Source organism: Betaproteobacteria bacterium (genome assembly GCA_009377585.1).
Taxonomy (GTDB): domain Bacteria; phylum Pseudomonadota; class Gammaproteobacteria; order Burkholderiales; family WYBJ01; genus WYBJ01.
Genome location: WHTS01000049.1, coordinates 1 through 42,496 on the forward strand (window position 1 = coordinate 1; position 42,496 = coordinate 42,496).

35 protein-coding genes and 1 tRNA gene are annotated in these 42,496 nt (G+C 65.8%); 20 read left to right on the plus strand and 16 right to left on the minus strand.

Annotation, left to right across the window (positions count from 1 at the left end; all coding sequences use genetic code 11):
• Positions 1-111: 111 nt before the first annotated feature.
• Both GEV05_16115 and lptD read right to left on the minus strand, forming a co-directional pair.
• On the minus strand, positions 112-1,425 hold the full coding sequence (locus tag GEV05_16115) for a molecular chaperone SurA (GenBank protein MPZ44890.1): 1,314 nt from the start codon (positions 1,423-1,425) through the stop codon (positions 112-114).
• Complete coding sequence (lptD, locus tag GEV05_16120; protein MPZ44891.1) at positions 1,425-3,665, minus strand: LPS assembly protein LptD; 2,241 nt, start codon at positions 3,663-3,665, stop codon at positions 1,425-1,427. Before lptD ends, GEV05_16115 begins: the two co-directional genes overlap by 1 nt.
• 141 nt (positions 3,666-3,806) lie before the next feature.
• Here lptD and GEV05_16125 point away from each other — a divergent pair, with 141 nt between their 5' ends.
• The 11 genes from GEV05_16125 to GEV05_16175 all read left to right on the plus strand — a co-directional run bounded on the left by GEV05_16125 (position 3,807) and on the right by GEV05_16175 (position 14,985).
• Positions 3,807-4,799, plus strand: coding sequence for a phosphotransferase (locus GEV05_16125; GenBank protein MPZ44892.1), 993 nt, complete (start codon positions 3,807-3,809; stop codon positions 4,797-4,799).
• Between the two features lie 7 nt (positions 4,800-4,806).
• The gene (locus GEV05_16130) at positions 4,807-5,511 is read left to right on the plus strand and encodes an NTP transferase domain-containing protein (protein ID MPZ44893.1); all 705 of its coding nucleotides are present in this window, start codon (positions 4,807-4,809) and stop codon (positions 5,509-5,511) included.
• A 170-nt stretch (positions 5,512-5,681) separates the two neighbouring features.
• Positions 5,682-6,992, plus strand: coding sequence for a M24 family metallopeptidase (locus GEV05_16135; protein ID MPZ44894.1), 1,311 nt, complete (start codon positions 5,682-5,684; stop codon positions 6,990-6,992).
• 121 nt (positions 6,993-7,113) lie between these two features.
• Positions 7,114-8,259 carry an NAD(P)-binding protein gene (locus GEV05_16140; protein ID MPZ44895.1) on the plus strand — a complete coding sequence of 382 codons (1,146 nt, stop codon included), beginning with the start codon at positions 7,114-7,116 and terminating at the stop codon, positions 8,257-8,259.
• A gap of 92 nt (positions 8,260-8,351) precedes the next feature.
• On the plus strand, positions 8,352-9,365 hold the full coding sequence (dusB, locus tag GEV05_16145) for a tRNA dihydrouridine synthase DusB (protein MPZ44896.1): 1,014 nt from the start codon (positions 8,352-8,354) through the stop codon (positions 9,363-9,365).
• The gene (locus GEV05_16150) at positions 9,362-9,601 is read left to right on the plus strand and encodes a Fis family transcriptional regulator (GenBank protein ID MPZ44897.1); all 240 of its coding nucleotides are present in this window, start codon (positions 9,362-9,364) and stop codon (positions 9,599-9,601) included. Before dusB ends, GEV05_16150 begins: the two co-directional genes overlap by 4 nt.
• Before the next feature lie 9 nt (positions 9,602-9,610).
• Positions 9,611-11,173 (plus strand): bifunctional phosphoribosylaminoimidazolecarboxamide formyltransferase/IMP cyclohydrolase, encoded by a 1,563-nt coding sequence (purH, locus tag GEV05_16155; GenBank protein MPZ44898.1) that lies wholly within the window; start codon positions 9,611-9,613, stop codon positions 11,171-11,173.
• A 63-nt stretch (positions 11,174-11,236) separates the two neighbouring features.
• A complete protein-coding gene (purD, locus tag GEV05_16160; GenBank protein MPZ44899.1) occupies positions 11,237-12,520 on the plus strand; it encodes a phosphoribosylamine--glycine ligase in 1,284 nt (427 codons plus the stop codon).
• Between the two features lie 46 nt (positions 12,521-12,566).
• Positions 12,567-13,433, plus strand: coding sequence for a hypothetical protein (locus GEV05_16165; protein ID MPZ44900.1), 867 nt, complete (start codon positions 12,567-12,569; stop codon positions 13,431-13,433).
• Positions 13,434-13,449: 16 nt separating this feature from the next.
• Entirely contained in the window at positions 13,450-14,346 is an 897-nt protein-coding gene (hemF, locus tag GEV05_16170) for an oxygen-dependent coproporphyrinogen oxidase (protein ID MPZ44901.1), read from the plus strand.
• A gap of 354 nt (positions 14,347-14,700) precedes the next feature.
• Positions 14,701-14,985: a GIY-YIG nuclease family protein gene (locus GEV05_16175; protein MPZ44902.1), complete on the plus strand. Its 285-nt coding sequence runs from the start codon at positions 14,701-14,703 to the stop codon at positions 14,983-14,985.
• Positions 14,986-15,182: 197 nt separating this feature from the next.
• Here GEV05_16175 and GEV05_16180 read toward each other — a convergent pair whose 3' ends face one another.
• From GEV05_16180 to GEV05_16225, 10 genes are all read right to left on the minus strand, one after another.
• Entirely contained in the window at positions 15,183-17,108 is a 1,926-nt protein-coding gene (locus GEV05_16180) for a response regulator (GenBank protein ID MPZ44903.1), read from the minus strand.
• 15 nt (positions 17,109-17,123) lie between these two features.
• Complete coding sequence (locus GEV05_16185; GenBank protein MPZ44904.1) at positions 17,124-19,061, minus strand: hypothetical protein; 1,938 nt, start codon at positions 19,059-19,061, stop codon at positions 17,124-17,126.
• A gap of 303 nt (positions 19,062-19,364) precedes the next feature.
• A complete protein-coding gene (locus GEV05_16190) occupies positions 19,365-20,093 on the minus strand; it encodes an ATP-binding cassette domain-containing protein (protein MPZ44905.1) in 729 nt (242 codons plus the stop codon).
• 337 nt (positions 20,094-20,430) lie between these two features.
• The gene (locus GEV05_16195) at positions 20,431-21,201 is read right to left on the minus strand and encodes an ATP-binding cassette domain-containing protein (GenBank protein MPZ44906.1); all 771 of its coding nucleotides are present in this window, start codon (positions 21,199-21,201) and stop codon (positions 20,431-20,433) included.
• Positions 21,198-22,271 carry an ABC transporter ATP-binding protein gene (locus tag GEV05_16200; protein ID MPZ44907.1) on the minus strand — a complete coding sequence of 358 codons (1,074 nt, stop codon included), beginning with the start codon at positions 22,269-22,271 and terminating at the stop codon, positions 21,198-21,200. The genes GEV05_16195 and GEV05_16200 overlap by 4 nt, the downstream gene beginning before the upstream one ends.
• Positions 22,272-22,459: 188 nt before the next feature.
• Entirely contained in the window at positions 22,460-23,389 is a 930-nt protein-coding gene (locus GEV05_16205; GenBank protein ID MPZ44908.1) for a branched-chain amino acid ABC transporter permease, read from the minus strand.
• 306 nt (positions 23,390-23,695) lie between these two features.
• Positions 23,696-25,036: an ABC transporter substrate-binding protein gene (locus GEV05_16210; protein ID MPZ44909.1), complete on the minus strand. Its 1,341-nt coding sequence runs from the start codon at positions 25,034-25,036 to the stop codon at positions 23,696-23,698.
• Positions 25,037-25,272: 236 nt separating this feature from the next.
• Positions 25,273-25,602 (minus strand): c-type cytochrome, encoded by a 330-nt coding sequence (locus GEV05_16215; GenBank protein ID MPZ44910.1) that lies wholly within the window; start codon positions 25,600-25,602, stop codon positions 25,273-25,275.
• Positions 25,603-25,649: 47 nt separating this feature from the next.
• On the minus strand, positions 25,650-27,695 hold the full coding sequence (locus GEV05_16220; GenBank protein MPZ44911.1) for a DUF255 domain-containing protein: 2,046 nt from the start codon (positions 27,693-27,695) through the stop codon (positions 25,650-25,652).
• 419 nt (positions 27,696-28,114) lie between these two features.
• Complete coding sequence (locus GEV05_16225) at positions 28,115-28,687, minus strand: DUF559 domain-containing protein (protein MPZ44912.1); 573 nt, start codon at positions 28,685-28,687, stop codon at positions 28,115-28,117.
• Between the two features lie 328 nt (positions 28,688-29,015).
• On the opposite strand from GEV05_16225, the gene GEV05_16230 reads away from it, so the two are divergent.
• Entirely contained in the window at positions 29,016-29,639 is a 624-nt protein-coding gene (locus tag GEV05_16230) for a cadmium resistance transporter (protein MPZ44913.1), read from the plus strand.
• Between the two features lie 355 nt (positions 29,640-29,994).
• Here GEV05_16230 and ilvD read toward each other — a convergent pair whose 3' ends face one another.
• Positions 29,995-31,668 (minus strand): dihydroxy-acid dehydratase, encoded by a 1,674-nt coding sequence (gene ilvD, locus GEV05_16235; protein MPZ44914.1) that lies wholly within the window; start codon positions 31,666-31,668, stop codon positions 29,995-29,997.
• Positions 31,669-31,727: 59 nt separating this feature from the next.
• Here ilvD and GEV05_16240 point away from each other — a divergent pair, with 59 nt between their 5' ends.
• Complete coding sequence (locus tag GEV05_16240) at positions 31,728-32,570, plus strand: prolipoprotein diacylglyceryl transferase (protein ID MPZ44915.1); 843 nt, start codon at positions 31,728-31,730, stop codon at positions 32,568-32,570.
• A 5-nt stretch (positions 32,571-32,575) separates the two neighbouring features.
• On the opposite strand, the gene GEV05_16245 is transcribed toward GEV05_16240, so the two are convergent.
• Positions 32,576-33,502, minus strand: coding sequence for an EamA-like transporter family protein (locus tag GEV05_16245; GenBank protein ID MPZ44916.1), 927 nt, complete (start codon positions 33,500-33,502; stop codon positions 32,576-32,578).
• A gap of 182 nt (positions 33,503-33,684) precedes the next feature.
• Here GEV05_16245 and GEV05_16250 point away from each other — a divergent pair, with 182 nt between their 5' ends.
• Complete coding sequence (locus GEV05_16250) at positions 33,685-34,602, plus strand: LysR family transcriptional regulator (GenBank protein MPZ44917.1); 918 nt, start codon at positions 33,685-33,687, stop codon at positions 34,600-34,602.
• A gap of 90 nt (positions 34,603-34,692) precedes the next feature.
• On the opposite strand, the gene GEV05_16255 is transcribed toward GEV05_16250, so the two are convergent.
• Positions 34,693-35,493: a hypothetical protein gene (locus tag GEV05_16255; GenBank protein MPZ44918.1), complete on the minus strand. Its 801-nt coding sequence runs from the start codon at positions 35,491-35,493 to the stop codon at positions 34,693-34,695.
• A gap of 101 nt (positions 35,494-35,594) precedes the next feature.
• On the opposite strand from GEV05_16255, the gene GEV05_16260 reads away from it, so the two are divergent.
• From GEV05_16260 to GEV05_16275, 4 genes are all read left to right on the plus strand, one after another.
• Positions 35,595-35,670 (plus strand) — tRNA-Ala (locus GEV05_16260).
• 5 nt (positions 35,671-35,675) lie between these two features.
• Positions 35,676-36,833, plus strand: a complete 1,158-nt coding sequence (locus GEV05_16265; GenBank protein ID MPZ44919.1) for a tripartite tricarboxylate transporter substrate binding protein — start codon at positions 35,676-35,678, stop codon at positions 36,831-36,833.
• A 22-nt stretch (positions 36,834-36,855) separates the two neighbouring features.
• Positions 36,856-38,412: an MmgE/PrpD family protein gene (locus tag GEV05_16270; GenBank protein ID MPZ44920.1), complete on the plus strand. Its 1,557-nt coding sequence runs from the start codon at positions 36,856-36,858 to the stop codon at positions 38,410-38,412.
• Entirely contained in the window at positions 38,397-38,879 is a 483-nt protein-coding gene (locus tag GEV05_16275) for a hypothetical protein (GenBank protein ID MPZ44921.1), read from the plus strand. Before GEV05_16270 ends, GEV05_16275 begins: the two co-directional genes overlap by 16 nt.
• 34 nt (positions 38,880-38,913) lie before the next feature.
• Here GEV05_16275 and GEV05_16280 read toward each other — a convergent pair whose 3' ends face one another.
• On the minus strand, positions 38,914-39,948 hold the full coding sequence (locus tag GEV05_16280) for a tripartite tricarboxylate transporter substrate binding protein (protein ID MPZ44922.1): 1,035 nt from the start codon (positions 39,946-39,948) through the stop codon (positions 38,914-38,916).
• Between the two features lie 98 nt (positions 39,949-40,046).
• Between GEV05_16280 and GEV05_16285 the strand changes: the two genes are divergently transcribed.
• Together GEV05_16285 and GEV05_16290 are read left to right on the plus strand one after the other, a co-directional pair.
• On the plus strand, positions 40,047-40,409 hold the full coding sequence (locus tag GEV05_16285) for a hypothetical protein (protein ID MPZ44923.1): 363 nt from the start codon (positions 40,047-40,049) through the stop codon (positions 40,407-40,409).
• Positions 40,406-42,109: an N-6 DNA methylase gene (locus GEV05_16290; protein MPZ44924.1), complete on the plus strand. Its 1,704-nt coding sequence runs from the start codon at positions 40,406-40,408 to the stop codon at positions 42,107-42,109. The genes GEV05_16285 and GEV05_16290 overlap by 4 nt, the downstream gene beginning before the upstream one ends.
• The last annotated feature ends 387 nt before the right edge of the window (positions 42,110-42,496 follow it).

A 42,496-nucleotide genomic window follows, 5' to 3' on the forward strand; every position in this document is an offset into this window, starting at 1 on the left:
TGTGCTATCGTCTTTCACGCAAAGGCCCCTTCGCTGGCAGTTCGCTTGTCTCGCAACGGCGTTCTACCATGAAGCGGGCCTTTGTCTTACAGGCTTCGTGAATTATTCAGGTTAGCGCTGTTCGGTCCGATACTCGACGTAGGCCTTGTCGCGCAGCTGGCGCAGCCACTCCTGATAGGCTTCGTCGGACTTGCGGGCGCGTAATGCCTGGCGCGCGGTCAGGCGCAGCCGCTCCTTTGACATGTCTTCGTCGCGCCTGGCGAGGACCTGGATCAGATGCCAGCCGAACTCGGTTTTCACCGGCTGGGACACCTGGTTCACCTGCAGTTGGTTCATGGCCCGCTCGAAATCCGGAACCGTGTCCCTGGGGGAGATCCAGCCGAGGTCGCCTCCCTTGGACGCGCTCGCATCCTGCGATTGCAGCCGCGCCAGCTCGGCGAAATTTTCGCCGTTCACGACGCGCTCGCGCAGCCCCAGCAGGCGGTTGCGGGCCTCGGCCTCCGAGATGATTTCGTTGGTGCGGATCAGGATGTGGCGCGCGTGCGTCTGCTGCACGATGACCGGCGCCGCGCCGCGCTGGTCGAGCAGCTTCAGGATATGGAAGCCGTTGGGGCTGCGCAGGATGGCGCTCACATCGCCCACGCGCATGCCCTTGACCGCCTCGAGGAACAATCCGGGCAGGCGGCTCGCCTCGCGCCAGCCGAGCACGCCGCCCTTGAGGCCCTCCGGCGCATCGGAATACGTTGCCGCAACCTGACCGAAATCCGCGCCCTGCTTCAGCTGCGCCAGCGCTTCCTCGGCCCTTGCCTGCCGGATCTTGATCTGCTCCGGATTCGCCTGCTCGGGCACGCGCACCAGGACATGGCCGAGATTGTATTCGTCGTTGCGGCCGAGCACGTCCTCGCGCGTTTGCAGGAACGCGTCGATCTCGGCATCGGTAACGACGCTCTTGCTGTCGACCTCGCGTTCGCGCAGCCGGGCAATGGTGATCTCCTTGCGCAGCTCATCGCGGAACCGGTCGTAGGAGACGCCGTCCTTTTCCAGCGCCGCGCGCAGGGCCGGCAGGGTGAGCTTGTTCTGCTGGGCAATGCGCGCGACCGTCTTGTCGAGGATCGCATCGTCGATGCGGATGCCGCTATCCTTGGCGAACTGAAGCTGGGTTTTCTGGCCGATCATGCGCTCGAGCACCTGCTTCTCCAGCACGTCCTGCGGCGGCAGCGGGGTGCCCTGGCGGCGCAGACTGTCGGTGGCGAGCTTCATTTGTTCGGTCAGGTCGAATCGGGTGATGACCTCGTCGTTCACCACCGCGACGATGCGGTCGACTTCGAGCACGCGCGGCGCTGGCGCGGATGCGCCCGGGGCCAGGGCCGAAAGGAAGCTGAACGAGGCCATCGCAGCGACGGCCACGGCATGCTTGGCGTTCATCAGTAGCGCGTGGGCGGCAGGGGGCCGCCGCCTTGGGGTTCGTTGATCTTGGTGTAGCCGGCAATGTTCTCCCGCAACACCTCCAGTGGATTCGATCCGACCCTGGCGACACCGTTGAGTTCCAGCTGCAGGAAGATCGCACGCGACGATTCGCCCGTTCCCACCGCGACGTTGTGCATGACCAGCCGCGCGACCCAGCAGCCGCCGTTGTATTCGATCCCGGCGAGCCCCTCGGCGATGCGGCCGTCGCGCAGCGAGTAATTCACGCGCCCGACCCCGCTCCAGCCGCGCGCGATCGGCCACTGCGCGGACAGGTCGACGTTCTCCAGCAGGTCGCGGGTGAAGCGGTAACCCACATTCAGCACCTTGCCGACATCCGGCTGATAGCGCGCGCCCAACGCGAGCTTGCGCGTCTCCTTGAACTCCTGGTTGTACTGGATGCCAACTTCCGCGATCAACGAGGGTGCGATCTGTCCGCTCAGCGCAGCCAGCATGTCCGAGCTCGTGTCCGTACGAACCGGCATGCCCGGAAGCGTCACCTGCTGGCTTTTGAAGTAGAAGCGCTGAGCGAACGCGACGCGCAGTTGCTCGATGCCGGATTGCGGGTCGATCAGGCGCGACTGTATGCCGAGCGTGAGCTGGTTGGCGTCGTTGATGCGATCCTGGCCGGCGAACTGGTTCTCGCTGTAGATGGTGGCGAAGTTGATGTCGGCCGGCGTGCTGTCGAAGTTCGGCAGGCGGCTCTGGTCCCGGAACGGGATGTAGACATAGTACAGCTTCGGCTCGAGTGTGTGCAGGTACGCGCGACCGCGAATGGTGGTGTCGCGCTCGAACACCAGCCCGCCCTCGGCGCTGAAGATCGGCACGCTGCGATCCCCGTCCTGTGCGCTGGCGGTGGGCTGATCCACATCGTAGCGCGTGTAATGCACGCCCATCTTCGGCTTGAGGAACGCGTAGGGCGTCTGCAGCGGCAGCGCGATGCTCGGGTATGCGACCGCGCGCTGTCCGTTCAGCAGCGTCGGGTGCTGAAAGTGAGTGTAGCTGCCGGTGAAAGTGATGTCGGTGTGGGCGACATCGTAGTTGAAAGTATCGAGCGTGACTTGCGGCAGCCGGTTGTACGGCGGCGTGATCGGTGCGCGTGGATCCTGCAAAGTCTGCCAGCGCTGCGCGAGGGTGCTCAATATCCATTGTCCGTTGCTGCCCAGCGCCCCCGCGCGCGTCGCCATGCCTTCGAGCGGCAGGAGGATCTTCGAGGTGGCCCGGATCTGCGTCGATAGATCGCGGAAGTAGTCGTCGTCGGAGACTCTCTGCAGGTTCGCGTACAGCGACCAGGGCCCCCAGATCTGGTTATGCAGCAGGTAGGCGGCCCAGCGATCGTCGCCCTGCACCTTGTCGTCCGGCAGCACCTCGAAGCGCGCGGTCCCCCTGTAGCCGGGCTCGAGATAGCGGAACTCGCTGCCGATCATGAGCCCGCGCTTGGACATGATATGCGGCGTGATGGTCGCATCGCGGTTGGGCGCGATGTTCCAGTAGTAGGGGATGGAGAACTCCAACCCGCTCGTGCCGCCGGTGCCCAAGGTGGGCGAAAGAAATCCGGACTTGCGCGCGTCGCTCAGCGGGAAATCCATCCACGGCGTGTACAGGAAGGGATAGTTGAAGAATACGACGCTGGCATCGTGCGCCGTACCGACGTTCGTATTGCGGTTGAGATCCAGGTCGCGCGCACGAATGTACCAGTCGTCCTCGCCGGGGCCGCAGGTCGTATAGCGACCCTGTTCCACCTGGTAGCGATTCTCGCCGACGAACAGGAACTCCTTCGCATCGCCGCGCGCGTTCTGCACACCGAGACGAAACGTCGGCTCCTGCAGATAGCCTTGCTCGGTTTGCAGGTTGAGCTTGAGGCGCGTGCCTTCCACCACGTCGCCGTTGTTCTGCTCCAGGCGCACGCTGCCGACCGCTTCGACCTCCTCCGGCCCCACCTGGTAGAGCAGCCAATCGGCGAACAGCCGCTTGTCGCGCGTACGGAACCGGGCGCTGCCGCGCGCCTCGACGTCGCGGTCCTGGTGGCCGCGGATATCGTCTGCGTCGATGAAAACCGGCAGGCGCTCCTCGCTCCCGGGCGCGGGCGCGGATAGCGACGGGTCGAGCTTCAGACCGAGACCTGAGCCGGCGCCGTGCGCGTTGGCCGCGGCGAGCAGCAGCGCAACGATGCTCAGCGGCTGCAAGGGTCGGTAGCGCATCGTTCTCGGTGGGAGCCTGGTATATCGGAGTTCGGTCCTGACTGCCGCCGAACCGCCCGGACACCGAGCACGCGATCGTTACGCGAGGCTTCGGGTTGGCGAATGATAGAATCGCCGCTCCGGGAAGGCAACGCAATCGCGATGGATCGCAGCGAGCAGCTGAGACTATGGGTGTGCGATCGGCTCGGTGCGCAACCCGAGAACATCGCCCGCGCTTCCGAGGACGCGAGCTTTCGCCGCTATTTCCGCATCGCGCACGAAGCGCGCACGCTGATTGCGATGGATGCGCCGCCGCCGCAGGAGAACTGCGCGGCGTTCGTGCATGTCGCCGGGCTCTTCGGCCGCGCCGGCGTCAACGTGCCGCGGATCCTCGCGCAGGATCTGGAGCGCGGGTTCCTGCTGCTCACCGATTTCGGCGCCACGACCTACCTGCAGGCATTGCCGGATGCGGACGTCGAGCGTTTGTACCGCGATGCCCTGCAAGCGCTGGTGCGTATTCAAGTCGCCACCACGGCGGGTGCGCTGCCCGAGTATGACGCTGCGCTGCTGCGGGACGAGGTGGCGCTGTTCCCCGACTGGTACGTCGAGCGCCATCTCGGCCGAGTGCTGGCAAAGGACCAGCGTGAGCGCCTGGAACGAATGTTCGATGCGCTGATCGCGCACAACCTCGCCGAACCGCGCGTGTACGTGCACCGCGACTACCATTCGCGCAACCTCATGCTGACCGAGCCCAACCCGGGCATCCTGGATTTTCAGGATGCGGTACTGGGGCCGCTCAGCTACGACCTGGTGTCGCTGCTGAAAGACGCCTACGTCGAGTGGCCGGAGGAGCGCGTCATCGACTGGGCGGTGCGCTACTGGGAGCTGGCGCGCCGGGCGGGCCTTCCGGTGCGAGCCGACTTCGCCGAGTTCTATCGCGACTTCGAGTGGATGGGCGTGCAGCGCCATCTCAAGGTGCTGGGCATATTCGCGCGCCTGTGCCACCGCGACGGCAAGGCGCGCTACCTGGACGACCTGCCGCTGGTGCTGCGCTACCTCGAGCGTGCCGCGAGCCGGTATCGCGAATTGAAGCCGCTCGCGCGCCTGCTCGACGAGTTGCACGGCCGCACCCCGCGCCTGGTCGACACCTTCTGAGCGCGCCGTGAAAGCAATCATCCTGGCGGCAGGCCGCGGCGAGCGCATGCGCCCGTTGAGCGACCGGATTCCGAAACCGCTCCTCACCGTCGGTGGTGCAAGCCTGATCGAGTGGCAGGTGCGCCGGCTGACCGCGGCCGGCATCCGCGACATCGTGGTCAACGTTTCGCACCTGGCCGAAATGATCGTGGCCGAGCTCGGCGCCGGCGAGAGGCTCGGCGCCCGCATACGCTATTCGCACGAGCCGGTGGCCCTGGAGACGGCCGGCGGCATCGCGCTGGCGCTTCCTCTGCTCGGGGACGATGCATTCGTCGCGGTCAACGCCGACATCTATTGCGAGTACGACTACTCGGCGCTGCCGCCTGTGCTCGATCGGCTCGACCGCGAACACACCGACTGGGCAGCCTACCTCGTGCTGATCGACAATCCTGCCCACCACCCGCAGGGCGACTTCACACTGAGCCGCGATGGTCTGGTGGGCGTGGCGGCGCAGGGACGGTTGACCTTCAGCGGGATCGGCGCCTACCGCCCGAGCTTCTTCGGCGGCATCGCGCCGGGTAGCCGCAAGCCGCTCGGACCCATGCTGTACGACGCGGGGGCGCAGGGGCGAGTGCATGGCGAGCGCTTTGCCGGGCGCTGGATCGACGTCGGCACGCCGCAGCGGCTCGCCCAGCTGCGCGCCACTTTGGGCAACGCAGGAGAAGCAGTCTGACGCGTGCCCGCTGCGGGCCTGGAACGCAGCGGGCACGGCAAGCGCCGGTCGCGGCCGCATTGCGCCTCGCCGGCCGCGGTGTTGCAATACATCATCGGCGGCGGGCAGCGCGCCAGGCGCCAGGCGATAGGCGCGTCGTGGGCGTTATCCACTTGCGAAGGTTCGAATCGATGGCGACAAATCCGGTAGCGGCATTCACGGCGAGACGGGAGCGGCTCGCGCGCGCCATGGGCGAGGGCGTGGCGATCGTGCCGACCGCCCCCGAACGCGTGCGCAATCGCGACGCCTCGTTTCCCTACCGCTTCGATAGCTACTTCTACTACCTCACCGGATTCACCGAGCCCGACGCGGTACTGGTCGTTATCGGCGGTGCGGCGCCGCGCAGCATTCTCTTCTGCCGGCCGAAAAACGAGGAACGCGAGATCTGGGACGGTTTCCGTTACGGCCCGCAGGCCGCGCGCGAAACGTTCGAGATGGACGAGGCCTACCCGATCGAGGCCCTGGACGAGCAGATGCCCACGTTGCTCGGCGATCGCGAGCGCCTGTATTTCAGCCTTGGTGCCGATCCGCACTGGGACGCGCGCGTGACCGGCTGGTTGAATAGCGTGCGGCTGCGCTCACGCACCGGCGTACGGGCACCGGCCGAAGTGGTCGATCTGCCCAGCATCCTGGACGAAATGCGCCTCATCAAGGACGCGCACGAGCTCGCCACCATGCGACGCGCGGCCGCCATCTCGACCTCGGCGCACCGGCGCGCCATGCGCTTCGCGCGCCCGGGATTGCACGAATACGAGATCGAGGCCGAGCTCATGCACGAGTTCCTGCGCCACGGTGCGCAGGCCCCGGCGTATACCTCGATCGTCGCCGCGGGCGCAAATGCGTGCGTGCTGCACTACATATCCAACCGGGCGTTGCTCGAGCCCAACGAGCTGCTGCTGATCGACGCCGGCTGCGAGCTCGACGGCTATGCTTCCGACATCACGCGCACCTTCCCGGTGAGCGGCCGTTTCGAGGGCGCGCAGAAGGCGCTCTACGAGCTGGTGCTCGCCGCTCAGGCCGACGCGATCGCAGCGGTCGCGCCGGGCCGCAGCTTCAGCGATCCGCACGATGCGGCGGTGCGCACGCTGGCGCAGGGCATGCTCGACCTTGGCCTTTTGCAAGGCAGCCTCGACTCGGTGATCGAGAGCGGTGCGTACCGGCGCTTCTACATGCATCGTACCGGCCACTGGCTGGGTCTCGACGTGCACGACGCGGGCGAGTATGGCGCCGAAGGGCGCTGGAAACCCCTGGCGAGCGGCATGGTGCTTACGGTCGAGCCCGGCATCTATGTCCGTCCGGGCGAAGGCGTGCCGGACGCGTTCTGCAATATCGGCATCCGCATCGAGGACGACGTGCTGGTTACGCCCGGGGGTTGCGAAGTTCTGACCACCGCGGCGCCCAAGTCGATTGCCGAGATCGAAGCGGTCATGCGCGCGGCCTAGCGAGCTTCCGTAAATGACCGACCGCTCGCTCCCTCACCCCCGACCCCTCTCCCGAAGGGAGAGGGGAGCGCATTGCGGAAAGCGGCTTGTCAGCCACTTTCCGGACGTTCCATAGGCGGCCATGCACGATGTCGCGATCATCGGCGGCGGGCCGGTCGGGCTTTCCGCCGCGCTTGCGGCGGCGCTGCACGGCATGCAAGCCCTGGTGCTGGAAGCGCAGGTGGATCCGGGCGGCCGCGATGCGCGTGTCTTCGCCCTGTCGCATGGCGCGCGGCTCATTCTGGAACGCCTGGGGGCCTGGCAGCAGATCCGTGCGCCCAGTCCGATCCGCTCGGTGCACGTCTCGCAGCGTGGCCGCTTCGGCCATACCGTCTTGCGCGCGCAGGAACTGAAGCTGGAGGCGCTCGGTTACGTGGTCGCGGCGGAGGAACTCGTGCGCGCATTGCGCGCACGAGCGGCGCAAGTAAGTATCGACTTCGTCGCCGGCGCCCAGGTGCGCGCCATCGAATCGGCCGCCGCTGCAGCGAGCATTTGCTACCAGCATGCCGGCGCTGAGGAAACGATCGGCGCGAGTATCGTGGCGCAGGCCGACGGGGGTGCAAGCCTCGCTGCGCCCGGACGGACCACGGAGCACGACTATGGCCAATGCGCCTTGACCGCCCTGGTCGAATGCCCGCGCATCGATGCCGATTGCGCCAGCGAACGCTTCACCGGCAAGGGACCCGTTGCGCTCCTTCCCTTCGCGGGCCGACACGCGCTGATCTGGTCCGTACCGCAGGCCGAAGCGGCGGCGCTGATGGCGATGAGCGATCGAGCATTCGCGCACGCGCTGGTGCAGGGCTACGGCGAGCGGCTGGGCGAAGTGCGGCTCGCGGGCCCGCGTGCCTGCTTCCCGTTGCAGCTGCGTTTCGCGCACCGCATCGCAGGCAGCCGCCACGTGCTCATCGGCAACGCCGCGCAGACGCTGCATCCCGTCGCCGGCCAGGGCTTCAATCTCGGCTTGCGCGACGCGTTCGAGCTCGCGCGCGCGCTTGCCGAAGCGCGCCGTCGCGGACAGGATCTGCTAGAGGGCCTGCAGCGCTATCGTGCCAACCGCAGGCTCGATCGCGCCGGTGGCACGCTTTTCACCGACTTTCTCGTGCGCATGTTCTCGAACGACGATCCCGTGCTTGGCAGCGCGCGCAGCGCCGGATTGTTTTTGCTCGACGCATCAGGGCCGGCGAAGCGTTTCTTGATGCGACGCATGATCTTCGGCAGTCGCTACTGAGCACTGGCTCGCTTTTTCCGCGCGCCGAATGCGATTAGAATGAGCGCCCTTTCCGTGCGTTCTCACACCCGGTATTCCCAGGCGCTTGCACAGTGCAGATCGGACCCTATTCCCTGCCCAACGCGCTATGCGTCGCGCCGATGGCCGGCGTCACCGATCGAGCATTTCGAAAGCTGTGTAAGCGCTTCGGCGCGGGGCTCGCGGTGTCCGAGATGATCGCCTCCAATCCGCAGCTGCGGCTGAGCGTCAAGACGCAGCGGCGCATGGATCACGAAGGCGAAGTCGAGCCCATCGCAGTGCAGATCGCGGGCGGCGAGCCGGCGATGCTCGCCGACGCGGCTCGCTTCAATGTCGATGGCGGTGCGCAGATCATCGACATCAACATGGGCTGCCCGGCAAAGAAGGTATGCAATGTCGCGGCCGGCTCGGCGTTGCTGCGCGACGAAGCGCTGGTCGGGCGCATCCTCGAGTCGGTGGTGGCCGCGGTGCCGGTTCCGGTGACGCTCAAGATACGCACCGGTTGGGACCGCGCCGACCGTAACGCCGTACGCGTAGCGCGCGCCGCCGAGCAGGCAGGTATCCGCGCCATCGCCATTCACGGCCGTACGCGCGCCGACGCTTTTCTCGGCGCGGCGGAGTACGACACCATCGCCGAGGTCAAGGCCCGAATCGGCATACCGGTGATCGTCAACGGCGATATCGATTCGCCGGAAAAAGCGGCTTGGGTGCTGGCAAAAACCGGCGCCGACGGCGTCATGATCGGGCGCGCGGCGCAAGGCCGTCCGTGGATTTTTCGCGACATCGCGCATTACCTCGAGCACGGCGTTCGCGCGGTTGCGCCTTCGCTGGACGAGATCCGCGCGGTGCTGCGCGTGCATCTTGCCGAGTTGCACGCGTTCTACGGCGAATTTTCCGGTCTGCGCGTCGCGCGCAAGCATGTATCCTGGTACACGGGGAGTCTTGCCGGCGGCACCGCATTCCGCCACGCCTTCAACAAGCTGGAGAGCGCCCGCGCGCAGCTCGATCATCTCGATCGCTACTTCGATCGACTCGAGCGCGAGGCCTGTCCCTATGCGGACGACGCAAGAGAGGAGCTTGCGGCATGAAGACTGATACGGAGCTGGTGCGCTCGGTGCGCCGGGCAATCGACGGCTATTTTCGCGATCTGGATGGCGAACAGCCCTGCGGGGTGTACGAGATGGTGATCAGCTGCGTCGAGCGACCCTTGATCGAGGCGGTGCTCACGCGCGTGGACGGCAACCAGACGCATGCGGCGCAAATGCTCGGCATCAACCGCAACACGCTGCGAAAAAAGATGAAGTCGCACGGCATCAAGGGTTAGCGGAAAGCGATGACCACCGTCAAGCGCGCGCTCCTGAGCGTTTCGGACAAGACCGGGCTCATCGAGCTGGCGCGCGCGCTCACCCGTTACGGCGCCGAGCTGATCTCCACCGGCGGCACGGCGAAAAGCCTGCGCGAGGCGGGACTTGCCGTGACCGAGGTGGCCGACTACACCGGATTCCCGGAGATGCTCGACGGCCGGGTGAAGACGCTCCACCCCAAGGTGCATGGCGGCATCCTGGCCCGCCGCGACTCAGCGGCGCACATGCAGGCGATGAGCCAGCACGGTATTGCGCCGATCGACCTCGTGGTCGTGAACCTCTATCCATTCGCGCGCACCGTGGCCAAGGCCGATGTGGCGCTCGACCAGGCCATCGAAAAAATCGACATCGGCGGCCCGGCCCTGGTTCGCAGCGCTGCCAAGAACTACCGCGATGTCGCTGTGATCACCGACCCTGCCGATTACGGCTTGGTCATGCAGGAGCTGGATGCCACCCACGGTGCGCTCGGCGTGGAGCTGCGCTTCGCGCTCGCCAAGAAGGCCTTCGCGCACACCGCCGCCTACGACGGCGCGATCGCAAACTGGCTGGGCGCCTTGGACGAGAACGACCGGCCCGGCCTTTTCCCGCAGCAGCTCAACTTGAATTTCGAGCGCGTGCAGCCGTTGCGCTACGGCGAGAATCCGCACCAGAACGCGGCGTTCTATCGCGACCTGGCGGGGGCGCCGGGGCTGATCGCGGGCGCTACCCAGATCCAGGGCAAGGAGCTTTCTTACAACAACATCGCCGATGCCGACGCCGCGTGGGAGTGCGTCAAGAGCTTCGAGCAGCCCGCCTGCGTGATCGTCAAGCACGCCAATCCCTGCGGCGTGGCCGTTGCCGATTCGGTGGCGGGCGCGTATCGCAACGCGTTCGCGACCGATCCGACGTCGGCATTCGGCGGCATCATCGCGATCAATCGGGCGCTGGACGCGGCCACGGCCGAAGCGCTCTCGTCGCAGTTCGTCGAAGTGCTGATTGCGCCGCAGATCCTGCCGCAAGCCGCGACTCTGCTCGCGCACAAGCCCAACATCCGGGTGCTGGAGATCGCGGGCGCAGGCGCGAACAATGCCTGGGACTTCAAACGCATCGGCGGCGGCCTGCTGGTGCAGAGCCCGGACGATGGCGCCATCCAGGCCTCCGACTTGCGCTGCGTGACCCGCCGTGCACCCGATCCGGCCGAGCTCGACGACCTGCTGTTCGCCTGGCGCGTGGCGAAGTTCGTGAAGTCGAACGCGATCGTCTATTGCGGCGCCGGGCGCACGCTCGGCGTGGGCGCGGGGCAGATGAGCCGGGTCGATTCGGCACGCATCGCCGCGATGAAGGCCGCAAATGCGGGCCTGTCGCTTGCCGGTTCGGTGGTGGCCTCGGACGCATTCTTTCCGTTCCGCGACGGGATCGATGTCCTGGCCGCGGCGGGCGCGCGTGCTGTTGTGCAGCCGGGCGGTAGCCTGCGCGACCAGGAAGTGATCGCCGCCGCCGACGAGCACGGGATCGCGATGGTGTTCACTGGCGTGCGGCATTTCCGTCATTGAATGCGATCGGGCAGAATGCTGCAGCAACGGCGATAGTGGACTTGCGCAAGGTAATATGACTCGATGAAGGTTCTGGTGGTCGGTTCCGGCGGAAGAGAGCACGCGCTGGCATGGAAGCTCGCGCAATCGCCCCGCATCACCCGCACCTTCGTCGCGCCGGGCAATGCCGGCACGGCGGCCGAGCCCGGCTGCAGCAACGTCGAGATCACCGACATCCCGGAGCTGCTCGACTTCGCACGTAATGAGAAGATCGCCTTTACCGTGGTCGGACCGGAGGCGCCGCTTGCGGCCGGCATCGTCGATGCGTTTCGTGCGGCCGATCAGCGCATTTTCGGCCCCTCGCAGGCAGCCGCCCAACTCGAAAGCTCCAAGACGTTCGCCAAGACCTTCATGCAGCGCCACGGCATTCCAGCTGCTGCCTATGCGAGCTTCGACGATGCGGCCGCGGCGCATCGGCACATCGACGAGCTCGGCACGGCGCTGGTGGTGAAGGCCGATGGGCTCGCCGCCGGCAAGGGGGTGGTGGTCGCCACCACCCCGGGCGAAGCGCATGCAGCGGTGGATGCGATGATGGTGAGCGGGGCGATGGGCGAGGCCGGGCGCCGGATCATCATCGAGGAGTTCATCCGCGGCGAGGAGGCAAGCTTCATCGCCATGGTCGACGGCAAGAACGTCATGGCGCTCGCGACCAGCCAGGATCACAAGCGCCTGCGCGACGGCGACGCGGGGCCCAATACCGGCGGTATGGGCGCATATTCTCCGGCGCCGGTCGTAACACCGCGCATGCATGCCCGCATCATGCGCGAGGTGATCGACCCGGTGGTCAACGGCATGATCGCCGAGGGCACGCCTTATACCGGCTTTCTCTATGCCGGGCTGATGATCGACGGTGACCGGCTGAACGTGCTCGAATTCAACTGCCGCCTGGGCGATCCGGAAACCCAGCCCATCCTGTTGCGCCTGAAATCGGACCTGGTCGTCCTGTTTGAGGCGGCTTTTGCCGGCACGCTCGACAAGGTCGAGCCGCAATGGGACCGGCGGGTCGCGCTCGGCGTCGTGCTGGCCGCGCAGGGCTATCCCGAATCGCCGCGCAAAGGCGATATCATCGAGGGGTTGCCGCCGGACGAGGCGCCGGACCTGCACGTGTTCCACGCCGGCACCGCCCGGGAGGGCGAACGCGTGGTCACCCAGGGCGGGCGGGTGCTGTGCGTCACCGCACTCGGCGACAACGTGCGGCTCGCGCAGCGCCGCGCCTACGAAGCGGCCGAACAGATCCGCTTCGAGGGCGTGCAGATGCGGCGCGATATTGGTTACAGGGCAGCAGGCGCAAACCGGCGCGGCAGCTAGCGGCCGCGGCGGTGCGCCAGCGTAATGCGGAGCAAGGAGGATGGCAATGGCGCAGCAATTCGATCGTTCGCAAGAAGATTCCGGCAACGCCGTTCAGCTCGAGCACCTCAATCTGCGCAATCCCGATCAACGCCTGGCCATGCTGTTCTACCTGGTCGGCATGGGATTCACGCGCGATCCCTATCTCATGGTCGGCCTCGACAACATGTGGATCAACATCGGTCGCAGCCAGATCCACACGCCGAACGGCGAGGCCCAGCGCCTCAACGGCACCATCGGTATCGTCCTGCCGGATTTGAAGGCCTTGTGCGCCCGCTTGCAGGCCGTGGCGCCGCGGCTCGACGGCACCCAGTTTCGTTTCACCGACCGCTCGGACTTCGTCGAGGTGACCTGCCCCTGGGGCAACCGGCTGCGGGCGCACGCGCCCTCGCCCGAGCTCGGCGGCTTCGAGATCGGTATGCCGTACCTCGAATTCCTGGTGGCGCCCGGCACGGCCGAAGGCATTGCGCGCTTCTATTCGCAGGTCATCGGCGCCACGGCGCGCTGCGAGGAGACGCGCGGCTCGCGCGTGGCTGTGGTGCGGGTCGGGCGCGGCCAGCAACTGTTCTTCCGCGAGAGCAACGACAAGCTCCCGCCCTACGACGGGCACCACATCCAGCTCTACATCGTAGATTTCTCCGGACCGCATCGATTCTTGAACGAACGCGGCCTCATCACGCAGGAAAGCGACCAGTATCAGTACCGGTTCGTGGATATCGTCGATCCGGAGGACGGCCGCGAGCTGACCAAGCTGGAGCACGAGATCCGCTCGGTCACGCACCCGCTCTACGGGCGGCCGCTGGTGAACCGCAATCCCACCCAGACCAACCGGACCTACGCCAAGAACTGCGACGCCTTCGCTGGCGCGTTCTAGCCGCACGCGGCCGCTGTTGGATACCCGCGCGGTCCTCGATTTCTTGAGCGGGCTGCAGGCGGGCATCGTCGCGGAGCTTTCGCGCCTCGACGGCCGCGAGTTCCGCCGCGATGCCTGGGAGCGCCCGCAGGGCGGAGGCGGCACGAGCTGCGTACTGGAAGACGGCGCCCTGTTCGAGCGCGGCGGCGTCAACTTCTCCCACGTTCGAGGCGACGGCTTGCCGCCTTCCGCTACCGCGGCTCGGCCCGAGCTCGCCGGCCGTGGCTTCGAAGCGATGGGCGTCTCGGCTGTGCTGCATCCGCGCAATCCCTATGTGCCCACGGTGCACATGAACGTGCGCTTCTTCGTCGCGACGCGGGCCGATGCCGATCCGGTGTGGTGGTTCGGGGGCGGCATGGATCTCACCCCCTACTACGGGTTCGAGGATGACGCGCGGCATTTCCATGGCGCCTGCCGCGCTGCCATCGCGCCGTTCGGGATGCAGTACTACGGGCGCTTCAAGCGCTGGTGCGACGAGTATTTCTTTCTGCGCCATCGCAACGAGCCGCGCGGCGTGGGCGGGCTTTTCTTCGACGACTTCAACGCGCCCGACTTCGAAACCTGCTTTGGGCTCACGCGCTCGGTAGGCGAGCATTTCCTGCCGGCTTACGTTCCGATCGTCGAGCGGCGGCGCGACACCACCTACGGCGAGCGCGAGCGTGCCTTCCAGGCCTACCGGCGCGGTCGCTACGTCGAGTTCAACCTCGTCTACGACCGCGGCACGCTGTTCGGGCTGCAGTCGGGCGGGCGCACCGAATCGATCCTCATGTCGCTGCCGCCCGTGGTGCATTGGCGCTACGACTGGAAGCCGGAACCGGGATCGCCCGAGGAAGCGCTGTATACGGAATTCCTTCCGCCGCGGGATTGGGTTTAACCGCTGGGAATCCACCCGAATGCCGTCATTCCCGCGAACGCGGGAATCCAGAATGGAAGCATCGCAACCAGCGGGCGGCCTAGCGACGGGCGATGGGAACGACTGTTACCGGCGAAGCATTTCGCAGCCGAAATCCTGGGCTCCCGATTTCTCGGGAGCGACGGTTAGTTTAGTTCGCTGCCGTCATTCCCGCGAACGCGGGAATCCAGGCCGCCGCAATAGAGCGCAATACATGTAACCAACGGAGTACAGACAGGCGAGCCGGCGAAATGCAATGCTATTTCGGCACGAACATCACAGCTGGCTCTCAACCCGCGAAAGCGGGATGCAGGATAAATCCTTGGGGCGAAACGCATGCAGCCAGCGGTTTACATACTGGCAAGCAAGCGCAACGGAACGCTCTATATCGGCGTGACGAGCGATTTGCGCAAGCGCGTCTGGGAGCACAAGAACGATGTGGTCGAGGGCTTCACCAAGAAGTACGTAATCCATCTTCTCGTCCACTACGAACTCCATGAGGACATGCTGGGCGCCATAGCCCGCGAAAAGCAACTCAAGGGTTGGAACCGAAGGTGGAAGCTGGAGCTCATCGAGCACGCGAACCCGCGATGGCGGGACTTGTGGTCCGACATCGTTTGACGATCGCTGCCGCCCGATGCTCCATGCTCGTTCTCAAGGAGCCGTCATTCCCGCGAACGCGGGAATCCAGGGCCGCGCTGTAGAGCGGATTCATGCAGCCAATCCTGGGCTCCCGATTTCTCGGGAGCGACGGTCGCTTGGAGCCCGATTTCTCGGGAGCGACGGTCGCTTGGAGCCCGATTTCTCGGGAGCGACGGTTATTCAGCGTTCGAACGCAGCAGAAAACTGCGAAGCCGCTTGATCCGATCGAGCAGCGCGCGGCCGAGATTGGACGCGCGCAGCTTGTCCGCGCCGCTCACCTGGTGCTGTTTCACCAGCTCCGGCGCCTGCTTGAACGCGTTGTAGCGCCCGAGCGCCGCCTGCGTGTGGCCCTTGAGCAGCTTGTAGTTCACGGGCTTGTTGAGGAAGCGGAAGATCTGCGCCTGGTTGATGAGATCGATGACCAGCTCCGAGTCGGACGCATCGGTGAGCACGATCGACAGGATCTCGGGGTGTTCCTGCTTGAGCAGCTTGAAGGCCGCCGTATCGTCCGGCTGGGCCGCGCCGATATCGGCGATGATCACCGCCACCGCGCGCGATTGCATGATCGTGAACGCCTCGGCAAGCGAGGCCACATGCTCCACGTGGTAGGCATCGCCGAAAAGCTCGTTGATCGCCCGCCGGTAGCTCGATCCCGGGTCGACCACGAGGATCGCCTCGTCCATCTTTTCCGGCGGCGAACCCGCGCTCACCGTGGTATCGGCGAGCTCGATGCCGATTGCAACCGCCTCGGCCAGGACCGCCTGGATGTCCTGGTTGTTCCACGGCTTGTTGATGAAGCGGTAGACCTCGCCCTCGTTGATCGAGCCCACGATCGAGGCGAGATCGGAATACCCGGTGAGGAGAATGCGCACGGTGGTGGGCGAAAGCTCCTTCGCCCGGCGCAGCAGCTCCACCCCCGGCATGCCCGGCATGCGCTGGTCGCTCACGATCAGGTGCACGCGAAAGCGTTTGAGGAACTCGAACGCCTGGTCGCCGCTGGTGGCGGTAAAGACGTGGTAGGTATTGCGGAAGATCGACTTGAGCGCGTTGAGAATGCGCTCCTCGTCATCGACGAACAGCACGCGCGCCTTGGGTGCATCCGCCGCCTGTGCGGGCTCGCCTGCGGAGGCGGCCGATGCCGCTTCGCTGAAGTCGAGCGAGTCTCCGCTGGGAAGCCGGATGTTGCGCGCCATTTTCAGCATGTCGGCGGCGATCGCGGGCTGCGGCGATTCCACCGTGGTCGGCGCCGATTGGCGCGTGGCCGCACCGCGCAGGCAGTCCTCGACCGCGAGCCGGAAGTCGTCGGCGAATTCGCGCGCGTTCTGGTAGCGGTCCTCGACCTTCTTGGCCAACGCCTTCTGCACCACGTAGTCCATCTGCCCGCTCAGGTGCAGGTTGAACTCGGACGGATTGCGCGCCGTCGCATCGAGCACTTCGCGCATCACGCTCGCATTGCTGCCCTTGCCGGGGAACGGCCGCCGGCCCGTGAGCAGCTCGTAGCCGATGACGCCGGCCGAGAAGATGTCGGTGCGCGCGTCGGTATCTTCGCCCATGCACTGCTCGGGCGACATGTAGAAGGGGGTACCTACCACCAGGCCGTATTGCGTGAGCGCGGACGATTCGATGCGGGCGATGCCGAAATCGCTCACCTTGATCTCGCCGCCCGAGCCGATGAGGATGTTGGAGGGCTTGATGTCCCGGTGCGTGACGCCCTGAGCGTGCGAGTATTCGAGCGCGTCGAGCAGCGGCAGGATCACCTCGCGTATCTTCTCCAGCGAAGGCTGCGGCTCGCGCAGGAGCAGCTCGTGCACGCTGTCGCCGCGCACCAGCTCCATGGCGATGAAGGCGCTCTTGTCGTCCTCGCCGTATTCGAAGATCGTGACGATGCGCGGATGGAACAACCCGCCCGCGGCCTGCGCTTCGTACTTGAAGCGCGTGAGCACGATGTCGCGCTCGTTGTCGTCGAGCAGCGCCTTCTCGATCACCTTGAGCGCGACCGCACGCTGGATTTCCGGATCGCGCCCCTGGTAGACCACGCTCATGCCGCCGCGGCCGATGATGCGCTCGATCGTGTATTTGCCGATCTTTTCCGGTAGGGTCATGGCGCGCGCCTGGACCTAGACGACGGCGACGGTGTCGTCGGGTGGGTGCACCGGCAGGCGCACGATGAAGCGGGTGCCGGCGCCGGCCTTGGAATCGACCGAGATGCGACCGCCGTGCGCTTCCACGATCTTGTACGCGATCGAAAGGCCGAGGCCCGTTCCCTTGCCCACCTCCTTGGTGGTGAAGAAGGGGTCGAAGATCTTCGGCAGCGCGTCGGCCGGTATGCCCTTGCCGTTGTCGGCGACCTCGATCTCGACGTGGCCGGGGTCGGGCGCGCGCGTGGTGAGGCGGATCTCGCCGTCGGCGCGGCCCTCGGTCGCTTGCGCTGCATTGGTGATGAGATTGAGAAACACCTGGTTCAATTGCGACGGCGAGCAGGTGATGGCCGGCACGGGGTTGTACTGCTTCTTCACGTCGATCGATTTCAGCATGTGCTTGGCGATCGAGAGCGTGCTCTCCAGGCCGTCGGCGACATTGTAGCGGTCGACCTTCTTGCGATCGAGGCGAGAAAAGTTGCGTAAATTGCCCACTATTTCGGCGATTTGAGTGATGCCGTACTGGCCGTCCTGCACCAGCTTGGCGACATCCTCCGGTGCGCCGTGGCCCTTGAGGCGGGTGATCGCCGAATTAACCAGGGCGAACTGCCGGCCGAAGGTCTGCTCGTCCGCGCCTTCCCTGAGCATGCGCAGCAGCTTCTCGGTCTCGGTCAGCGCCTCCGACATGCCCGAGATTTGCCCCTCGACGGTCTCGAGGCTGTTCTTGACGTAGGCGAGCGGGGTGTTGATCTCGTGCGCGACGCCCGCGACCATCTGTCCGAGCGAGGACATCTTCTCCGACTGCACCAGCATCGACTGCGATTCTTCCAGGCTCTTCAGCGCTTGCGAGAGCTCCTGCGTGCGCTCGGCGACGCGGCGTTCCAGGCCTTCGTTCGCTTCCTTCAGTGCGGCGTTGGCCGCGGCGATGTCGAGGTAGCTTTGGCGCAGCTGCGCGCCGATGTGCGAGAGCAGAATCAACAGCACGCCCGCATAGGTGATGAGCGCGGTGCGGAAGAGCTCCTTTTCCTGCACCGAAGCCTCGAGCTCGCGATGGAAGGCGCTGGTGAGCGTATCGAGCCGCGGGCCGGCCGTGATGTACTGGAGCCGGTTGTACAGCTCCTGCTCCGCGAGCTTCGCCTTGTAGAACTGGTCGACGGTCGCCAGAAACTTCTCCAGCAAGGGGCCGAGCGTGGGGCTGGCGGGCAATTCCGCCTGGCGCAGTGCCGCGAGCCTGGCCTCCAGGCGGCCGATCTGGGTGGCGTCGGGAGCGAGATTGAAGCGCAGGACTTCGGCCTGCACCGCGCCGAGGCTTTGCTCGAACGCGGTGATGCGATCACGCTGGCGCGGATTGGAAAGCAGCGCCTGGCGCAGCGACTTGTTGATGTCGGGTGCCGTGACCAGCGCAGTGTCGAGCCGCTGGCGCGCCTCGGCGGCCGTGATGCGGTACTTCTCCATCAACGCGGCCTTGTCGTTGAACGCGCGCTTGAGCTCGGGGAAGCTGTAGGACACCATCCGGCTCACCGAGGATTCGTCTTCGATCCCCTGCAGTGCGCGGCGAAGACGCTCGGCGGCGTGTGCGGCCGCCAATGGTGTGCTGGCCGAGTCGTTTTGCAGGCGCAGGAGCTCCGATTCCCAGCGCGTGTCGATGTCCTTGAGCTCGCGCAGGTGCGAGGCGATCTGCACCTGGCGGCGAAACTCGCCGATGTCGGTCTTGTAGTAGAGAAAGGCGAGCCCCGCGACCAGCACCACGGCCAGTACTGTGATCGCCGCCATTTTTGCGGAATTCAACGTTCCTCCCCCGATCGGCCCCGGCTGCGATGCGCGCTTTCGCCCGGAATCTTCCGTCCCTCCCCGCCTGCCCGGGTGCGGCGTGGCGAGCGTATCGGACCCGCCGGCGAGCGGGCTTTGCGTTGTCATGATTCCATTCGGGCCGGCATGGCGCACCCCCTCCTCGCGGAGGAGGGGATACGTCAATGGACGCGCTTAGCATAGCAGAGGCGTCTCGCCCCAGATAGCGACCCCGTCATCCCCAGGACCCTGCCCGCCGCAGCGGGCACGCGACGCCCCCCTCTCCCTTTGGGAGAGGGGTTGGGGGGTTTGGCCGGGAATTCGCGGACCATGGTCCGCGCCGGGCGAACGGCATCGGCCTGCATGCCGATGCGCGCCCTGCAAGGGAGGGAAGAGACGCCAGGTTCCAGGGCGCAAGTCGGGATGCATGCATCATGGCGTCTCTCCCAGGTAGGCGCGGCGAACCGCATCGTTGCCGAGAAGCGCGGGGGCGGTGTCATGCAAAGTGACGGCGCCGCTTTCGAGCACATAGCCCGAATCGCACGCCTGCAGGGCAAGACGCGCATTCTGCTCGACCACCAGGATGGTGACGCCCTGGCGCGCGATCTCGGCCACGATCTCGAAGATGCGCGCGACCACGAGCGGGGCGAGTCCCATGCTGGGCTCATCGAGCAGCAGCAGCCGCGGCCGGCTCATGAGCGCGCGTGCGATCGCAAGCATCTGCTGTTCGCCGCCGGAGAGCGTGCCGGCGCTCTGGCCGCGGCGCTCGCGCAGGCGCGGGAAACGCTCGAACACCTGCGCCAGATCGGCCGCGACCGCTTTCCTGTCGATGCGCACGTAAGCGCCCATGGCGAGGTTCTCGTCCACACTCAACTGGGGAAATACGCCGCGGCCTTCGGGCACCAGGGCCAAACCCCGTCGCACCAGCTCGAACGCACGCATGCCCCCGACCGGCCCGCCGTCCAGCAGCACCGATTCGCGCGCGACCGGCAGCAGTCCCGCGATCGCCTTCAGGGTCGAAGTCTTGCCGGCGCCGTTGGCACCGATGAGGCATACCATCTCGCCTGCGCCGATCGTGAGGTCGATGCCCTTGACGGCCTGGATGCCGCCATAGGCCACGCGCAGGCCGCGTACCTCCAGCAGCGGCCGCGCCTCGCTCATGCGGTCGCCTCCGAACGGTCAACGAGTTGCGAAGGCCAAGCCTCTAGCGACTTGGCGGCAGTTCGCTTTGCGGTCCATCCCCGCAAGCAAGCACCTCCGAACCGGTCGATGTAAATGAACCGCCAAGCCGTCGGTGCCCGGCGCCATTCGCTTTGCGGTCGATCCCCACTGCGTGGGGCGACCTCCGAACCGTAGCGGCAGATCAATCGCCAGGCCGTCGGTGGCCGGCGTTGCTCGCTTTGCGGTCGATCCCCGCAAGCGGGGCCCCTCGCCCGGGAAGCTCGCAACGACCCCCCTCGCCCGGGAAGCTCATGTCGCCGCCCCTCGCCCGGGAAGCTCATGCCACCGGAGCGCCGAGGTAGGCGGCTACGACCGCGGGATCGTGCTGGACCTGGCGCGGCGGTCCCTCGGCGATGCGGCGGCCGAAATCGAGCACCAGCACGCGGTCGCACAATCCCATCACCAGGCGCATGTCGTGCTCGATCAGGAATAGCGTCACGGCGTCGGCTCGGATGCGCTCGAGAAGTTTCGCCAGCGCCTGCGTTTCGGTCGCATTCATGCCGGCAGCCGGCTCGTCCAGCGCGAGCAGCCGCGGCTCGGTCGCGAGAGCACGGGCGATCTCCAGGCGGCGCTGGTCCCCGTAGGAAAGATTGCGTGCGAGCACGTTCGCGCGCGCGGCGATGCCGACATACTCGAGCAGCTGAGCCGCGCGTGCTTCGATCGCCACTTCTTCGGCGCGTTGCGAGCGAGTGCGAAAGATCGCCGCCGCCACACCCGCGCGTGTGCGCGCATGGCGCCCGATCATCACGTTCTCCAGCGCGGACAGATTGGCGAACAGGCGAATGTTCTGGAACGTGCGTGCGATGCCGAGCGCTGCGATGGCATTGGGCTTGAGCCCAGTGAGCGGGCGGCCTTCGAGCGTCATGCGGCCGCTATCGGGGGCGATGAAGCCCGTGATGAGGTTGAAAAGCGTCGTCTTGCCGGCGCCGTTGGGTCCGATCAGCCCGTAGATCTCGCCGGCGTCGATGGCGAAGCTCACGTCGGTCAGCGCCTGCACGCCGCCGAAATGCTTGCCGACGTGCTCCACCTGCAGCAGCGGCGCGTTCATTGTTGCTCCGTGCGGCGGGCGAGCTCGCGCCGGCGCACCGCCGAGGGAAAGAGTCCCGCGGGCCGGTACATCATCATGACCACCAGCGCCAGCCCGAACAGCAGCATGCGCACCACCTCGGGCTCGACGATCGAGCGGCCGAAGAGCGCCTGCTGCACGGGCCCCACGGTATGGCGCAGAAGCTCCGGCACGAACGAGAGCAGCAGCGCGCCGACGACGACGCCCCAGATGTTCCCCATCCCGCCCAGCACCACCATGGAAAGCACCATGATCGATTCGACCAGGACGAAACTCTCCGGGCTGATGAAGCCCTGCATGGCGGAGAAGATGCTGCCGGCGATGCCGCCGAACGAGGCGCCCATGGCGAAGGCGAGGAGCTTCATGCGCATGGTGTCGATGCCCATGGCGCGCGCCGCGGTTTCGTCCTCGCGAATCGCTTCCCATGCGCGCCCGATGCGCGAGTGCTGGAGGCGCACGTTGACCACCAGCACCAGCATCAGCACGACGATCAGCAGGTAGTAGTACTTGATCGGACCGCTGAAGGTCAGCCCGCCGATCGTGTCGGTCGAGCCAAGATTCAAGTTGCCGATGCGGATCGGATCGATGCGCGAGATGCCTTGCGGGCCGTTGGTGATGTTGACCGGCTGCGACAGATTGTTGAGAAAGATGCGGACGATCTCGCCGAAACCGAGCGTAACGATGGCGAGATAGTCGCCGCGCAGTTTCAGCGTCGGCGCGCCGAGCAGCACGCCGAAGATGCAGGCCACCAGCGCGCCCAGCGGGACGATGGCCCAGAACGGCCAGTGGATGTCGAATTGCGGCGAGGCGAGGAGCGCATAAACGTAAGCGCCGACGGCGTAGAACGCGATGTAGCCGAGATCGAGCAGACCGGCGAACCCGACCACGATGTTGAGACCCAGCGAGAGCAGGATGAACAGGATCGCCAGGTTGGTGACGCGCACCCAGGTGGTGCCGACCGAAGCCAGCACGAACGGCAACGCTGCGAGCGCGATGACGATCAGCGCGATGCCGGGCCACGTGGCCGGGGAGCGGCGGTGAGCCTCAGCCATTCGTGAAGCACCTAAGCGCAGCGTCATTCCCGCGTAGGCGAGCCAGGCCAATCGGCAAGAATCCTGGATTCCCGTTTTCACGGGAATGACGGAGCTGGTCATTCCCGCGCAGGCGGGAATCCAGAAGAATCGACTCTGGACACCCGTTTTCGCGGAGGTGATGGCTCGCAGTTACTGTACGCATGCGATCAAACCCTGTCCCCGACGCGCTCGCCGAGCAAGCCGGAAGGACGAAACACCAGCACCAGGATCAGCACGATGAAGGCGAACACGTCCTGGTAGTTGCTGCCGAACCAGTTGTTGGTGAAATCCCCGATGTAGCCTGCGCCAAGCGCCTCGACCAGGCCGAGCAGGATCCCGCCCAGCATCGCGCCCGGGATGTTGCCGATGCCGCCGAGCACCGCCGCGCAGAACGCCTTGAGCCCCAGCAGCGAGCCCATCGTGTAATGCGCGATGCCGTAATAGGTGCCGACCATGACGCCGGCGATGGCGGCAAGCGTTGCGCCGATGACGAAGGTGGCCGCGATGATGCGATCGATGTCGATACCCATCAGACCCGCGATCTGCGGATTCTGCGAGGTCGCCCGCATCGCGATGCCGAGGCGCGTGCGGTACACCATCAGCGTCAGCGCGCCCATCATGAGCGTGGCGACGATCCAGATCGCGAGCTGCACCGACGTGACCGTGGCGCCGGCGAAGTGGAACACGCGGTTGTCGAGGATCTGTGGGAACGCGAGCGGATTGCGGCTCCAGATCATGAGCCCGATCTGCTGCAGGATGATCGAGATGCCGATCGCGGTGATGAGGGGCGCGAGCCGCGGCGCGCCGCGCAAGGGGCGATACGCCACGCGCTCCATCGTGTACGAGACCGCCATGCAGACCGGAATGGCGGCGGCCGCACCGGCGAATACGATCGACCATGCAGGCAGGCCGGTCTCGGCTCCGGCCAGCGCACCGATCACCGAGAACGACACCATGGCGCCGATCATCACCACTTCACCATGGGCGAAGTTGATGAGCTGGATGATGCCGTAGACCATGGTGTAGCCGAGCGCCACCATGGCGTAGACGGTGCCCAGCGTGAGCCCGTTGATCAGTTGCTGGATGAAGGTTTCCACGCGCGATACCTGGAAGGAAACCACACCACCCCGCCCGCATTCGCGAGATACCACACCACCCCGCTCGCTGGCGCGGGCACCGCTCCTCGTGAGAGGAGCGGATGTCTTTCATTCCCCTCCTGACAAGGAGGGGCGGGACGCGACAGAGTCGCGGACGGGGTGGTCTGCAGATCGCAGCCGAACCGATAACGCCTCGGCAACGACCGGCCTTGCGAAATACTTCGTGATGGCGAGTGCGCGCGCGCAAAACGCAAAAGGGCACCGCGAAGGTGCCCTTTCGTGCCGGTGCGCATCGCGGACCGGCGCCTACTTGGCGACCGCGTCCTTGGCGGGCTCGGGCGCATTGTCGGTCGCCGCCGGTGCGGGCGCGCCCGCGGGGCTGGCAGGGGCGGAAGCCGCTTTCGCTTCGGCCTCGGCCTGCGCCTTCATGAACGCATCGAACTCGATCGGCTTTCCGCCCTTCACGATCGCGACCGGCTCGATCTTGGCGCCCTTCATCGTGAAGATCGTGATCTCGGCGTCCTTGCGATCGCCCTTCTCGTCGAACCGAATCGTGCCGCTCGCGCCCTTGTGCTCGATGCTCGCGAGCGCCGGCAGGTATTTCGCGGGATCGGCCGAATCGGCCTTCTGCATGGCGGCGATCAGGAGGTTGGTCGCATCGTAAGTGAACGGCGCGTACAGGATCGGATCCATATTGAACTTCTTCTTGTACGCATCCAGGAACGCCTTCGAGGCGGCCTGCACCGGAATGCCGGCCTGCGAGCAGATCATGCCCTCCGCGTTCTTCTCGCCAGCAAGCTCGGCCATCTTGTCGGTGCAGCCGCCGTCGCCGAACGCGAACACCGCCTTGATGCCCAGCTCGCGGCCTTGCTTGAGCAGCGCGCCGCCGGTGGCATCCATGCCGCCGTAGAACACGGCGTCGGGAGTGCGGGCGCGCAGCTTGGTGAGAATCGCCTTCCAGTCGCGCGTGTCCTTGTTGCCGCGCTCGCGAGGAAGAACCTCGACGCCCGCCGCCTTCAGCGTCTTTTCGACTTCGTTGGCCAGGCCCTCGCCATACGCGGTCGCATCGTCGATCACCGCCACCGTCTTGAGCTTGAACTGCGACATGAGATAGCTCGCGATCGCCGGGCCCTGCTGATCGTCGCGGCCGACGATGCGGAAGATCTCCTTGAAGCCTTGCTCGGTGAGCCTCGGATTGGTCGCCGATCCGCTCACCATGGGAATGGCGGCCTGGTGGTAGACCGCGGAGGCCGGAATCGTGACGCCCGAATTCAGGTGACCGACCACGCCCGCCACCTTCGCATCGGCGAACTTCTGCGCGACGATCGGCCCGCGATCGGGCTTCTCTTCGTCGTCTTCCGCGAGCAGCTCGAACTTCACCTTCGCGCCGCCGATGGTGATGCCTTTGGCGTTGGCCTGGTCGATCGCGAGCCGCGCGCCGTTCTCGTTGTCCTTGCCCAGGTGCGCGATGCCGCCAGTGAGCGGCGCCGCGTGTCCGATGCGAACCGTAATTTCCTTGGGCGCCGGCGCCGCCGCCGGGGCATCGCCTTTCGCCTCGGTTTGCGGTTCGTCCCGGCCGCAGGCCCCGAGTGCGGCGGCGATGGCGAATGCGAAGATGGTCGATGCGAGCTGCCGGCGTGAAGTCATGATGGCCTCTGCGTAGCGTTGTGATGCGACGCCGGATTATGCAAAGCGCCTCACATCGCCGTCAACGCAAGTCGGTGCGCGTGCGCAGCCGATCCGGCCGGCGCAGCAACGAATCGAGCTGGCGCTTGGCCCCTGGTTGAGGATCTTGCATGCTGCGTCCACGATCGAGAGCGCTTTGGGCTGCGTTGTGACCACCGCGTCCACGTATTCGCGCGCCCAGCGCCTCCTTACCAGGCTTACTTCAGCGAAAGAATCCAATCGACCAACGCCTTTGCGTCGGCTTCGCTGACGTTGGGATTCGGCGGCATCGGCACCACCTGGCCCCACGCGCCTATGCCGCCCTTCCTCACCTTCTCCACCAGCTTCGGTGCGATGTCCTTCTGCCCGCGATACTTCGCCGCGACGTCCTTGTATGCCGGGCCCACCTTCTTCTTGTCGATCTCGTGGCACGTGGTACAAACATGCTTCTTCATCAACTCTGCGGCGGCCTTCGCGTCGGCAGCCTGCGCAACGCCCGTGCCGAGTATGCCGGCCGCGGCGGCGAGCGCAATGAACGCTTGCTTCATGGATGCTCCCTATTGTGTATTCGGTCAAGCGGAATGCGGTGCCAATTTTAGCGCGTCGCGTCGCGCTCCAGCATCTGGTGCAGCCGCGCAGGATCGTCCAGCGGCGGCAGGCAATTAACGCCGCGGCAAATCCAGGCGTTGACCTGTTCCGAATCCGGATGCGAAAGCGTGCGCGGCAGCGTGCCGGCGCCGTTCGGTATCGAAAGCGCGATGACGTGCGGCCAGTAACGCCGCCGCAACGACGCCTGCCAGGGAGACATCGCGCCCGCAGGGCCCCGCAGCACGACGCTGGTCGGTGAGCCCCGATATTCTTCCAGCGCGACCAGCATGGTGGCAGCCGCGCTCGGATGCGCCTGCAGCTGCGGCCACAAGAGTTGCAACGTACGGGCGGCCGAGTCGAGATAGCGCGTCTCCCCGAGGAGGTGCCCGAGTCGTTGCAAGCCAACGGCCGCCACGCCGTTGCCCGCCGGCGTTGCATTGTCGTGTCCGGGCTTGGTGCGCTGGATGAGTTGTTCGTGATCGTGGCTGGTGAAGAAGAAGCCGCCGGCGTCCGTGTCCTCGAAGCGTTCCAGCATGGCGTCCGCGAGGGCCTGTGCGAAGTCGAGGTCTTCACCGCGAAACTGGGCCTGCATAAGCAGGATCAGCGCATCGAGCAGGAACGCGTAGTCGTCGAGGTAGGCGTTGAGATGGGTCTTGCCGTCGCGATGCGTGGCGTGCAGGCGCCCATCGCGCCACAGGGTCGTGCGAATGAAATCCACCGAGCCTTGCGCCGAGGCGATCCAGTCGGCGCGCCCGAATTCGAGCCCGGCGCGCGCCATGCCACGCACCATGAGCGCATTCCAACTCGTCAGGATCTTCTCGTCGCGCCCCGGCCGCACGCGCTCCTCGCGCCGGGCGAAGAGCTTCGCGCGCGCTGCATCGAGCAGCGCCTGGCATTCGTCGAGCGTGCGGCGCGTCTGCTGCGCGACATAGGCAAGCGGCTTCGAGACCCGCAGGTGCCAATGGCGATGCTCGAAATTGGGTGGCCGGTCGAGCCCGTAGTGCGGCTCGACCACCGACCATTGCGCATCGCTCAGGCAGGCGCGCACTTCAGCGGCCGTCCAGACGTAGTACTTGCCTTCTTCGTGCTCGGAGTCCGCATCGAGGCTCGAGAAGTAGCCGCCCGCGGGCGACTGCATCTCGCGCATGACCCAGCCGGCGGTCTGCTCCGCCACGCGCGCAAACAGCGGTTCGCCGGTCGCGCGCCAGGCGTCGGCGTAGAGCGCGAGCAGCGGCCCGTTGTCGTAGAGCATCTTTTCGAAATGCGGGATGGTCCATTGAGCATCGACCGAGTAGCGGCAGAAGCCACCGCCGATCTGGTCGAAAATGCCGCCTTGCGCCATCTGCGTGAGGGTCGTCGTGACCATCTCCAGCGTGTCGTTGCCGGCGGCGTGCCGGCGCAGCAGAAAGTCGAGCTCGTACGGATGCGGAAACTTGGGCGCCTGCCCCAGGCCACCGTCGCGCGGATCGAACAAGCGCGAAAGCTCGCCTACGGCCGCTTCGATCGGACCGGCGTCGAGCGCGGCCTTGGCGCCCGCTGCAGGCTGCGGCACCGCACTTGCGAGCGCCTGCACGAGCGAGGCATTCTGCTGCGCGATCTCGGCGCGATGCGTGCGAAAGACTGTTTCGATGCGCGCGAGCAGATCTCTGAAGCCCGGCATGCCATGGCGTGGCTCCTTCGGAAAATACGTGCCGCCGGCGAACGCAACCTGGTCGGGGGTGAGGAAGAGCGTGAGCGGCCAGCCGCCGCTGCGGCGCGCAAGCAGGTAATGCGCACTTTGATAGATCTGGTCGAGGTCGGGGCGCTCCTCGCGATCGACCTTGATGTTCACGTAGAGGCGATTCATCAGCGCTGCGACCTCCGCGTCCTCGAACGACTCGTGCGCCATCACGTGGCACCAGTGGCACGCCGAGTAACCGATCGAGAGCAGGATCGGCTTGTCTTCGGTGCGCGCCCGCGCGAGCGCCTCCTCGCCCCACGGATACCAGTCGACCGGATTGTCCGCGTGTTGCTGCAGGTATGGGCTGGTTTCGCCTGCGAGTCGGTTCGGCATGGCGTGCCTCGGCTGTCGCGGGAAAGGTGAAGTCTATAGGGGCCGCACCGTGCGCGCCCGGGGATCGGCCAGAGGGTGCGCCAAGTACAGAGGTTGGCGCCAAGTAGTTTGCTCGGGTTCCCATACCACCCCCTCCGCGCAGAGCGCGTCGAGCCCCTCCTTGACAGGAGGGGAGGTGCGGTTGTCAGCTCTGCTGTGCTCCTTGACAGGAGGGGAGGCGCCTAAGCTTCCCCTCCTCTCATGAGGAGGGGTGCCCGCGCATGCGGGCGGGGTGGTGTGGTTGTCAGCGCTGCGCGCTTCCTTTGCGGGAGGTGCGGTTGTCAGCTCTGCTGTGCTCCTTGACAGGAGGGGAGGCGCCTAAGCTTCCCCTCCTCTCATGAGGAGGGGTGCCCGCGCATGCGGGCGGGGTGGTGTGGTTGTCAGCGCTGCGCGCTTCCTTTGCGGGAGGTGCGGTTGTCAGCTCTGCTGTGCTCCTTGACAGGAGGGGAGGCGCCTAAGCTTCCCCTCCTCTCATGAGGAGGGGTGCCCGCGCATGCGGGCGGGGTGGTGTGGTTGTGAGCTTTCGGCGCTGCCGCCTCGTTTGCGGGCGGGGTGGTGTGGTTTTCGTCTCCATTCGAGGCGCGGTCGCGTTCGACAGCCGAGAGCTCCGCGCGGATCATGTGCAGTACGCCCTCGAGGTTTCGAATCGCATCGTCGTTGACGAACCTGATGACACGTACACCCTTTTCCCGCAGATACTCGGATCGCTTGTGGTCGTAATACGATGCCGACTCGCTGTCGTGCGCAGTGCCGTCCAGCTCGATTGCGAGCCGACCACTCGGACAATAGAAGTCCACGATGAATGGCCCGATGCTGTGTTGCCGGCGGAATTTCCAGCCGAGCCGGTCACGCTGCAAACATGACCACAGCCGCGCTTCGGCGACGGTCAACGAGCGGCGCAGCTCACGTCTGCGCGCCTTGAGCGCGAAGCGATTGTTGAGCGGCTGGCGCATGCATTCCAAGGTAACTGACTGGATGCGGATTCGCATCGGCGGTACGTACTACGCTCAGTTCTAGACCTTCTACCGCCCACGTGGCCCGCCAACTCACTATTGATCGCTTTGCATTGGACGACAGTCCAATACAAACGCGACGCTCCTCTCTCTCCCGGGGAGAGGCGTTGGGGGGTGAGGCCGGGGTTTCGCGAACCATGGTCCGCGCCGGCCGAACAGCATCGGCTGCATGCCGATACGCGCCCTGCAAGGGAGGGACGAGCGTGACATGAAATAGGGAACGCTCGATAGAATGCGCGAGCCGTCTCCGAACGGCAAACGCACAACAATGCCCGAATCCATCGCATCGCTGATCGGCATCGCCGCGCTCGTCTACGCGTCGACCAACCTCGACGACCTGCTCATCCTGGCCGTGTTCTTCGCCGATCCACGCGTGCGGGCCGGCGCGGTCGTTGCCGGCCGCTTCATCGCTCTCGCAGTGCTGGTGCTTGCGAGCGGTGCGGCGGCGCTGCTCGCCCTTGCAGTGCCGGAAGAGTGGATTGCGCTCCTGGGCTTGGTGCCGCTGATTCTGGGGATGCGCCTGTTGCTGGCCCTGTTTCGCGAGGGAAGCGACGGCGAGAGCGAGGAAAACGAGGCCGCTGCCAAAGTGGAGAACGCTTCCCGCAGCGGCTTCGCAGCCCAGATGCTTGCCGTCGCGGGCGTGAGCCTCGCGAACGACGGCGACAATCTCGGCGTCTACATTCCGCTGTTCGCTGCGACGCCTTCTGCGATCCCGATCTATGTCGTCGTATTCGCCGTCATGACGATCGTGTTTTGCGCGCTCGGCTATCTGGTCGTGAACAATCCGCTGATCGGCCGCTACATCCGCCGCTATGGCGATGTCCTGCTGCCAGTGGTGCTGATCCCGCTCGGGCTATTCATTCTGTCCGACGCGCTGCCCTTGCTGCGCTGAGGCCGTAGAGCGGGCGCCGGTGGTGTGCTTCCCCTCCCCTCACGAGGAGGGTGGCGCGAAGCCCCCGGGGTTGTGTGCTTCCCCTCCTCTCACGAGGAGGGTGGCGGCGAAGCCCCGGGGTTGTGTGTTTCCCCTCCTCTCACGAGGAGGGGTGTCACGAAGTGACGGGGTGGTGTGGTTCTCGGTTCCGAAGCGGGAATCCTGCGGTTAACCAAACCACCCCGTCCGCGACCTGCGGTCGCGTCCAGCCCCTCCTTCACAGGAGGGGAGTGAAAAACAACCCCTCCGCTGATGAGCTTCACAGGAGGGGAATGAAAACAACCCCTCCGCATGAGCGTCGCAGGAGGGGAGGTCTTCAGTCCGTTACCGCGCCCTGAGCCGCCGACGACACGAGCTTCACGTACTTCGCCAGCAATCCGCGCGTATAGCGCGGTTCGGGCTGCTTCCAGCTCTTCCGCCGCGCCGCCAGCTCAGGATCGCTCACGTTGAGCTGGATTTTTAGCTCGTACGCGTCGATCGTGATCGAATCGCCCTCCTGCACCAGCGCGATGGGTCCGCCCTCATACGCTTCCGGCGCGACGTGCCCGACCACCATGCCCCAGGTGCCGCCGGAGAAGCGCCCGTCGGTGATCAAGCCCACCGACTCGCCCAATCCCTGACCGATCAGTGCCGAGGTCGGCGCCAGCATCTCCTGCATCCCCGGTCCGCCCTTCGGCCCCTCGTAGCGGATCACGATTACGTCGCCCGCCTCGATCTTGCGCGCCATGATCGCTTCCATGCACGCGTTCTCGGAATCGAACACGCGCGCGGGGCCGCTGATGCGTGGGCTCTTGAGTCCCGTGATCTTCGCCACGCACCCGTCCGGCGCGAGATTGCCGCGCAGGATCGCGAGGTGGCCCTGCGCGTACAGGGGCTTGTCCCACGGCCGGATCACCTCCTGGTCGGCGCGCGGCTTCTCCGGCACCTTGGCAAGCTCTTCGGCCATCGTCCTGCCGGTGATCGTCATGCACTCGCCATGCAGCAGGCCGTGCGCGAGCAGCATCTTCAGGACCTGCGGCACGCCGCCGGCGCGATGGAAGTCGGTGGCGACATAGCGCCCGGAGGGTTTGAGATCGCACAGCACCGGGACCTTGACGCGGATGCGCTCGAAGTCGTCCATGCTCCATTCCACGCCTGCGGCATGCGCGATGGCGAGGTAGTGCAGCACCGCGTTGGTCGAGCCGCCGGTCGCCATGATGAGCGAGATCGTGTTCTCGATCGATTTGCGGGTGATGATGTCGCGCGGGCGCAGCTGCTTGCGGATCGCGTTCACGAGAACCTTGGCCGAATCTGCGGAGGAGTCCGCCTTCTCGGCATCGGGCGAGGCCATCTGCGACGAGCCGAGAAGACTCATGCCGAGCGCCTCGAACGACGACGACATCGTGTTCGCGGTAAACATGCCGCCGCATGCACCCACCGTCGGGCAGGCGTTACGCTCGATGCCGTCGGCATCTTCCTTCCCCATCGTGCCCGCGGCGACCGCGCCGACCGCTTCGAACGCCGACACGACGGTGAGATCCTGCCCCTTCCACTTGCCCGGCTTGATGGTGCCGCCGTAAACGTAGATGCCCGGCACGTTCATGCGCGCCAGCGCGATCATCCCGCCCGGCATGTTCTTGTCGCAGCCCCCGCACACCAGCACGCCATCCATCATCTGGCCGTTGACCGAGGTTTCGATCGCATCGGCGATGACCTCGCGCGACACCAGCGAATACTTCATCCCCTCGGTGCCCATGCCGATGCCGTCGGTGACCGTCGGCACGCCGAACACCTGCGGTTTCGCGCCGGCTGCTTCCAGCGCCGCCATGGCGCGATCGACCAGCGGCTGGATGCCCGCGTTGCACGGGTTCATGGTGGAGTGGCCGTTGGCGACGCCGACGATGGGCTTGTCGAAATCCCCGTCCTTGAAGCCCACTGCGCGCAGCATGGCGCGGTTGGGCAGGCGCGCATTGCCTGCGGTGATGAGATGGCTGCGCCAGTTCTCTGCCATGGCCGTTCCTTCGGGTTGGCTTAAACTCGATATTCTAGCGAACGCTCGGCGCACCCGAAATGCTCGTCCACCCGCAGTTCGATCCCATCGCTTTCTCGCTCGGCCCGCTGGCCGTGCGCTGGTACGGGCTGATGTACCTCGTCGCCTTCCTGGCCGTGATCGTGCTCGGACGCATGCGTGCCAAGCGCGATCCGTGGCGCGGCTGGGTGCCGCAAGACCTGGACGATGCGCTCTTCTACGGGGTGCTCGGTGTGATCATCGGCGGTCGGCTGGGCTATGTGCTCTTCTACAAGCTCGACTACTACGCAGCCCACCCGCTGGAGATCTTCTACATCTGGCAGGGCGGCATGTCGTTCCACGGCGGCTTCCTCGGCGTGCTGGTCGCGATGCTCCTGTTCGCGCGCAAGAAGAAGACGCGCTGGCTCGGCATCATGGATTTCATCGCGCCCCTGGTGCCGCCGGGTATCGCCGCGGGCCGACTCGGCAACTTCATCAACGCCGAGCTGTGGGGGCGGCCGACCGACGTAGCGGGGGCGATGATCTTCCCCAACGTCGACAACGTGCCGCGCCATCCCTCGCAGCTCTACGAGCTCGCGCTGGAAGGCGTTGCGCTCTTCGTCCTGCTGTGGTGGTTCTCGAAGCGGCCGCGCCCGCTCGGCGCCATCTCGGCGCTCTTCCTCATCGGCTACGGCTTCGCGCGCTTCGTCGTCGAATTCACGCGCGAGCCCGACAGTTTCCTCGGCTTTCTCGCCTTCGGCTGGACCATGGGCCAGTGGCTGAGCCTGCCGATGATCCTGGCCGGGTTCGCGCTGTTGTGGTGGAGCTATCGGCAGGGCGGCGAGACTCAGCCGGCGGCCGAGGATTCGTCATTCCCGCGCAAGCGGGAATCCAGGCATTCCTGAGTCGGTCATCCCCGCTTGATCAGCGCCACGCCGGCGAGCAGCAGAACCACGCCCGCGAGCCGCATGCCGGAGACGGGACGCTGCGGAAGCCGGAACCAGCCGTGCTTATCGACGAAGACCGAAGCGACCTGCTGACCCGCCACGGTGAGCCCCGCTGCCGCGCCGGCGCCGATCGCCGGAATCGCGGTGAACATCGTCGTCACGTAGATGGCGCCAGCAAACCCGCCCAGCCAGCCCCACCATGGCATGCCGGCCACGCATTCGATGCACGGTGACGGAATCCTCAACCAGCCGGACCCGGCCCATATGACGGCGGCCATCGCGGCGGTCGCAACCACGAACGATACCGTGCCGACCGCGAACGCGGCGCCGCCGAGGTCCGCGTGCAGGAGCGCGTTCACTGCACCCTGGATCGGCAGCACGGCGCCGGCGATGAGCGCCAGCGCGATCCAGCCGAGCTTGGACCAGCCGAGCTCGGCCGCCGCTCCCTTCTGCCCGAACATGATCAGTACCGCGCCGAGCAGTACGATGAGCGTGCCGGCCGCCCCGCCGGCATCCAGGCCGATCGCTGCGACGCCGAGTAAGCCGAAGCTGTCGAGCACCGCCGAGGCGAGCATCTGGCCGGCGATGAATAGGCCGACGGACACCACCGCGCCGATGCGCGGAAAGAGAAAGATGGTGGACACGACGTAGATGGCCGAGGCGACCCCGCCGAGGACGTGCCACCAGCGCGCGGCCGGCAGCGCGGCAAACGCCGCGACCGAGCCGGTCAGGATCGCGACGGCAAGTAACGCGACCGCAGCAACCGACAGCTGCAACGTCGTCGCCGTGAATGGGGAACCGATCGCTTTCGCGAGCTGCGCGTTGGCGCCCGCTTGAACCGTCAGGAGCCCGCCTGCGGCAAGCGCGAGCGGAATGAACAGGCTTTCCATGTGTCGACTCCTTTTTGCATTTCCCTCCTCGTCGAGGAGGGGCGGGACGCGACTGCGTCGCGGACGGGGTGGTCCCCGAACGCGGTAGCGACCGCAACACCGCCCCACGCCCAACAGCTTGCAGCTTTCACCCTTGCAAGCCAATATGACGCATCTGCAACCTCGGCTTGCAACCTCGCAATATGCCCCTCGGCCGCACAGACCTGCGCCTGGTCCTCGCCATCGGCGAGGCGGGAACGCTGCTGGGCGGCGCACGCACAATCGGCATCGACCACTCCACCGCATTCCGACGCCTCAATGCGTTGGAGAAGAGGCTCGGCGTGCGCCTGTTCGAACGCGCCCGCGACGGCTACGTGCCTACGGCGGCGGGCGAAGCGGCGATCGCAGCGGCGGGACGGATGGAGGAAGAGATCGTTGGCCTGGAGCGGAAGCTGGCCGGCGCCGATCTACGACCGAGCGGCGTCGTGCGCGTGACCCTGACCGACACCGGGGTCGATCTGCTCACGCCCGTCTTCGCCGCTTTCCGCGCCGCCCATCCGCAGATCGCGCTGGAAGTCGCCGTCGCCAATCAATTCTTCTCGCTGTCGAGGCGCGACGCCGACGTGGCGATTCGACCGAGCGCCGAAGCTCCGGAAGACCTCATCGCGCATCGCATCGCCGAAGTGGCGACGGCGCTCTACGCCGCGCCTTCGTACCTCGCTTCGCGTGGGCGGCGCGCACTCGGGGAGCACGCCTGGCTCGGGCCGGACGAGAGCCTCATGCACCTCGGCTCGTCGCGCTGGTTGCGAAAGGAGATTGCGCCGGAGCAGATGGTCTATCGCGCCAACTCGCTCGTGGCGTTGCAGGCGGCGGCGCGCGCCGGTCTGGGCGTTGTGCCCTTACCCTGCTACATCGGCGATCGCGATCCGGCGCTCGTTCGCGTCCGCGGTCCCGTCCCAGATATGGCGGCGACGATGTGGGTGCTGATCCATCCCGATCTGCGGCGCGCGGCGCGCATCCGGGTCTTCGTCGATTTCATCGTGCAGGAGCTGACGCGGCAGCGCGCCCTTATCGAGGGCCGTTCCCCGCGGAAGGAAGCTGCGGCCGTGCGGCGGAGTTGACTCCCCTCCTCGTCGAGGAGGGGCTGGACGCGACAATGTCGCGGACGGGGTGGTCGGTTCCTGATGAGTAGCGCTAAGCGCCGGGACGGTCTACCCCTGCTGCTGCCCCTGCCGGGCCGCCATACTGACCCGCCGATCCAGCAGCCGCTGAAAGTTCGCCAGCGATCCGACATGCGCATAAACCGCCGCCAGGTAGCCCCGGCTCAGCAACGCCTTGATCTGCTCGGCCTCCAAAGCAGCCAGCTTTTGCTCGTTTACCCGCCCCATTCCCGAAAGTGAGAGCGGCGTCCCCTCGTTCGGTTTCGCCTGCATGGTGAACGGCTCGATCACGCCATGGTTCGCCAGCGTCTTGCACATCTCGTTGGTGCGCGCGAGATCCGCCTCGTATTCGGTCAAAAGCTTCTGCTGCTGCTCCCACTCGGGCAGGGGCTTCCCCTCGTCATCGAACAGCCGATCGCCTTTGTCGCGCAGCGCCTTCTTCTCCACGCAAACCAGCCGCTCCTCGCGCATCTTCCCGTCGATCGTGATGGTCGCCATGCAGAACGGATAGCGGCGCACGTACGCCGGCAGATAGGCGCGGCGGTCCCAGGTGTTGTCCGACATGAGGAAGAGGTTCTTGCCCTGCTCGAGCCCCAGGACCGCGAAGGCGGCGTAGGTCTTGCCCGAATCGGCAGTAACGAACACGATCGGGTAGTCGCGCGCAACCAGCGCAAACTCGGCCAGGCTCACCGGCAGCGCGTTCAGAGTGCGGAAAGCCGGGGTGATCTTGCCCCGCTGCGGCACCAGCACGCGGTGAGTCTTGTTGAGCGGCACGATCTCGGTGTACGCGAACGGCGGCGAGATCTGCGGGCTGGTGGCGGCTACGGGTGTTGCGTTGTTCGGCTCGGCCATGGCATCGCTCCTTGTCGAGGGATGGTAGCACGACAGGAAGATGCGTTTCGGCCCAAGCGTTTACCGGATTTCCGATCTTTAGTATCATCCTCCGTCGTCGTGGGGCGGTAGCTCAGCTGGGAGAGCGTCGCGTTCGCAATGCGAAGGTCGAGGGTTCGATCCCCTTCCGCTCCACCAATAAAATGGCTGCCCTTGTGGTGGCCATTTTTATGGGTGGCACGGTAGGTGGAGTGAGAACGTCAGACCGGGTTCGACCCGTTCCGGTCATTCGACTCGCGCCGTGCACTTGCCCCCCGCGCTATGATCTGTGGGGAGATCAGAGAGCCTGCCCTTCGCCGCGCGAGCTTGCTGTCGCAAGGAGCATGGATATGCCAGTCGCTATTCGGTCCGCATGCGTGACAATCGGGTTTCTTTCAGCCGCAGGGGCTGTGGCGCAAGGCTATCCGACGAAGGCCGTGCGGTTGGTGACGGATGGATCGGCGGGAGGAGGCGGGGACGTCCTTGCGCGTATCGTGGTCGCGGAACTGGCGAAAGTCCTGAACCAGCAGGTGATCGTGGAAAACCGTCCGGGAGCGGGCGGCACCCTGGCGCCCCCGGTCGTTCTTCGGGCACCGGCCGACGGATATACCCTGCTTCAGATAACCGTTGCGGCCGCCGCGAACGTCACGCTTCGCCCGAATCTGCCGTACGATCTCCTGAATGATTTCTCGGCCATATCCCAGGTTGCGTCGGGACCCGCTGTCGTCGTTGTTCATCCATCGTTGCCAGTGAGATCCATCAAGGAACTTATCGCGCTGACCCGGGCGCGGCCGGGAGAAGTGAACTATTCGTCTGCGGGCACCGGCAGTTCCACCTTTCTCGGTGCAGAGCTGTTCAACCATGCCGCTAGGGTCAACCTGGTGCAGGTGGCGTATCGCGGCGGCGCTCCGGCCCTCGTCGGCGTGGTGAGCGGCGAGACCGCGGTCATGTTTTCGCCGCTGGGGTCCTCCCTGCCTCTGCTGAACCGAGGCGCACTGCGCGCCCTTGCCGTGACCACGAGCGGGCGTGTGCCCGCCATTGCCAACGTCCCGACCGTGGCAGAGTCCGGTGTACCGGCGTATGAATTCAGTAACTGGTACGGTTGGTTCGCAAGGGCCGGAACGCCGGGAGATTCGATCAACACGATACAGAGCGCCCTCGTGTCCGTACTCGGGCGCCCCAACGTGGCACAGCGTTTGTCCGACCTCGGTTATCTTCCGGTGGGCAGCAAGCCTGGAGAGTTCGCAGCCTACGTGAAAGAGAACGTAGACCGGCTCCGAACGGTCCTTCAGCCGCAAAGACGACCGGGCGGTGCGCGATAATGCACGGATTCCCGCACCCTGAATTGAATCGAACCTGGCACGACCTGGAAGCCATAGCGCTCGTGGGGTCAGGTCGCGACCTTTGCTGCATCTCCATACGACCTGGCCCTCTGCGGCCGCCGATCGTAGCCCGTGCCCTACGGCCCACCGATCAGCGTGGCCTGCTCGCCGTCCACGACGCAGAAGCGCTCGACCACGGCTGCACCGTGGAGGTTGCGTGAACGGCACCACGCAGACGGTTGCGCGCTTCATCGAGGCATCGCGCTGGAGCGACGTTGCGCCGAATGTCCGGCACGAAGCCGCGCGGGCGATTCTGAACTGGCTGGGCTGCGCGATCGGCGGCTGCCGTGACGAGACCGTCGAAGTGATGGTCGCCGCGCTTCGGGAATTCTCGGGACCGGCTCAGGCGACCCTGCTCGGGCGGGGCGAGCGCTTCGATGCACTCACGGCAGCGTGCATCAATGGGACGAGCTCGAACCGGCTCGACTTCGACGATACCCATCTGCGCACCGTCATCCATCCCAGTGTGCCGGTGGCAAGCGCGCTCATCGCCCTGGCCGAACACCGCCCCATCACGGGCGCGGCGTTCCTGCACGCGTTCCTGCTCGGCGTCGAGGTCGAATGCCGGGTGGGCAACGCGATCACGCCGGAGCACTACGATCACGGCTGGCATATCACCGCAACCTGCGGCGTCCTGGGTGCCGCAGCAGCGGCCGCGAAGGCGCTGGAGCTCGATGCGCGACAGATCGCGCAGGCGCTGGGCATCGCGGCGACGCAGGCCGCCGGGCTGATGGAAATGCTCGGTACGATGTGCAAGAGCTACAACATGGGCAATGCGGCGCGCAACGGGTTGAGCGCGGCGTTGCTCGCGGCAGCGGGATTCACCAGTTCCGAGCGCGCGCTCGAGGCGCCACGCGGCTTTCTCCACGTGCTCGCGGTGCGCAGCGACGAATCCGAGATCACAGGCGAATTGGGGGCGCGTTGGGAGATCACGCAGAACGCGTACAAGCCCTACCCTTGCGGGATCGTGATCCATCCCGTGATCGACGGGTGCCTGGACTTGCGCAGGGCACACGGCATCGACCCAGCGGCGATCGCTCGGATCGACGTCGTCGTCAATCCGCTGGCGCAGACGCTATGCGGCCGGAGGGCGCCGCGCGATAGCCTCGAGGGGAAGCTCAGCCTCTATCATTCGGCGGCCGTCACCATGTGCGATGGCGAGGCGGGCGTGGGCCAGTTTCTCGATGAACGCGTAACCTCTGCCGATGTGGTCGCGCTGCGCGAGAAGGTCTTCGTCGAGGTGGATGCGGGCATCTCCGCGGATCAGGCCCGCGTGCGGGTGGCGCTGACGAACGGCCAGCTCTGCGAAACCTTCGTCGAGCAAGCGCGTGGCTCGCTGCAGCGTCCGATGACGAACGCCGAGCTGGAAGCGAAATTTCGCAGCCTCGCGGCCTTCGAGCTTGCGCAGGCACAGGTCGATCGGCTGGTCGAGGCGTGCTGGTCTCTCGAAAAACTTCCCGACGCGTCGATCATCGCGCGCGGCAGTTGCGCATCGCAAACTGAATGGAGTCGCACATGAGCACTCATGAAACCTTCATGGATCGGGCGATGGCGCTCGCCACGCAGGCCATGAACGAGGGCAATCGTCCGGCCGGCTGCGTGATCGTCAAGGACGGGAAGATCGTCGGCGAGGGGCGCAATCTCGTGATCACCGAAACCGACCCGACAGCGCACGGCGAAGTCGTCGCGATCCGTCGCACGGCGCTCGACCTCGGAACCGTCGACCTCTCGAGCTGCACGCTGTACACATCGATGGAGCCTTGCCCCATGTGCTGCTGGGCAATGATCGATTCGAAGATACGTCGCCTCGTGCTCGGTTGCCGCCACGCCGCCCTCAACCGCAAGGACATCGGCACCTATTCGGTCGAGACGCTGGTCGCGATGACGGGGCGTCCGCTCGAGATCGTCACGGGGGTGCGCGCCGCCGAATGCGAGGCGTTGCGCCGGAGCTGGCCGGGCTGGCGTGCGTTTCAGGGGGAAGCGTGACGAAGGGCTGTGCGAGACGCGGGCGCGAGCAGCCTCACTCCACGCGGATGCCTTTGTCGCGCACGAGCTTCGCCCATTTCTTCGATTCCACGGAGACGAAAGCGGCGAAGTCCTCCACCGATGCGCCGGTGGCGACCAGGCCTGATTCGAGCAGCCGCTGCCTGACCTCGGGTACCTGCAAGACCTTCCGGATCTCGGTGTTCAGACGGGTCACGATCTCGCGCGGGGTCCCGCTCGGCACGAACGTGCCGAACCAGAACACGGCCTCGTAGCCGGGCACCCCCGCCTCGGCGATCGTCGGGATCTGCGGCATCAGCTCGAAACGCTTCTTGCTCGTCACGCCGAGGGCACGCAGGCGTCCGCCCTTGATCGGCCCCACCGCAACGGCCATGGTCGCGATCATCATGTGGATGTTGCCGCCCACCAGGGCGACCATCGCCGGCGCACCTCCCTTGTACGAGATGTTCGTGAGCTTCGTGCCGGAGTGGCTTGCAAACAGTTCCGTGGCGACGTGATCGGAGCCTCCCGGGCCGCTGGAGCCGTAGTTGAGCTCGCCCGGACGCGCTTTTGCGAGGGCGATCAGCTCCTTCACGGACTTCACGGGCAGGGAAGGGTGAACGACCAGCACGTTGATCACGTCCACGGCAGGGATGACCGGCGTCAGATCGCGCAGCGGGTCGAAGCCGAGCTTGCTGTAGATGTGGGGATTGATCGTGATGTTGCCGGTCGTTGCCATCAGCAGCGTGTGGCCGTCGGCCGGCGCCTTCGTCGCAAGCTCGACGCCGATATTGCCGTTCGCGCCACCGCGGTTATCGATGATGAATTGCTGTCCGACCGTTCCGGTCAGACGCTGCGCGATCGTGCGCGTCGTCACGTCGACGCCGCCGCCGGGAGCGAAGGGCACGATCCAGCGTACGGGCTTGCTGGGCCAGGTCTGCGCCTGTATCGGAGACGGCAGCAGCGCCGCTCCGAGGGGAACGCACGCAATGGCGGGGACGATACCTATACGGCGAGCATTCGTGGGACCATTCATCACCGCCTGCTCTCCGTCAACGAAGACGAACGTCATGCTACGCGGGTCGGAAATCGCGGACAAGCGCAGGTGAGCGGGACGGCTGGTAACGGGCACCAGGTGGGACGACGTCCTCACGACTCTTGTAGCACCGCATCAGCAACGGCTTGCTCCTGCGCTCCGATCTTCACAAGCTGTTCGATCTGGGATACATCACCGTGACGCCCGAGCTTCGATTGGAAGGCAGCGCGCGCTTGCGTGAGGAATGGTGCAACCGCCGCGAGTACTATTCGCATCACGGCAAAGCGCTTGTCGTCGAGCCGACGAAGCTCGCGAGCCGCGCCAGGCGGGAGTTCTTGCCTGGCACAACGAACATCGATTCAAGGCTGAGCTGGAAGGAAGATATGACGAGCACAGAAACCCGGCCGGGCGCTGCGATGACGGGCAGCGACGTGCACACCCGCGGCCGCAACGACGAAAGCGCAACCGTTCGCGCCGTTCCGAGTCGTCGCGCATGATCACCGGCGACATCAGGAGCCAGATCGATGCCATCTGGAACACATTCTGGACCGGGGGCATCTCCAATCCGCTCGAAGTCATCGAGCAGATCACCTATCTGCTCTTCCTGCGCCGGCTGGACGACCTGCACACACTGGAAGAGAACAAAGCGGCACGGCTCAAGAAGCCGATCGAGCTGCGAATCTTCCCGAAGGGCAAGGACGGGATCGGCAAGGACGGCGGTCGTGCCTACGAAGACTTCCGATGGTCGCGCTTCAAGAATTTCGCGCCGGCGGAGATGTACGCGGTGATCGGCGAGCATGTCTTCCCCTTCCTGCGCACGGGCCTGGGCAAGAACCACGGCGGCGAGGACTCCACCTACGCGCATCACATGAAGGATGCGCGCTTCACCATCCCGACGCCGGCGCTGCTGGCGAAGGTGGTGGATATGCTCGACCACGTGCCGATGGAGGACCGCGACACCAAGGGCGACGTGTACGAGTACATGCTCGGCAAGATCGCCACCGCCGGGCAGAACGGCCAGTTCCGCACGCCGCGCCACATCATCCGCCTGATGGTGGAGCTGACGGCGCCGCAGCCGCTCGACGTGATCTGCGATCCGGCCTGCGGCACGGCGGGGTTTTTGGTGACGGCGGGCGAGCACCTGCGCGATCGGCATCCGAAGCTGCTGCACGATGCAAAGCTGAACGAGCACTTCCATCACCATCTCTTCCATGGCTTCGATTTCGACAACACGATGCTGCGCATCGGCAGCATGAACATGCTGCTGCACGGCGTGGAGAACCCGGACATCCGCTACCGCGATTCGCTCGCGCAGGATCACGCCGGCGAGGAGGAGAGGTACACGCTGGTGCTGGCCAATCCACCCTTCGCCGGCAGCCTCGACTACGAGAACACCGCCAAGGACCTGCTGCAGATCGTCAAGACCAAGAAGACGGAGCTGCTTTTCCTGGCGCTCTTCCTGCGGCTCTTGAAGCCTGGCGGGCGCGCGGCGGTGATCGTGCCCGACGGCGTGCTGTTCGGATCGAGCAAGGCGCACAAGGAGCTGCGCAAAATGCTCGTCGAGGACCAGAAGCTCGACGCCGTGGTGAAGCTGCCAGGCGGCGTGTTCAAGCCCTACGCGGGCGTTTCCACCGCGATCCTGCTCTTCACCAAGACCAATTCCGGCGGCACCGATCACGTCTGGTTCTACGACGTGCAGGCCGACGGCTGGAGCCTCGACGACAAGCGCACGCCGCTGCTGCCGGACGACAAGCTCGGCCCCGTGCCCAGCGCCCTTCGTCATTCCCGCGCAAGCGGGAATCCAGAGCTTCTGACTGCCGAGGAACACGCAAAGAACAACCTGCCCGACGTGCTCGCACGCTGGAACACGCTCCGCTCCCCTCTCCCCCCGGGAGAGGGGCAGGGGGGTGAGGGCGGGAATTCACGGCCCATGGGCCGTGCCGGCCGAACGGCATCGGCTTGCAAGCCGATGCGCGCCCTGCAAGGGAGGGAGATTGATCGCCCCCGCACCGCCCAGAGCTTCTGTGTGCCCAAGGCCGACATCGCCGCTCAGGGCTACGACCTCTCGCTCAATCGTTACAAGGAAGTCGTGCACGAGGAGATCGCGCACCGGCCGCCGAAAGAGATTTTCAAGGAGCTGGCGCGTTTGGAGGAGGAGATACAGCGAGAGATGAAAGAGTTGGAGGCGATGCTTTAGTGGCAACATCCACGTCCTCCCACCGTTGGCCAATCGTGACGCTTAGCGATGTCGTGGACATGTGTCTGGGAAAGATGCTGGATGCCCAGAAGAACAAAGGACAACCTCAGCCGTACTTGCGGAATCCCAACATTCGCTGGTTCGACGTGGATCTTACGGACGTGCGCCTGATGCCATTCGAGGACCACGAGCAGGAGCGCTACGGATTGCGAGCTGGAGACGTCTTGGTGTGTGAGGGTGGCGAGGCGGGACGAGCTGCTATTTGGGATGGTCGCTTGCCTGAAATGAAATTCCAAAAGGCCATTCATCGCGTGCGATGCGGGCCACAGTTACACAACCGGTTCCTCGTGCACCGACTTTTGGCCGACTATTACGCTGGGCGGTTAG

What these genes read in the sequence shown, in the direction of transcription:
- GEV05_16275 (MPZ44921.1), top strand. Translation starts at nt 38,397, where the DNA reads ATGGAGTCGCACATGAGCACTCATGAAACCTTCATGGATCGGGCGATG.
- GEV05_16240 (MPZ44915.1), top strand. Translation starts at nt 31,728, where the DNA reads ATGCTCGTCCACCCGCAGTTCGATCCCATCGCTTTCTCGCTCGGCCCG.
- GEV05_16230 (MPZ44913.1), top strand. Translation starts at nt 29,016, where the DNA reads ATGCCCGAATCCATCGCATCGCTGATCGGCATCGCCGCGCTCGTCTAC.
- GEV05_16255 (MPZ44918.1), bottom strand. Translation starts at nt 35,493, where the DNA reads ATGGCCGAGCCGAACAACGCAACACCCGTAGCCGCCACCAGCCCGCAG.
- GEV05_16280 (MPZ44922.1), bottom strand. Translation starts at nt 39,948, where the DNA reads ATGACGTTCGTCTTCGTTGACGGAGAGCAGGCGGTGATGAATGGTCCC.
- GEV05_16225 (MPZ44912.1), bottom strand. Translation starts at nt 28,687, where the DNA reads ATGCGCCAGCCGCTCAACAATCGCTTCGCGCTCAAGGCGCGCAGACGT.
- GEV05_16265 (MPZ44919.1), top strand. Translation starts at nt 35,676, where the DNA reads ATGGCTGCCCTTGTGGTGGCCATTTTTATGGGTGGCACGGTAGGTGGA.
- purD (MPZ44899.1), top strand. Translation starts at nt 11,237, where the DNA reads ATGAAGGTTCTGGTGGTCGGTTCCGGCGGAAGAGAGCACGCGCTGGCA.
- GEV05_16195 (MPZ44906.1), bottom strand. Translation starts at nt 21,201, where the DNA reads ATGAACGCGCCGCTGCTGCAGGTGGAGCACGTCGGCAAGCATTTCGGC.
- GEV05_16135 (MPZ44894.1), top strand. Translation starts at nt 5,682, where the DNA reads ATGGCGACAAATCCGGTAGCGGCATTCACGGCGAGACGGGAGCGGCTC.
- GEV05_16245 (MPZ44916.1), bottom strand. Translation starts at nt 33,502, where the DNA reads ATGGAAAGCCTGTTCATTCCGCTCGCGCTTGCCGCAGGCGGGCTCCTG.
- purH (MPZ44898.1), top strand. Translation starts at nt 9,611, where the DNA reads ATGACCACCGTCAAGCGCGCGCTCCTGAGCGTTTCGGACAAGACCGGG.
- GEV05_16180 (MPZ44903.1), bottom strand. Translation starts at nt 17,108, where the DNA reads ATGACCCTACCGGAAAAGATCGGCAAATACACGATCGAGCGCATCATC.
- ilvD (MPZ44914.1), bottom strand. Translation starts at nt 31,668, where the DNA reads ATGGCAGAGAACTGGCGCAGCCATCTCATCACCGCAGGCAATGCGCGC.
- GEV05_16125 (MPZ44892.1), top strand. Translation starts at nt 3,807, where the DNA reads ATGGATCGCAGCGAGCAGCTGAGACTATGGGTGTGCGATCGGCTCGGT.
- GEV05_16210 (MPZ44909.1), bottom strand. Translation starts at nt 25,036, where the DNA reads ATGACTTCACGCCGGCAGCTCGCATCGACCATCTTCGCATTCGCCATC.
- GEV05_16290 (MPZ44924.1), top strand. Translation starts at nt 40,406, where the DNA reads ATGATCACCGGCGACATCAGGAGCCAGATCGATGCCATCTGGAACACA.
- GEV05_16250 (MPZ44917.1), top strand. Translation starts at nt 33,685, where the DNA reads ATGCCCCTCGGCCGCACAGACCTGCGCCTGGTCCTCGCCATCGGCGAG.
- GEV05_16215 (MPZ44910.1), bottom strand. Translation starts at nt 25,602, where the DNA reads ATGAAGCAAGCGTTCATTGCGCTCGCCGCCGCGGCCGGCATACTCGGC.
- GEV05_16115 (MPZ44890.1), bottom strand. Translation starts at nt 1,425, where the DNA reads ATGAACGCCAAGCATGCCGTGGCCGTCGCTGCGATGGCCTCGTTCAGC.
- GEV05_16220 (MPZ44911.1), bottom strand. Translation starts at nt 27,695, where the DNA reads ATGCCGAACCGACTCGCAGGCGAAACCAGCCCATACCTGCAGCAACAC.
- lptD (MPZ44891.1), bottom strand. Translation starts at nt 3,665, where the DNA reads ATGCGCTACCGACCCTTGCAGCCGCTGAGCATCGTTGCGCTGCTGCTC.
- GEV05_16165 (MPZ44900.1), top strand. Translation starts at nt 12,567, where the DNA reads ATGGCGCAGCAATTCGATCGTTCGCAAGAAGATTCCGGCAACGCCGTT.
- GEV05_16185 (MPZ44904.1), bottom strand. Translation starts at nt 19,061, where the DNA reads ATGACAACGCAAAGCCCGCTCGCCGGCGGGTCCGATACGCTCGCCACG.
- GEV05_16150 (MPZ44897.1), top strand. Translation starts at nt 9,362, where the DNA reads ATGAAGACTGATACGGAGCTGGTGCGCTCGGTGCGCCGGGCAATCGAC.
- GEV05_16190 (MPZ44905.1), bottom strand. Translation starts at nt 20,093, where the DNA reads ATGAGCGAGGCGCGGCCGCTGCTGGAGGTACGCGGCCTGCGCGTGGCC.
- GEV05_16175 (MPZ44902.1), top strand. Translation starts at nt 14,701, where the DNA reads ATGCAGCCAGCGGTTTACATACTGGCAAGCAAGCGCAACGGAACGCTC.
- GEV05_16200 (MPZ44907.1), bottom strand. Translation starts at nt 22,271, where the DNA reads ATGGCTGAGGCTCACCGCCGCTCCCCGGCCACGTGGCCCGGCATCGCG.
- GEV05_16140 (MPZ44895.1), top strand. Translation starts at nt 7,114, where the DNA reads ATGCACGATGTCGCGATCATCGGCGGCGGGCCGGTCGGGCTTTCCGCC.